This window comes from uncultured Roseibium sp., assembly GCF_947494555.1.
Taxonomy (GTDB): Bacteria; Pseudomonadota; Alphaproteobacteria; order Rhizobiales; family Stappiaceae; genus Roseibium.
The window spans coordinates 1,715,891-1,772,278 of the sequence record NZ_CANLVF010000001.1; the positions used below are offsets into that span (position 1 = coordinate 1,715,891).

At 55.9% G+C, this 56,388-nt stretch carries 58 protein-coding genes and 1 pseudogene (2 of these 59 only partly in view); 38 read left to right on the forward strand and 21 right to left on the reverse strand.

Features of this window, described 5'->3' with window-relative positions; all coding sequences use genetic code 11:
- Nucleotides 1–979 carry the 3' portion of a magnesium transporter gene (mgtE, locus tag Q0915_RS07920; protein WP_299481734.1) on the forward strand. It extends 437 nt beyond the left edge of the window, so 979 of the gene's 1,416 nt are visible here — the last part of the coding sequence; its start codon lies off the left edge, out of view; it ends in the stop codon at nt 977–979.
- Between the two features lie 104 nt (nt 980–1,083).
- Here the strand turns inward: mgtE and Q0915_RS32080 are convergent, their stop codons facing one another.
- Complete coding sequence (locus Q0915_RS32080; protein WP_366525258.1) at nt 1,084–1,797, reverse strand: MarR family transcriptional regulator; 714 nt, start codon at nt 1,795–1,797, stop codon at nt 1,084–1,086.
- A 150-nt stretch (nt 1,798–1,947) separates the two neighbouring features.
- On the opposite strand from Q0915_RS32080, the gene Q0915_RS07930 reads away from it, so the two are divergent.
- Nucleotides 1,948–2,376, forward strand: a complete 429-nt coding sequence (locus tag Q0915_RS07930; RefSeq protein WP_299481737.1) for an organic hydroperoxide resistance protein — start codon at nt 1,948–1,950, stop codon at nt 2,374–2,376.
- Nucleotides 2,377–2,423: 47 nt separating this feature from the next.
- Here Q0915_RS07930 and Q0915_RS07935 read toward each other — a convergent pair whose 3' ends face one another.
- Nucleotides 2,424–3,236 carry a hypothetical protein gene (locus Q0915_RS07935; protein ID WP_299481740.1) on the reverse strand — a complete coding sequence of 271 codons (813 nt, stop codon included), beginning with the start codon at nt 3,234–3,236 and terminating at the stop codon, nt 2,424–2,426.
- A gap of 337 nt (nt 3,237–3,573) precedes the next feature.
- On the opposite strand from Q0915_RS07935, the gene Q0915_RS07940 reads away from it, so the two are divergent.
- The 12 genes from Q0915_RS07940 (at nt 3,574) to Q0915_RS07995 (ending at nt 11,800) form a co-directional block, all read left to right on the forward strand.
- A complete protein-coding gene (locus tag Q0915_RS07940; RefSeq protein ID WP_299481743.1) occupies nt 3,574–3,999 on the forward strand; it encodes a VOC family protein in 426 nt (141 codons plus the stop codon).
- Nucleotides 4,000–4,050: 51 nt separating this feature from the next.
- Nucleotides 4,051–4,761, forward strand: a complete 711-nt coding sequence (locus tag Q0915_RS07945) for a GH25 family lysozyme (protein WP_299481746.1) — start codon at nt 4,051–4,053, stop codon at nt 4,759–4,761.
- 88 nt (nt 4,762–4,849) lie between these two features.
- Entirely contained in the window at nt 4,850–5,251 is a 402-nt protein-coding gene (locus Q0915_RS07950; RefSeq protein WP_299481749.1) for a MerR family DNA-binding transcriptional regulator, read from the forward strand.
- The gene (locus Q0915_RS07955; RefSeq protein WP_299481752.1) at nt 5,251–5,694 is read left to right on the forward strand and encodes a PaaI family thioesterase; all 444 of its coding nucleotides are present in this window, start codon (nt 5,251–5,253) and stop codon (nt 5,692–5,694) included. The genes Q0915_RS07950 and Q0915_RS07955 overlap by 1 nt, the downstream gene beginning before the upstream one ends.
- Nucleotides 5,695–5,697: 3 nt before the next feature.
- Nucleotides 5,698–6,144, forward strand: a complete 447-nt coding sequence (locus Q0915_RS07960) for a GNAT family N-acetyltransferase (protein WP_299481755.1) — start codon at nt 5,698–5,700, stop codon at nt 6,142–6,144.
- Between the two features lie 27 nt (nt 6,145–6,171).
- Complete coding sequence (locus Q0915_RS07965; RefSeq protein WP_299481758.1) at nt 6,172–7,344, forward strand: isovaleryl-CoA dehydrogenase; 1,173 nt, start codon at nt 6,172–6,174, stop codon at nt 7,342–7,344.
- Between the two features lie 53 nt (nt 7,345–7,397).
- On the forward strand, nt 7,398–7,781 hold the full coding sequence (locus Q0915_RS07970; protein ID WP_299481761.1) for a cupin domain-containing protein: 384 nt from the start codon (nt 7,398–7,400) through the stop codon (nt 7,779–7,781).
- Nucleotides 7,782–7,864: 83 nt separating this feature from the next.
- Nucleotides 7,865–8,557, forward strand: a complete 693-nt coding sequence (locus Q0915_RS07975; protein WP_299481764.1) for an SDR family oxidoreductase — start codon at nt 7,865–7,867, stop codon at nt 8,555–8,557.
- A gap of 89 nt (nt 8,558–8,646) precedes the next feature.
- On the forward strand, nt 8,647–9,618 hold the full coding sequence (locus Q0915_RS07980) for an agmatinase (protein ID WP_299481767.1): 972 nt from the start codon (nt 8,647–8,649) through the stop codon (nt 9,616–9,618).
- Nucleotides 9,619–9,644: 26 nt separating this feature from the next.
- A complete protein-coding gene (locus tag Q0915_RS07985) occupies nt 9,645–10,052 on the forward strand; it encodes an ACT domain-containing protein (protein ID WP_299481770.1) in 408 nt (135 codons plus the stop codon).
- Between the two features lie 92 nt (nt 10,053–10,144).
- A complete protein-coding gene (locus Q0915_RS07990; RefSeq protein WP_299481773.1) occupies nt 10,145–11,002 on the forward strand; it encodes an adenylate/guanylate cyclase domain-containing protein in 858 nt (285 codons plus the stop codon).
- 183 nt (nt 11,003–11,185) lie between these two features.
- Complete coding sequence (locus tag Q0915_RS07995; RefSeq protein ID WP_299481776.1) at nt 11,186–11,800, forward strand: ATP-dependent Clp protease proteolytic subunit; 615 nt, start codon at nt 11,186–11,188, stop codon at nt 11,798–11,800.
- Between the two features lie 72 nt (nt 11,801–11,872).
- Here Q0915_RS07995 and Q0915_RS08000 read toward each other — a convergent pair whose 3' ends face one another.
- Nucleotides 11,873–12,277 (reverse strand): Clp protease ClpP, encoded by a 405-nt coding sequence (locus tag Q0915_RS08000; RefSeq protein ID WP_299481779.1) that lies wholly within the window; start codon nt 12,275–12,277, stop codon nt 11,873–11,875.
- A 448-nt stretch (nt 12,278–12,725) separates the two neighbouring features.
- Between Q0915_RS08000 and Q0915_RS08005 the strand changes: the two genes are divergently transcribed.
- Complete coding sequence (locus tag Q0915_RS08005; RefSeq protein WP_299481781.1) at nt 12,726–13,547, forward strand: YdcF family protein; 822 nt, start codon at nt 12,726–12,728, stop codon at nt 13,545–13,547.
- An 84-nt stretch (nt 13,548–13,631) separates the two neighbouring features.
- Nucleotides 13,632–14,876, forward strand: a complete 1,245-nt coding sequence (locus Q0915_RS08010) for an adenylate/guanylate cyclase domain-containing protein (protein WP_299481784.1) — start codon at nt 13,632–13,634, stop codon at nt 14,874–14,876.
- Here Q0915_RS08010 and Q0915_RS08015 read toward each other — a convergent pair.
- The gene (locus Q0915_RS08015) at nt 14,795–15,517 is read right to left on the reverse strand and encodes a DUF599 family protein (RefSeq protein WP_299481787.1); all 723 of its coding nucleotides are present in this window, start codon (nt 15,515–15,517) and stop codon (nt 14,795–14,797) included. The genes Q0915_RS08010 and Q0915_RS08015 overlap by 82 nt on opposite strands.
- Before the next feature lie 214 nt (nt 15,518–15,731).
- Here Q0915_RS08015 and Q0915_RS08020 point away from each other — a divergent pair, with 214 nt between their 5' ends.
- Nucleotides 15,732–15,854: a hypothetical protein gene (locus Q0915_RS08020; RefSeq protein ID WP_299481790.1), complete on the forward strand. Its 123-nt coding sequence runs from the start codon at nt 15,732–15,734 to the stop codon at nt 15,852–15,854.
- 95 nt (nt 15,855–15,949) lie between these two features.
- Here Q0915_RS08020 and Q0915_RS08025 read toward each other — a convergent pair whose 3' ends face one another.
- The 4 genes from Q0915_RS08025 to Q0915_RS08040 all read right to left on the reverse strand — a co-directional run bounded on the left by Q0915_RS08025 (nt 15,950) and on the right by Q0915_RS08040 (nt 19,327).
- Entirely contained in the window at nt 15,950–16,465 is a 516-nt protein-coding gene (locus Q0915_RS08025; protein ID WP_299481793.1) for a hypothetical protein, read from the reverse strand.
- Between the two features lie 387 nt (nt 16,466–16,852).
- Complete coding sequence (locus Q0915_RS08030) at nt 16,853–17,098, reverse strand: TRAP transporter small permease subunit (RefSeq protein WP_299481796.1); 246 nt, start codon at nt 17,096–17,098, stop codon at nt 16,853–16,855.
- 49 nt (nt 17,099–17,147) lie between these two features.
- Nucleotides 17,148–18,200, reverse strand: a complete 1,053-nt coding sequence (locus tag Q0915_RS08035; protein WP_299481799.1) for a TRAP transporter substrate-binding protein — start codon at nt 18,198–18,200, stop codon at nt 17,148–17,150.
- Nucleotides 18,201–18,442: 242 nt separating this feature from the next.
- Nucleotides 18,443–19,327, reverse strand: a complete 885-nt coding sequence (locus Q0915_RS08040; RefSeq protein ID WP_299481802.1) for an NAD-dependent epimerase/dehydratase family protein — start codon at nt 19,325–19,327, stop codon at nt 18,443–18,445.
- 121 nt (nt 19,328–19,448) lie between these two features.
- On the opposite strand from Q0915_RS08040, the gene Q0915_RS08045 reads away from it, so the two are divergent.
- From Q0915_RS08045 to Q0915_RS08055, 3 genes are all read left to right on the forward strand, one after another.
- Nucleotides 19,449–19,883 carry a DUF1489 family protein gene (locus tag Q0915_RS08045; protein ID WP_299481805.1) on the forward strand — a complete coding sequence of 145 codons (435 nt, stop codon included), beginning with the start codon at nt 19,449–19,451 and terminating at the stop codon, nt 19,881–19,883.
- A gap of 77 nt (nt 19,884–19,960) precedes the next feature.
- Complete coding sequence (locus Q0915_RS08050; protein WP_299481808.1) at nt 19,961–20,695, forward strand: VWA domain-containing protein; 735 nt, start codon at nt 19,961–19,963, stop codon at nt 20,693–20,695.
- Between the two features lie 20 nt (nt 20,696–20,715).
- Entirely contained in the window at nt 20,716–21,402 is a 687-nt protein-coding gene (locus Q0915_RS08055) for a DnaJ domain-containing protein (RefSeq protein WP_299544205.1), read from the forward strand.
- Nucleotides 21,403–21,419: 17 nt separating this feature from the next.
- On the opposite strand, the gene Q0915_RS08060 is transcribed toward Q0915_RS08055, so the two are convergent.
- A complete protein-coding gene (locus Q0915_RS08060; RefSeq protein ID WP_299481813.1) occupies nt 21,420–23,120 on the reverse strand; it encodes a D-alanyl-D-alanine carboxypeptidase in 1,701 nt (566 codons plus the stop codon).
- 607 nt (nt 23,121–23,727) lie between these two features.
- Here Q0915_RS08060 and Q0915_RS08065 point away from each other — a divergent pair.
- From Q0915_RS08065 to Q0915_RS08080, 4 genes and pseudogenes are all read left to right on the forward strand, one after another.
- Nucleotides 23,728–24,060, forward strand: a complete 333-nt coding sequence (locus Q0915_RS08065) for a phasin family protein (RefSeq protein WP_299481816.1) — start codon at nt 23,728–23,730, stop codon at nt 24,058–24,060.
- Between the two features lie 400 nt (nt 24,061–24,460).
- On the forward strand, nt 24,461–24,787 hold the full coding sequence (gene clpS / locus Q0915_RS08070) for an ATP-dependent Clp protease adapter ClpS (protein WP_299482157.1): 327 nt from the start codon (nt 24,461–24,463) through the stop codon (nt 24,785–24,787).
- A 12-nt stretch (nt 24,788–24,799) separates the two neighbouring features.
- Nucleotides 24,800–27,250: an ATP-dependent Clp protease ATP-binding subunit ClpA gene (clpA, locus tag Q0915_RS08075; protein WP_299481819.1), complete on the forward strand. Its 2,451-nt coding sequence runs from the start codon at nt 24,800–24,802 to the stop codon at nt 27,248–27,250.
- A 205-nt stretch (nt 27,251–27,455) separates the two neighbouring features.
- Nucleotides 27,456–28,119, forward strand: a pseudogene (locus Q0915_RS08080) (SDR family oxidoreductase).
- Between the two features lie 22 nt (nt 28,120–28,141).
- On the opposite strand, the gene Q0915_RS08085 reads toward Q0915_RS08080, so the two are convergent.
- Nucleotides 28,142–30,001 (reverse strand): WG repeat-containing protein, encoded by a 1,860-nt coding sequence (locus Q0915_RS08085; RefSeq protein WP_299481822.1) that lies wholly within the window; start codon nt 29,999–30,001, stop codon nt 28,142–28,144.
- A gap of 214 nt (nt 30,002–30,215) precedes the next feature.
- Between Q0915_RS08085 and Q0915_RS08090 the strand changes: the two genes are divergently transcribed.
- From Q0915_RS08090 to Q0915_RS08100, 3 genes are read left to right on the forward strand one after another with little or no spacing between them, the layout of a single operon-like run.
- Entirely contained in the window at nt 30,216–30,977 is a 762-nt protein-coding gene (locus Q0915_RS08090; protein ID WP_299481825.1) for an AzlC family ABC transporter permease, read from the forward strand.
- A complete protein-coding gene (locus tag Q0915_RS08095) occupies nt 30,974–31,336 on the forward strand; it encodes an AzlD domain-containing protein (RefSeq protein WP_299481828.1) in 363 nt (120 codons plus the stop codon). Before Q0915_RS08090 ends, Q0915_RS08095 begins: the two co-directional genes overlap by 4 nt.
- 34 nt (nt 31,337–31,370) lie before the next feature.
- Nucleotides 31,371–32,021, forward strand: a complete 651-nt coding sequence (locus tag Q0915_RS08100) for a glutathione S-transferase family protein (protein WP_299481831.1) — start codon at nt 31,371–31,373, stop codon at nt 32,019–32,021.
- 19 nt (nt 32,022–32,040) lie between these two features.
- On the opposite strand, the gene Q0915_RS08105 is transcribed toward Q0915_RS08100, so the two are convergent.
- From Q0915_RS08105 to Q0915_RS08125, 5 genes are all read right to left on the reverse strand, one after another.
- Entirely contained in the window at nt 32,041–32,499 is a 459-nt protein-coding gene (locus Q0915_RS08105; protein WP_299481834.1) for a hypothetical protein, read from the reverse strand.
- A 65-nt stretch (nt 32,500–32,564) separates the two neighbouring features.
- Nucleotides 32,565–32,993, reverse strand: coding sequence for an HIT family protein (locus tag Q0915_RS08110; protein WP_299481837.1), 429 nt, complete (start codon nt 32,991–32,993; stop codon nt 32,565–32,567).
- Nucleotides 32,994–33,123: 130 nt separating this feature from the next.
- A complete protein-coding gene (locus Q0915_RS08115) occupies nt 33,124–36,543 on the reverse strand; it encodes an acyl-[ACP]--phospholipid O-acyltransferase (RefSeq protein WP_299481840.1) in 3,420 nt (1,139 codons plus the stop codon).
- Nucleotides 36,544–36,597: 54 nt separating this feature from the next.
- Nucleotides 36,598–36,879, reverse strand: coding sequence for a YiaA/YiaB family inner membrane protein (locus Q0915_RS08120; protein WP_299481843.1), 282 nt, complete (start codon nt 36,877–36,879; stop codon nt 36,598–36,600).
- A 13-nt stretch (nt 36,880–36,892) separates the two neighbouring features.
- Complete coding sequence (locus Q0915_RS08125) at nt 36,893–37,591, reverse strand: PspA/IM30 family protein (RefSeq protein ID WP_299481846.1); 699 nt, start codon at nt 37,589–37,591, stop codon at nt 36,893–36,895.
- A 107-nt stretch (nt 37,592–37,698) separates the two neighbouring features.
- Here Q0915_RS08125 and Q0915_RS08130 point away from each other — a divergent pair, with 107 nt between their 5' ends.
- Nucleotides 37,699–38,289: a TetR/AcrR family transcriptional regulator gene (locus tag Q0915_RS08130; protein WP_299481849.1), complete on the forward strand. Its 591-nt coding sequence runs from the start codon at nt 37,699–37,701 to the stop codon at nt 38,287–38,289.
- A gap of 16 nt (nt 38,290–38,305) precedes the next feature.
- Here Q0915_RS08130 and Q0915_RS08135 read toward each other — a convergent pair whose 3' ends face one another.
- The gene (locus Q0915_RS08135; RefSeq protein ID WP_299481852.1) at nt 38,306–39,787 is read right to left on the reverse strand and encodes a protein adenylyltransferase SelO; all 1,482 of its coding nucleotides are present in this window, start codon (nt 39,785–39,787) and stop codon (nt 38,306–38,308) included.
- 795 nt (nt 39,788–40,582) lie between these two features.
- Between Q0915_RS08135 and Q0915_RS08140 the strand changes: the two genes are divergently transcribed.
- From Q0915_RS08140 to Q0915_RS08170, 7 genes are all read left to right on the forward strand, one after another.
- Entirely contained in the window at nt 40,583–41,092 is a 510-nt protein-coding gene (locus Q0915_RS08140) for a fasciclin domain-containing protein (RefSeq protein WP_299481855.1), read from the forward strand.
- A gap of 200 nt (nt 41,093–41,292) precedes the next feature.
- A complete protein-coding gene (locus tag Q0915_RS08145; protein ID WP_299481858.1) occupies nt 41,293–42,282 on the forward strand; it encodes an NADPH:quinone reductase in 990 nt (329 codons plus the stop codon).
- A 141-nt stretch (nt 42,283–42,423) separates the two neighbouring features.
- Complete coding sequence (gene bktB, locus Q0915_RS08150; RefSeq protein ID WP_299481861.1) at nt 42,424–43,605, forward strand: beta-ketothiolase BktB; 1,182 nt, start codon at nt 42,424–42,426, stop codon at nt 43,603–43,605.
- Nucleotides 43,606–43,727: 122 nt separating this feature from the next.
- Complete coding sequence (locus tag Q0915_RS08155; protein WP_299481864.1) at nt 43,728–44,270, forward strand: hypothetical protein; 543 nt, start codon at nt 43,728–43,730, stop codon at nt 44,268–44,270.
- 121 nt (nt 44,271–44,391) lie between these two features.
- Nucleotides 44,392–44,835 (forward strand): DUF4399 domain-containing protein, encoded by a 444-nt coding sequence (locus Q0915_RS08160; protein WP_299481867.1) that lies wholly within the window; start codon nt 44,392–44,394, stop codon nt 44,833–44,835.
- 51 nt (nt 44,836–44,886) lie between these two features.
- The gene (locus Q0915_RS08165) at nt 44,887–45,405 is read left to right on the forward strand and encodes a sigma-70 family RNA polymerase sigma factor (protein WP_299481871.1); all 519 of its coding nucleotides are present in this window, start codon (nt 44,887–44,889) and stop codon (nt 45,403–45,405) included.
- A complete protein-coding gene (locus tag Q0915_RS08170) occupies nt 45,402–46,145 on the forward strand; it encodes a hypothetical protein (protein WP_299481874.1) in 744 nt (247 codons plus the stop codon). Before Q0915_RS08165 ends, Q0915_RS08170 begins: the two co-directional genes overlap by 4 nt.
- 63 nt (nt 46,146–46,208) lie before the next feature.
- On the opposite strand, the gene Q0915_RS08175 is transcribed toward Q0915_RS08170, so the two are convergent.
- Nucleotides 46,209–47,207 carry an aldo/keto reductase gene (locus tag Q0915_RS08175; protein WP_299481877.1) on the reverse strand — a complete coding sequence of 333 codons (999 nt, stop codon included), beginning with the start codon at nt 47,205–47,207 and terminating at the stop codon, nt 46,209–46,211.
- A 324-nt stretch (nt 47,208–47,531) separates the two neighbouring features.
- Nucleotides 47,532–49,379 (reverse strand): ABC transporter ATP-binding protein, encoded by a 1,848-nt coding sequence (locus Q0915_RS08180; RefSeq protein WP_299481880.1) that lies wholly within the window; start codon nt 49,377–49,379, stop codon nt 47,532–47,534.
- 599 nt (nt 49,380–49,978) lie between these two features.
- On the opposite strand from Q0915_RS08180, the gene Q0915_RS08185 reads away from it, so the two are divergent.
- Nucleotides 49,979–51,355, forward strand: a complete 1,377-nt coding sequence (locus Q0915_RS08185; RefSeq protein ID WP_299481883.1) for a cytochrome ubiquinol oxidase subunit I — start codon at nt 49,979–49,981, stop codon at nt 51,353–51,355.
- A gap of 6 nt (nt 51,356–51,361) precedes the next feature.
- Nucleotides 51,362–52,372, forward strand: a complete 1,011-nt coding sequence (locus tag Q0915_RS08190) for a cytochrome d ubiquinol oxidase subunit II (RefSeq protein ID WP_299481886.1) — start codon at nt 51,362–51,364, stop codon at nt 52,370–52,372.
- 77 nt (nt 52,373–52,449) lie between these two features.
- On the opposite strand, the gene Q0915_RS08195 is transcribed toward Q0915_RS08190, so the two are convergent.
- A complete protein-coding gene (locus Q0915_RS08195; RefSeq protein WP_299481889.1) occupies nt 52,450–53,385 on the reverse strand; it encodes an SDR family oxidoreductase in 936 nt (311 codons plus the stop codon).
- A 145-nt stretch (nt 53,386–53,530) separates the two neighbouring features.
- Between Q0915_RS08195 and Q0915_RS08200 the strand changes: the two genes are divergently transcribed.
- Nucleotides 53,531–54,424 carry an AraC family transcriptional regulator gene (locus tag Q0915_RS08200; protein WP_299481892.1) on the forward strand — a complete coding sequence of 298 codons (894 nt, stop codon included), beginning with the start codon at nt 53,531–53,533 and terminating at the stop codon, nt 54,422–54,424.
- Nucleotides 54,425–54,622: 198 nt separating this feature from the next.
- Here the strand turns inward: Q0915_RS08200 and Q0915_RS08205 are convergent, their stop codons facing one another.
- On the reverse strand, nt 54,623–55,453 hold the full coding sequence (locus Q0915_RS08205; protein ID WP_299481895.1) for a hypothetical protein: 831 nt from the start codon (nt 55,451–55,453) through the stop codon (nt 54,623–54,625).
- A 41-nt stretch (nt 55,454–55,494) separates the two neighbouring features.
- On the reverse strand, nt 55,495–56,388 hold the 3' portion of the coding sequence (locus tag Q0915_RS08210) for an SIR2 family protein (protein ID WP_299481899.1). 864 nt of this gene lie beyond the right edge of the window; the window shows 894 of its 1,758 coding nt (coding positions 865–1,758); its start codon lies beyond the right edge, outside the window; it ends in the stop codon at nt 55,495–55,497.

Genomic DNA, 56,388 nt, shown 5'->3' on the forward strand with positions numbered 1-56,388 from the left:
AAAGGCGCTGGATTATCCGGAGGAAAGCGCGGGCCGGCGGATGCAAAGCGAATTCATTGCTGTTGCTCCCTTTTGGACAGTTGGCCAGACGATCGATTACATGCGCGAAGCACGGGACCTGCCGGACAGTTTTTATGAGATCTACGTGGTCGATCCTGCGTTCAAGCTGCTTGGATCGGTCCATCTGGACAAGATCCTGCGCACAAAGCGTGCGGAGAAAGTCACTTCGATCATGGAGGAAACCCGCCAGGCGGTTCTTGCGATCGAAGATCAGGAGGAAGTCGCGCGCCGGTTCGAGCGTTACAATCTGGTTTCTTCGGCAGTCGTGGACGAAAACGAACGGCTGGTTGGCGTTCTAACCGTCGACGACATCGTTGACGTGATCCAGGAAGAGGCGGAAGAAGACCTGCGTGCGCTCGCCGGCGTTGGCGACGAGGAGATTTCGGACAGTGTCGTGACGATTGCCCGCTCGCGCCTCGCGTGGCTCGTTGTCAACCTCGGCACGGCAATCCTGGCATCGGTTGTCATAGCGCTCTTCGAAGACACGATCGAAGCGATGGTGGCGCTGGCGGTCTTGATGCCCATTGTCGCGTCGATGGGCGGGAACGCGGGAACGCAAACCATGACAGTTGCAGTCCGCGGGATCGCGACACAGGAGCTCAGCGCCCGCAACATGCTCCGTGTTCTCAATCGCGAAGTTCTGGTAAGCGCGGTCAACGGAATAGCGCTTGCGATCCTTATCGGGATAACAGCGTGGCTGTGGTTCGCGAGCCCGGGTCTTGGCATCGTGATTGCCGCCGCAATCATCATCAATATGCTTTTTGCCGGCTTGTCCGGACTGCTCATCCCGATTGCCCTGGACCGACTGAACGTCGACCCCGCAATCGCCTCGAGCGTCTTCGTCACAACGGTCACCGACGTGGTCGGTTTTTTCGCGTTTTTGGGCATCGCCGCACTTTGGTTCGGCCTGCCGCTTTAAACCGGATCAATTGTCACTGTTATCGCGCTGCATCGCTGTCAGCCCCGGTAACATCACTGTCACCGGACACGCCTCACAGGATCCCGCCGGCAGAGGGAGCTGGCTCAGGAGGTGGTTCCGTCGTTCCGCAAGTTGTCACGCAATGTCATGATCCTGCTTTGCAGGTCCATAATCTCATCCAACTGCGCATTGGTTGCCGACAGAACACATTGGCTGAAGTGCTCCGTTTTCTTTTGAAGCGCGCGGCCCTTGCGGGTCAGTTTCAAGATAACCTGACGCTCATCCTTGATGTTACGGGTTCGTGTCACAAGACCCATTGCCTCAAGACGTTTCAGAAGCGGGGTGAGGGTGTTTGTATCGAGCTGCAGTTTCGACGTGATGGTGCCCACTGGAATATTGTTGGTTTCCCAAAGGACGGTCATCGCAAGGTATTGCGGATAGGTGAGACCGATTTCTTTCAGAAGGTTTTTGTAGACGCCGTGCATGGCGTGGTTGGCGGAGTAAAGCGCGAAACACAAGAAGCGGTCGAGCGTCAGCGGAGACATTTCGTCCAAGGCGACGCGTTCGCTCTGGATGTCAGTGCCTTTTTCAGCTTTCTCGGACACCGATCGTTTCTTGCGCTTGTTGCCAGACGCCACGTCACTGTTCTTGTTGGAAGGAGCACCGTCTTCTGACTTGCCAGAAGGCGCTGGAAGCTCTGTTTCCCCGGAAGACGCCGTCTTTTCCTTGCGGGTTGTTTTTTTGGGTTTTGGGGTCCCGTCCGACGCACCGAAATCAATCGCGTCGAGCAGGGACATCTGATCTGTCGTCTCGTTCATGGATCACCTTATAAGTCGCGCGCGATATGGTCGCAACCTGTTGACGCGCGCCACATGTAGGTTTATGTGTGTAATTATATCGTGCGCGATATAATTAATGCTAGAGAAAATGAAAACTCCCATTGTAACAATAAGATATGGAGATATCGGATGACGGTTGAAGTTCTTTACGAAACGAGGGCACGTGCCACCGGTGGCCGCGACGGCACTGCAGCAACGCTCAGCGGGTCGTTCAAGGTAGACCTTTCAACACCAAAGGAACTCGGTGGCGCCGGGGGTGCCGGCAACAATCCGGAGGAACTCTTCGCTGCCGGTTATGCGGCATGTTTTATCGGTGCATTGAAATTTGTCGGCGGCCAGGAAAAAGTTTCGGTTCCGGCGGACACGTCGATCACCTCCACGGTCGGTATCGGGCCACGTTCTGAAGGCGGGTTCGGACTTGAAGTCGCGCTTGAAGTGTCTCTGCCAGGCATGGAAAGATCTGCCGCGGAAGATCTCGTGGAAAAGGCGCATCAGGTCTGTCCGTATTCAAACGCGACCCGGAACAACATCGATGTGAAGCTTACGATCGCGCCGTAACCGGCAAGAGGTTGGCTACGATCTGATTTTGTTTTGCAACGCTATCGTCATTGAGTGAGTTCGGCACCGACCTGGTAGATATACTTTTGCCAGGACGGGTCGAGCCCCTCGATGTAAGGGTTGCTCAGACGAAACACCTTGCGTGTGTTCAACTTGGCAAAATCGATGCTTGCGCGGTATTTCCGGTCCCAAAGTTCCAACAGCGATCCGTCCTCATAGGCCACGAGCAGCCCCTCATGGATCCTCTCAATCAAGTCTTGATTTTCGCTGGATGTCACCAGAAACCGAGGGAGGGGATAGTAGATGCTTACGGCCTCATCATAGGTCAATTCAGGATTTGAGCGATGGGTTGACCATTCGTCAAGAAGTTCATTCGCGCCTCTCAAAAACAGATCGGAGCGGTTGAGTGCGACCATTGAAAACATGGAGTGGTATTCGGCACCGGTTCTGACTTTGAAACCGTGATGTTCGAGTATGCGCGTGTCCAGCCATCCAAGACCCTGAATGACTTCGAACTTCTTGAGATCCTCCACCGTTTCGACCTTTGCGAGAGCAGATTTTGTCTTCTTTGAAACAAAGGCCACACGGTAGCCGACGATACCAAGATCCACGGGAAAGGGGATGGACGCCAGGCTCTCCGGCAATTCGTTGTTCATCGAATATTTGATGATGTAGTTCGAGTACTTGTTGTTTGCCGCTTCGATCAGGGCGCGCCGCGAATTCTGGCCAATCGATGTTTCCTGCAGGACGAACTCGCCATATTTCGCGCGTGTCTTGGTGAGTGCTAGTTCGATGACTGCGCGGTCATATTCATATCTCTTGTCAGTAGATGATTCAGGTCCTTGAACTGTTACGATCATGGTCGCTGCTGCAGATCCGTGCCACATCAAAAAACAGACCAAGACTGCTGATACAAGGTAGAAGAGCGAAAATTTCTTCGTGTTCTGCAAAGCAACCTTATCCGGATTTCGCGAGTTCAAGATGGGAACCGCTGTGATGATTCTGTTTCTGCACCCGCAAGTGTTCCACAAGCGAGCTGACTTTTTCAATTGAATTTGGTGTAATTCTTCAGTTTATCTTCATGTTTGTTTTCTGTTCTGCATCTTTTAGTTGATATTGCGAAATATACTTGTCGTTTGTCATTCCTGTTATGGTTGGAATATACAATGGTTGCGGATCCCGACGAGTGTGAGTGCAATGGAAAGACCCAGAATCGCAGGCATATTGGAAACCGCTGTTTATGTGGACGACATGGCTGTCGCTCATGCGTTTTATGCCGACTGTCTGGGTCTCAAGCGTATGGTGGCCGGAGAGCGTCTTTATGCTTACGATGCCGGTCCCGGACAGGCTCTCCTTGTCTTTCACCGCGGCCACACCGGCGATGATGTCGAGACGCCCGGCGGCATAGTGCCCGGGCACGACACCACGGGCCGAAGCCATTTCGCATTTCGAATTGAAGTCGGCCAACTGCAGCCCTGGCGCGACTATCTGAGAGAGAATGGCGTTGAGATCACGAGCGAAGTCGTTTGGCCTGCAGGAGGCACAAGCATCTACTTCAGTGACCCGGACGGCAATGTTCTGGAATTGGCCGCCCCACCGCTCTGGCCGAATTTTCTAGCGTGAATCTTAAGACTTTTCCGTCACATTCCCGTTGCCGAGGGGATGGGTGGCCAGATGAAGTTCTTGCAGGCAATTTTTCGCACAGTGTTTTACGTTGTTGTCGGTTGCGTCATATCGATAGCGGGGGCTGCGTTTTTCTTCATGAACTGGGAACCGGACAGGGACGAATTTCCCATTCGTGGCATCGATGTTTCTCACCATCTGGGTGAAATCGACTGGACAAAGGTCGCGGGCGATGACATCGCGTTCGCCTATATGAAGGCCAGTGAAGGCGGAGACTTCAAAGACAGCGCTTTTTCACGCAACTGGGCCGGCGCAGGCGCAGCAGGCCTTGCCAGAGGGGCCTATCACTTCTTCAGTCTGTGCAAGCCCGGGCGCGAGCAGGCGCAAAACTTCCTGGCGGTACTTCCAAATGATCCGCAAATGCTGGCGCCAGCGCTTGATCTTGAGTTTACAGGCAACTGTGCCAAACGGCCGCCAGTGGAAGAAGTCTTGCGGGAAATTTCGAGTTTTGTGGCCATGGTCGAACAGTCAGCGGGTAAACAGGTGATCCTGTACGCGCCGGAAGAATTCTACCGCGCTTACCTCAAAGGCCAGGGGCTGAACAGGCGTTTATGGACGCGGTCGATCTGGCATTCCCCTTCCTACACCAAGGACTGGACGCTCTGGCAATATCAGGACAGCGGCGTGGTTGAGGGGGTATCAGGCAACGTCGACCTGAATGTCCTGAGCACGGGCGCAGCCGTTCAGGATCTGCAGTCTTAGCATCTAATATCCTGTTTCTAAAAACAAAAACAAGTTGTGTTGACTTTAACGTAAAAACGCCTGATGGTGCCCGCGACAAGGAGCGGGCATGCAGCGTTTTTTCACGATTACTCAACTGACGCACGAGTTTGACATCACGACGCGAACGCTGCGCTTCTATGAGGCGCAGGGCCTGGTCTTACCCCAGCGCAGAGGCAGGCAAAGGCTCTATACGCCCGGTGACAGGACCCGCATCAAGCTCATCTTGCGTGGAAAGCGGCTTGGGTTTTCCCTGAATGAAATCAAAGAACTCGTCGAAATGTATGCGAGTTCGCCCGGGGAGGCGGGACAGCTGAACCTGCTTCTGGAGAAGATAGATACGCGCCGGGAAGAACTGCTTGAAAAACAACGGGATATCGAATTGACCCTGCTTGAGCTCGACGAAGTTGAAGAAGGGGCGAGAGCTCGGATCGCGGAACTGCGCGAGAAAGTTCATGAGGAAAGCAGCTGATGGATCTGTCGCCCAGAGATCCGGATTGGGAAAACCGCGTAAAGGCGAGTTTTGGAAGCCAGGCTTTCATGAGCCATCTTGGTGCCGAGCTGGCGCATCTGTCTCTTGGTGCAGTTGATATCGAACTCAAAATGCGTCCCGACCTGACGCAGCAGCACGGGTTTTTTCATGCCGGTGCCACGTCGTCCATCGCTGACAGTGCGGCCGGATATGCCGCTCTAACTCTTTTTGCGGCGGATTTCGGTGTATTGACGAGCGAGTACAAGATCAATCTACTTAATCCTGCCAGACAAAAAGTTCTCCTTGCCAGAGGCAGGGTGATCAAGCCGGGCAGAACACTCACAATCGCAAAAGCAGATGTTTATGGACTGGACGAAAGCGCCCAGGTTCATGTGGCAACCGGCCTCTTCACACTCATGAGTGTTTCAGGCGTGAAGGACTAAAAGATGTCTGAAATAACAGTTCGTGCACTTTCACGGTCGGACAGGCCTTCCTGGGAAACCCACTGGACCGCCTATCTCGCGTTCTACGAGCAGGATCTTGAACCAGCGGTCACTGACGGCATCTTCGAGAGGCTGCGTGCTCCCGGGTCGCACAGTGCATTCGTCGCCGTATCGGACGGCGCGGTCATCGGGTTCGTTCATTACCTGTTTCACGACAGTACCTGGTCGCTGCAGAAGGTCTGCTACCTGGAGGATCTTTATGTGAGCGCTTCTGCAAGGGGGAGCGGTGCCGGACGCAAGTTGATTGAAGCGGTTTATGAGGCCGCGGACAATGAGCCTGGAGCAAGTGGCAAGGTCTACTGGCACACCGATCAAGACAACAAGCGTGCGCAGTTGCTTTACGACCGTATTGGCGAGCTGAGCGACTCCATTCGCTACGTGCGCCGCTAGCAAGCGGGCGCTATGGGAGACAAGAGAATGATTCGAAACGACTTTCCAGGCTTCAACTTTGATCTCGGCGAAACAGCGGACATGCTGCGCGATACGGTTCGCTCCTATAGCCAGGACAGGATCGCACCTCTCGCGGAACGGATTGACCGTGAGGACTGGTTTCCGCGCGAACTCTGGCCTGAAATGGGCGAACTCGGGTTGCATGGCATAACCGTTGAGGAAGAATGGGGTGGCTCAGGCCTTGGCTATCTCGAGCATTGTATCGCGATGGAAGAAGTGAGCCGGGCGTCTGCCTCGATCGGTCTCAGCTATGGCGCGCATTCCAACCTGTGTGTCAATCAGTTGCGCCGCTGGGGCACCCAGAGCCAGAAGGAGCGCTATCTTGAGAAGCTGATAACCGGCGAACATCTCGGCGCGCTCGCGATGTCAGAGCCCGGAGCCGGATCGGACGTTGTGTCAATGAAGCTTCGTGCCGAGAAAAAAGGCGACCAGTACGTCCTGAACGGTTCCAAGATGTGGATCACGAATGGTCCTTCTGCGGATACGATGATCATTTACGCAAAAACCGATCCCGAGGCCGGACCGAAGGGAATTACTGCGTTTTTGGTTGAGAAGGATTTTCCTGGATTTTCGGTCGCCCAGAAACTGGACAAGCTCGGCATGCGCGGTTCGGAGACGGGCGAACTCGTTTTCCAGGACTGTGAGGTTCCCGAAGAGAACGTGCTCGGCGAGGTTGGCAAGGGTGTCAACGTGCTGATGTCCGGGCTCGACTACGAACGGGCTGTACTTGCGTCCGGCGCTGTCGGGATCATGCAGGCGGCTATGGACGTCGTCATTCCCTACGTTCACGAGCGCCAGCAGTTCGGACAGCCGATCGGGACGTTCCAACTTGTGCAGGGCAAGGTGGCGGACATGTATGTTTCGATGAACGCCACGAAATCTTATGTCTACGCTGTCGCAAAAGCTTGCGACAGAGGGGAAACCACACGCGAAGATGCAGCGGGCGCTATTCTCTATGCTGCAGAAAACGCGACGAAAATTGCTCTTGATGCAATCCAGCTGCTTGGGGGCAACGGCTATATCAACGAGTATCCGACCGGGCGCTTGCTGCGTGATGCGAAACTCTATGAGATCGGCGCCGGCACTTCCGAAATCAGGCGGATGCTGATAGGGCGTGAAATCTTCAACAAAACGACCTGATAGAGCGCCATCTTCCGGACCTTGAAATCCATTAGACGCGCAAAGGGGCAAATGTGAAGCAGACCACCTTGCCTGAAAGCTACGATGCGAAATCGCCAGCCGGTGCGGATATCCGGTTCATCATGGATGGCCCGACCGGCAACATGATCCATTCCACAGTCCCTGTCGGCCAGATCAACCGCGCCACACGCCACAAGACGGTCAGTGAATTCTGGTATGTTCTTGAAGGAAAGGGGCAGATTTGGCGCTCCGACGGTTCTAAGGAAAGCACCGTTGATCTGGAACCGGGTGTTTCGATCGATATCCCCGTCGGCACTGCATTCCAGTATCGAAGTGACGGTCCACTGCCGCTGAAATTCATTTGCATTTCAATGCCACCCTGGCCTGGCGATGATGAAGCTGAATATGTCGGCGGCACCTGGCAGGCGACCATTTGAAAGCGCGCAAATCTCTTGAAGCCGAAGATAATCCTGTCAGCGTCTCGGTACGTATCAATTCCTGATGAAAAACGGGATTTGGTATGGAAAGACACATAGCTGTCGTCATCGGGTCGACCGGTGGAATTGGCTCTGCACTGCAGGACGCTCTGAAATCCTCCGGTCAATATGATGAGGTGGTCGGGTTCTCCCGTTCGTCGATCCCTACGCTCGATTTGCTGGTGGAGACGTCAATCGAGGAATGCGCGACCAGGATTAAAACCCTGCATGGGCATGTGAGGCTCGTATTCGACGCGACAGGTGCGCTGGTGCTGGAGGGAGCGCGCCCGGAAAAAAGCTTGAAGGACCTTGATCCGGTTCACATGGCCAGGGCTCATGCAATCAACACGATTGGTCCTGCCTTGCTTCTCAAACACTTTCTGCCTTTGTTGCCGAAGCAGGGAAAAAGCGTGTTCGCAACCCTTTCCGCGCGGGTCGGGTCTATTGGCGACAACAGGCTGGGTGGTTGGTACGCCTATCGGTCTTCCAAGGCCGCGCTCAATCAGTTGGTGCGCACGGCCTCCATTGAACTTGCGCGTACACGAAAGGAAGCAGTCTGCGTTGCGTTGCATCCCGGTACAGTTCGAACACCCTTGACCGAAGGGTTCTCCAAAACAGGGCTCGATGTTCAAGAACCTGAACTTGCGGCGAAACGTTTGCTGTCGGTGATTGACGGCCTTTCTCAGGCACACTCCGGCGGATTTTTCGATTATCGGGGCGAAGAGATTCCCTGGTAGGTCGGTTTTTGTTGATCGGGCCGGTGTTTGTGCAAGAAATAGGGATCTGAATTTTCTCATGCCCATAATTGCAAGAACGGGTGACGCACATGACCGATTCCTTTTTCCGTCCGGTCTCCGGGCTCGATCTGCCCCGTTTCGCCGGTGTGCCGACCTTTATGCGTCTGCCGCATGTGGCATTCGGTGACGAGCGGATCTCGGATGTAGACATCGGTTTGATCGGTACGCCCTGGGATGGAGGCACCACCAACCGGCCGGGTCCGCGTCACGGACCGAGGCAACTCAGAGACATGTCGACCATGATCAGGGCCGAGAACGGCGCGACAGGTGTTCGCCCCTTCGATCTGGTCAATTGCGCTGATCTTGGAGATGTCGGACCGAATCCGGCCAGCGTTGAAGACAGCCTCGACCGCATGACTGCTTTTTACGATCAGGTCGTTGCACAGAAGATCATTCCATTGTCAGCGGGTGGGGATCATCTCTGTTCACTGCCGATCCTGCGGTCCCTTGCGCGGAACAACCCTGTCGGGATGATCCATTTCGACAGCCATACCGATTTGTTCAAGAGCTATTTCGGTGGCATGCAATACACCCATGGAACGCCGTTCAGACGCGCGGTCGAGGAGGAACTGCTTGACCCCAAACGGGTCGTGCAAATTGGGATCCGCGGGACAGCCTATGACCGCGAGGACCGGGATTTTGCCAAAAGTGTCGGGATCAGAGTGATTCCGATCGAAGAATTTCACGCACGCGGGCCGGAAGATGTCATGAGCGAGGCGCGTGAGATCGCCGGGGCCGGTGAAACCTATGTGTCTTACGATATCGACTTTGTCGATCCGGCTTTTGCGCCCGGGACCGGTACTCCGGAGGTTGGCGGACCAAATTCGTTCCAGTCGCTGCAGGTGGCACGGTTGCTTGAGGGCGTCAACATTGTCGGAGCGGATCTCGTCGAAGTATCGCCTCCCTTTGACCAGAGTGGCGGAACCGCCTTTTTGGGCGTGTCGATCATGTTCGAAATTCTGTGCAACATGGCGCAGGCCAAAAAGGCACAGAGCGCTTGAGCTTAAGCCGATTGAAGGATTTCACCGTGACTGGCGAAACAGATCTGAAGACGCTGATCTCCCACATGCGACCCATGCTGGATCCGGAGCCGTATGTGTTTTGCACCTTTACCGCCAGGGACTTTCAGGACCTGGCGGACTATGGGCCGGTTGGGTTGTTTGCGGAAACGGAAGGCACAACAGCTATTTTACCTGTTGAACGGGCGCGTGAGCTTGGCCTGGGCGATGCCGAATGGTTTCGCAGAATTACGCTTACGGTTCATTCTTCATTGGAAGCAGTGGGCCTGACCGCCGCAATTTCATCGGCTTTGGCCGAAAGGGGAATTTCGGCCAATGTGGTCGCAGCCTATTTCCACGATCATATTTTCGTACCGGAAGAAAAGGCCGATGAGGCGCTAAAGACCTTGAGAGAGCTTGCTGACAGCACGCTATAAGTTGCCGCCGGTGCAAGTTTAAGCGGCCTTTTTCCTTGCAATTTAGGGTCTGACTTCCCATTCCTAAACATGAGCAGTCAGGGGTTATTAGCATGCAACGGGTGAAGCGACGTCTGTCGGCGATCATGTGCGCGGACGTTGCGCAGTATTCCAAACTGATGGAACGTGACGAGGACGGGACTCTGGACCGGCTCAAAGCGTACAGGGACGTTATGTCGTCACTGACCGACAGACATAACGGGCGAATCGTCAACACCTGGGGCGACGCGGTGATCATTGAGTTCGTGTCGGTGATCGAGGCGGTTCAATGTGCCGTGGATATCCAGAACGAACTTTCCGTGCGCAACGCGGATCTGCCCGAACTCAACCGGATGGATTTTCGGATTGGCATCAACCTGGGCGACATCATGGTTGAGGGCGATGACATCTATGGAGACGGCGTCAATGTCGCAGCGCGTCTTCAGGAGCTTGCGCCGAAAGGGGGCATCATGCTGTCTCAGTCGGTCTATGATCAGGTCAAGGCGAAAGTCGCGCTTGGCTTCGATCCGCTTGGTCCGCAGCAGGTCAAGAATGTCAGCGAGCCCGTTGAAACCTATTCCGTCCGTCTTGGTGGCCGCAACGCACCGGAGGAAGCAGTTGACGGCGCCGAGCGAGAGGACGCCGCTGAGTCTCGTGAACAGTCTTCCGCCCCGCCCAACTGGGAAAAAGACACGCAAGCCGTTGCAAACGGTTTTGAACAGGCGCGCCAATGGCTGCGCGTGCAGCCGCGCAGGGTGCGAACGTGCGTCTTTTTTGTCGGCTTTTTCTTCGTGTTGAACCTTCTGACATCCGGTTTGTCGACGCTTTGGTTCGTGTGGCCGTCGCTGCCATTCGTCGTGATGCTGGTTTGGCATTTCCTCGTTGGGCGCAAGAACGAATCCGTCGGCGGCAACTCTGGCGGTGGAAAATAATCACCTGCAAAAAAGCGTTGTTCCCATTCTGATAACACTTTTCGCGCTATTCAGGCTTCATGATTTGCGAGTGACCAATAGTTCGCTTACACATGGACAAAAGCGGTGCAGGGTACGAACTGCCTGCCGATTGAATAATGCCGGCCTGTCCGGCCCAACAGCCAAGGGAGCTTAATCCTGCGCATGAAAAATTACTCGACAACAGTGCCTGCACGCCTTGATGACGAGGACGACGACAAGCCAAAGAGCCAACCTTCGATCCAGGTCGACAAACACCTGTTCGAGGCGCGCACGGTTTTGATTACCGGTCCCGTTACGCAAGACATGGCACGTGATGTATGCGCCCGCCTTCTGGCACTGGCCCAAGTTTCCAACGATCCGATTACAGTGATCGTGTCTTCGCCCGGAGGACACGTTGAATCGGGCGACATGATCCATGACACGATCAAGTTCATCGCTCCGGAAGTCCGCATTCTTGGGATGGGATGGGTCGCAAGTGCCGGTGCGCTGATCTACGTTTCGGTTCCGAAGGAAAACCGGTTCTGCACGCCCAATACCCGGTTTCTGCTGCACCAGCCGTCCGGCGGTGCCGGCGGTATGGCAACCGACATCGAGATCCAGGCCAAGGAAATCATCAAGATGCGCGACCGGCTGAACAAGATCTTCGCCGACGCTACAGGCCAGCCGATCGATCGTATCGAGAAGGATACCGACCGTGACTACTGGATGAGTCCTGAAGAGGGAATTGAGTACGGGCTTGTCGGGAAAGTCGTTACAAGCGTTGAAGAGCTGGGCTGAGAAAGCCTTCTTCTGAAAAACAAAACGCCGGTGTTGATGCGCCGGCGTTTTTGTTTGGAAAGTAGACAGGTATTACGCGCTGATGAGCTCCGGTTCGACGGAGTAGACCATGATTGGGTCGATCGGCTTGGGATCGAGGACTTGCGGGCGAAGAGTTTCCATCAGGTGCCGAAGTTCGGCCTCGTCGGTTTTGTTTCTTCTGCCGGTGAAGAAGACCATCACAAGGTGATCGACGAATCTTTCGTAGACGTCGTGGCAAGTGCAGATCGGCGCAAGCAGATTGCAGATTGACTTTCCGTCGTAAAATGGTGCGCCGCCAGACAGAAAGATCAGGAACTCCGTCAGATCGTCCGAGCGTTCGAATTCCATGCGAAACTGCGTCGCATCGAAACAGGGATCCTGTTCCAGTCTTGCTTGCAACCGTGGCATTGCGCGTACAACCGCATCACGTCCACCAAGCTTCAAATAGAGTGTCATTTGGTTACCCTCGACTGTGCCTTTGTTAATGCACACACACCATGCCGCAGTTCCACTCACGACCCTGTGACCTCGATCACGGTTATTGCCTTTGTGAAAAAAGACAGCCTTTCATCACAAACATGAAGAGGCACTCACGTGTGTATCAAACAGCCGATTCCGCCGCGAACGTGCGCAGCTTCGCTGCAAATTGTGACATATGATTTACAGTTTTGTTTCGGTAATGTGGATGTTATGTCTTTGGGTTAATTTGATTTTTTCTGAAATTTTCTACGTAATCGGGAAGATTAGCACACAAGAATTATTTGACTGTTTGCGATTCGAATGGAGACTTTGAGTGTTAATATGTCGATAGTTCGTTTGAACTTGAATTTCTCCATGGCCTTAAAAAAGACGCCTTGAAGAATTCTCATTTTCTCGTTTCATGAACCGTTGTTGGAACTGAGTCGTGCTTTTTTATCTTTCAAAAGTTGCCTATTTTTTTCTCAAGCCCTCAAATTTACTCATTGCTGTCGCGCTGGTTGGATTGATCCTTTTGACGTTTTCAAAAAGACGGCGTACCGGTACGCGCTTGGCATGGTTGGCAATTCTGGGTCTGGCGATTTGCGGTTTGTCGCCGGTTGCCAACTGGCTCATCCTTCCATTGGAAGAACGATTTCCCCGTCCGGAGCAAATTGTCGCGCACGATGGAATCATTGTTTTGGGCGGTGCAGTCGATACAGTGGTTACCGGTGGACGAGGGGACACCGCGCTTACAACCTCTGGTGAGCGAATCACTATTTCAGCACGACTCGCCGAGCTCGTTCCGAATGCAATGGTGATCCATTCCGGTGGGAAAGGGTTCATCATTTCCTCACAAGCTACCGAGGCGGAAGGCGCAGCGCGTTTGTTTGAAGACTTCGGAATTGCGCCGGAGCGGATTGTTCTTGAGGACAAATCCAGAAACACCTGGGAGAATGCCGTTTTTACAAAGGAACTGGTGGATCCCAAGCCCGGCCAGACATGGCTTTTGGTGACATCGGCCTATCATATGCCACGGGCCATGGGTGTCTTTGAAAAGGCGGGCTGGGAGGGCGTCACTGCCTATCCGGTTGACTACAGGACGCGGGGAACAGAGGACCGGTCACTCGGGTTTACAGGCGTTTCAAAGGGCTTGAGGCGGTTTGACCTGGCTTTCCGGGAGTGGGTGGGGCTGGTTGCCTACAGACTGACAGGCCGAAGCACGGCCTGGTTGCCAGGCCCGGAAACCATGAACCGGGCGGCGCGTTAAGGCTGGTTGAAAATCACCTCTTTTACAGGCCGTTGCGACGCACCATATCAGGTCGTATCAAGGGTATGAAAAGGACGTGGGCAGATGGTCCTCGAAGCGCCGCTCGTTTCGGCAGACATTGTTCAATGGTTATATAGTGATGCCTCGTATCTCAACGATACGCTGGAAGTTGTGAGTGAAATGGCTCTGCGCCTGCGTGAAGGAGGCGTACCGGTCGACAGGGCAACGACGGGTATCTGGATCGTGCATCCGAACGTGCGCGCGGAAGCGTCGGTATGGGCAAGCGACGGTACGCGCGAAGTCAGGCTTTATACGGCTGACAACAGTTCAGACGAGGACTACCAGATCAGTCCTATCAAACGCGTGCATGAGACCAAGGCCTCGGTGCGCGTGAAGCTTGCGCATTCCGATGAGGCGGAAGAGTACCCGGTTACAGTCGATCTTCGCGAGGAAGGCTATAAGGATTATATCGCGCTTCCGATGCCGTTTTCCGACGGATCCGTGAAAGTCGTGACCTTCGCCACAAACGCTCCGTCCGGCTTTAGCAGTGCGCATATTGGGGTATTTGAATCGCTCATCCGACCGCTTGCTCTCGTTTGTGAGCTGAAGACGCTTCGCAGAACAGCAGAGACGGTGCTCGATACCTATGTCGGCCCGCGCGCCGGCTCGAAGGTATTGGACGGTACCACGCGCCGCGGGCAGGGAGAGTGGATCAAGGCGGTTGTAAGCTTTGCTGACATTCGCGGCTTCACGCGCCTTTCGAACACGCTCCCGGCAGACATGATTGTTCAGTTTTTGAACAAGTATTTCGGCGCAATGACAGCGGCTGTCGAGGCGCATGGCGGTGAAGTGCTCAAGTTCATTGGCGATGAAGTGATGGCGATCTTTCCTTATGAAACCGAAGATCAGGCACGGGACGCGGCAAAAAGAGCGCTTCTGGCAGCGCGTGATACGCTCAAGCGCATTGAAGGTATCAACAGCTCCAACACTTGCGCGCAAACCCCGGATCTCAGCGTGGGTATCGCGTTGCATGCGGGAGATGTCTTCTACGGCAACGTGGGTAGCGAAACCCGGCTCGATTTTACAGTGGTCGGCCCGGTCGTAAATCTGGCCGCAAGGATTGCAGAATTGGCGAAGGACCTGCACCGCGAGGTTCTCGTCTCCGACGCGCTGTCAGACATTATGGGCTGCCGGTCCGGTCTCTATGGAAAATATCAGGTCAAAGGTTTCGACGACCCGGTGGCGGTTTATTCGCCGGATTTGTCAGGGGATGCCAAATTCGGATACTGCCCCGAAAGCAATGCTGCCCTGGAACGGGAAGCGAACTGACGGCGCAGCAGGACCAGAAGCACCGCCAGCGTGGTCGACGCGAATACGAATGGACCCGCGAACCAGCCAAGAAAACCGATGGCGAAAAAGAGCGCCCTCTGACCTCTGTTGAAATGCCGGCCGGCGAGCACGTTGAGTGCGCTGGCCTGCAGGGCCATTTCGCGGATCTTGTCGTCGCCCGCAGCACCTTGCTCGGGCACAGCACCCATCACAATGCTTGCGTAGTTGAACAGACGGTACGCCCAGCCGAACTTGAAGAAGCTGTAGGCGAAGATCAGCATCAGGCCCAGAACCTTTATTTCCCATAAGGTCCGGCTGCTTTCGACCGGAATCGAGAGGTCGCCCGCTATTTGGACAATCCTGTCGGTCGCCTCCAGAAGCGCGAAACCGCCACCGATCGCAAGAAGTGCCGTTGACGCAAAGAAAGCGGTTCCCTGCTGAAGTCCGGCCATGATTGCGGTGTCCATGATACGGACTTCACGCTGGCACATCGAAATCATCCATTCGCGGCGATAGGTGTCCATCACGCTGGAAAGCGTTTTGTTCCGCAGTGGGCTGACATCGACGATCAAGTTGAAGCCGAACCAGGCGATAAGAAACCAAACGGCTGCGGCGACATCCAGGTGTGAAAGGGCATGCATCGTAAACTCTCTGCGGTGTTCCGTTCCTGCTACAAAGCATAAGTAGCTGAAAAAATGAAAAGATTTTTGCTCTGCGAAAATGTCGTGGCAGCTGCTCCATTTTTGCGCTTGCGAATTGGTAAGGGTTCGTTTACTTCGACGCCTCAAAGGCGCCATATTTGAAAATGCAGGGGACCGGCGCCAGAAAAAGTGTAGGGCATTAATGGACGAAAACGTGCAGAAATCTTGTTGGAGCGTCACTCTTTGGACTGTCGCTGCGGTGGGTGTCGCATTGACGATGATCCTTCTATTCAACGACGTCGAAAACGCTCAACAGGCTGTCGCCGTCGCCAAGTAAGGGCAACGGGACACTTTCAGAAAAAAGGCGCAGCCCCTGGCAGCGCCTTTTGCGTTTCAGGGCCTGCTCATGGGCCGTTGTCTTTGGGAATATTGTTATTCCGGGCGGTTGCGGGGTCCGAAAACCTTCCGGAATTCCATCTGACGGACAACAGTTTTTCCTTCAGGATAACTGATCAGGAAGCCCGCATAGGCTGCCGAGTCTTGTGGCAGAAAGACAAGCCGTGCCAAACCGAGCCCAGGCCAGGCCAGATCTGCCCCCCATACCGGTATGGACTCAGGTGCCGGTGTTCCGTTCAAAGCCTGAAAATCGGTTCCGTGCAGGACGTTTGTCTCGTCGGCATTCCAGCTCAGTCCCGCAAGCCCAGCCTCAACCGGATACAACAGGACTTCCGTATCGTTGATGCTCAGGGACACAGTCCCATCGAAGCGGTGATCGACGTTTACCTGGCCCATATCCGTGTCGGTCGGAAGTTGTGTCCGGTGTCCGTCTTTCTCTATGAAACCTGTCGTGTTGACTATACGAAATTCTCCGCCCGGCAAGCGCTGGTCAGCCGCTGCCGGCCAGGCAACGGTTATGAATATTAAGAGTGCGGCGACAAGGTTCTTCATAATCGGTGCCCGGTTGTCATTCGAAGCAGTCTAGGTCGGGACCTTTTAAAAAACTTGTCAATGAGCGTTCAAAACTGACCCGGTTTCAGTGTAAAAATTTGACCCACCCATTTCGGCGCAAAACCCTCAGGCGGGCCGCCCTCAAATAGCGAGCCCGTCTGGGGGCTTTGTGCGCGCGACGTTTATGTTTTTCTGCGTCGTTTGCTTTGTGCGAACCGGTATGACGTGTTGCCCGTTTCGATGATGGCACAATGATGGGTTACAGCGCATCCAAATCGAGACTATCCGTTTGCCGGCAGACTTGGAAAGCTACTCACTTGGTGGGACGAACTTGGCGACGAACAAGCCGATCGACACACTAGCTAACCTTGCAGGAAACCTTGGTGCCTAAACGATGTCGATCCGCACATGGCTATCCTCATCGATGCAGCCGACGATCGCGAACAGGGTCGCGGCGCCGACGAAGTGCCATTGCAGCTCGTCGAGGGCCGCTTGGGAAGCATTAAAGCCGTAACGCGCTGTCACCTGCACCAGAACCACAATAACGGTCAGCCCGATCAAGAGCGCGGCAATCCACAGGCAGGCTTTGGCCAGGCCCTTTGTGGCCCGGCTCATGTTGTGCAAGAGGCTCATCTCAGCCCCCCAGGGCGCAGAGGCCCAAGGATCGCGCTGGGACCGCCGATCATGGGCGCTGCATAGGTGCTTCGGTTAACGCGTCCCAGGCGTCTTCTTGCGTTCGCGCGGCCTGCAAGCTGTCCCAGACCTCTGCCACAAAGGGGTCAGCCGCGGCCATCTCGGAGACAAGCGCGTCCCAGGCTACCCGGAGGCTGTCCAGGGTCTCGGGGCTGTAAAGGCGGACTTCCACACCCTGTTCTGCCATTTGCGCGACGGCGGCGGCTTGTGAGTATTCCATCCGCAGGACCGAACGCATCGCGTTGGTTCTGGCCGCCATGTCGATGATCGTGCGCTGGCTGTCTGTCAGGCCGTCCCAAACGTCGCGGTTGATGACCAACTCAATCATCGTCGAGGGTTGGTGCCAGCCGGGGAAATAGTAGAAAGAAGCCACGTCCGGAAAACCCAGCGCAAGATCCACCTGGGGAAAGCTGAACTCGGTCCCGTCGATGGCGCCACGTTCAAGCGATGGAAAGATCTCTCCGCCTGCGATCAGCACGGTATCCGCACCCAGGCTTGCCAGCACTTCCGAGGCCAGCCCCGTCCAGCGCAGCTTGAGCCCGGCAAAATCGTCGGTCCCCTCGATGGGTTTGTTGAACCAGCCGCCCGATTCCATGCCGGTGAAGGTTAGTGGCATAGTCACGAGGTCAAAGCCCGCATCGTCATACATGCGCTGATTGAGCTCGAGCCCGCCGCCTTCGTAGAACCAAGCCATATAATCGAGCGCCTGCGGCCCGAACGGCATCGACGTGAAAAACGACGCAACGGGCAAGGACCCATGCAGGTAGGCCGCAGCGGTATAGCCCGCTTCGATCTCGCCGTCAGAGACCGCCTGTTGAATGTCGAACGGTGGGACAATCGCGCCAGGTTCCGCCAGCTCGATCTGGATCGTCCCGCCGGAGGCTGCCTCGACCTCTGCTTCGAACTGCCGGATCGTGTTGATGACCGGAAGGCTGGTCGGAAAAGCCGATTGCAGGGTGATTGTGACATCCTGCGCAAGGCTCGGCCCGCTCATGGCCACAAAGGATAAGGCAGCTAGGGCCAGTTTGGTCAGCTTTGTCATGTTGTACTCCGGGACTGTTGCGTTAGTTTTTTAGGGTGCGCGATTGTCGATGCGGCGCATTGGATCATGCTATTTCGAAGAGCTGGCTGGTGAACTGGATCTCGCCGCGGATGCCTGGATTTCTGTCCTGGATGTGACCGCGTTTGATTGTTCTTATCGTCTCGATCCCGCTCAGTGTTGTCAATGAGCGTTCAAAACTGATGAGTTCAAATGAAATAATCGGAAGTTGATTTTTCGAACCGCTATCTGGACAACGATACGATCATGTCTTCTATCGTTGAAAAATAGGGTTGCCAGCCGGTCGCCCGCTGCGCTTGGCTGATTTCGATCTTCTGGGACAGCGCGTAACCCGCGTTCCAATCGGTTTCCGGAGGCGTTGAACTGTCCGCTTTCACGGTTTCGATCTCCAATGGAAGGCCATGTCTTGCGGATACATGAGACGCGAGATGGCGAACCGGAATGCCGGAAATGCTGCCTGCCATCAATGTCATTCTGAAGCGTGCCTGCTGTAGCGCCTGAACATAAAGAGCTGCCAGATCATTGACTTCAATCAACGGCCAGAGCGTCTCAGGCTTCGCACGCGTCCTGAAGGGCGTTCCGTTCTTAAGCGCTGTTGTCATGTCTGCAATTGGTCCGGCCAGACGGCTGCAAACCAGGGCCGGATGGATCACGACCAGATTAAGGTCTGTTCCGTGCGAGAGCGTCCGGATCGTTTCTGCCATGAAGCGAAAGGCCGTTGGTGGTGCGAATGGCGTCTTTTCGGTTATTTTTTCTGTGTCTCCCAATGATGGAAACAGCCAGACGCCACCGGTGTATATCAGTTTCAGAGGCTGTTTTCTGTGTTTGGCAGCCTGTTTGAGGGCCAACATCGACAGGCGGTCGACCCGTCCCATATCTTCCGAAAATGTAGCACCCGCATGAATGACCGCATCACAGGAGGCGGCCCGGCCGACCCAGCTTTCGGCGCTTTTGAGATCACCTGGAAATGCACTTGCACCCAGCGCGCGCAATTTGTCAGCGGAAGCCTCAGACCGCGCCAGCGCAACGACACGGACCCCTTTTGAAAGCAGCTCTTTCACAGCGGCGGCGCCGATCAAACCCGTGCCACCGGTTACGAACACGTCCATCTAAAGAGAGAACCCTGTTCTCGGGGTACACGCAAGTTTTTGCTGTGCGCGCCTGTGCACAATCCACCGTCGTTTGCGCTGGCGTCCTTGACGCAGTGGTCAGGCCTGCTACGTCAGTATTATGACCTTGCATCTTGTCAAACTTTGCGTGGGCGCTGACAGCGCGGAGTCGCTTCAGGCATGGATTGATTTCCGAGTGGAACAGGCGCGTCTTGCCGGGCTTGAAGAGGTGACGACGCACACGACACGCATGGTTCCGACGCGCCGTGAAGAACTTTTGGACGGCGGGTCGCTCTACTGGGTGATCAAAGGCAAGATACAGGTGCGGCAGCACCTGATAGACATTCGCCCGTTCACTGACGATGCCGGGGTCAAGAGATGCGACCTCGTGCTTGAACCCAGGCTCATCACGACACGGTATCAGCCGAAGCGGCCTTTTCAGGGCTGGCGCTACCTGAAAGCAGCCGATGCACCGGCCGATATGCGCATGTCTGGTGAATCGCGAGCGATGCCCGACAGTATGCGCCGCGATCTGGTTGAGCTTTGCCTCCTTTAGGGTCCTGTATCAAACTTGCCAAAAAGTGCTCACATGCCCACTTTCAGTTTCAGAGACTGCGACAAGGATCAAGCGGGATGGCAAAAGACCGGGACGACATGAAGGAGACGCTCGTCAGGCGGGACGCACAGGTTCCATCTGCGTCCGACGACATCTCGGCGTTTCTGGCAAAAGCAAAAGAAATCAAACCGCAGTCCGGAAGCGGTGGCCGGCTCATATTTGCCTTGGACGCAACCATGAGCCGTCAGCCGACTTGGGACAGGGCGTGCCATATCCAGGCAGAAATGTTTCAGGAAGCGGGACAGATCGGCGGTCTTAAAATCAAGCTGGTTTACTTTCGCGGATTTGGCGAATGCCGCGCCTCGCGTTGGTTCGAGCGCAGTGACGAGCTTGCAAAGGCCATGAGCCGCATTTCAGTGCAGGGCGGGCGCACACAAATCGGCAAGGTGCTCACTGCCGCTTTGAACTCTGCTGCGGACGACAAAATTGCCGCGCTTGTTTATGTCGGCGATTGCATGGAAGAAGACGTCGACGTGCTGTGCGATCGGGCCGGGCAACTCGGGCTCCTGGGCGTGCCGATGTTCCTGTTCCAGGAGGGGCGGGATACGGTTGCCGAACAAGCCTTTCGCGAAATGGCTCGCCTGACGAATGGCGCTTACTGTCCATTCGATGCGGGATCTGCACAACAGCTTGCCGAGCTTTTGAAAGCCGTCGCGGTCTTTGCAAGTGGTGGTCATGGAGCGCTAAAGGCACTTGAGAAGAAAGGCGGGCAGGGCGCCCGTTTGCTGCTCCAGCAAATCAAGCCTGGCTGATGTTTTATTTTCTGATCGGAATGATATTGCTTTTGGCCGTTGTCTTTGGTGCGCGCAGTTTCGTGCAAGCCAATCCGGCTGATCTTGCGCGCAAGGTGCGCAGGTCTGGTGGAATATTGTTGCTGGTTCTCGGTGGTATTTTCATGCTCACCGGCCGGTTCATGTTCGCAATCCCGTTGATAGGATTTGGTTTGTCCTTGCTGGGCGTCGCGGGGCTTGGGGGGCTCACAGGTACCTACAAGCCGAACAAGGCGTCCGGTCAGCGTTCACGCGTACGTACGGCGATGGTCGAAATGGAACTGGACCACGATACCGGAGCCATGACGGGAATCGTTCTGGCCGGCGGGTTCCAGGGCCGTACGCTGGACGATTTGTCCGAGCAAGACCTGCATTCATTCTGGCTGGAATGCGCGCAGGACGAACAGAGCCGCAAATTAGTCGAAGCTTATCTCGACCGCCGGCTTGCCGGATGGCGTGAACACTTCCAATCTGATGGAACAGAGGGGCAGGGAAGCGCGCCGAGCTCTGGCCCCATGACAGATGAGGAGGCCTACGAGATCCTGGGGCTTTCGCCCAATGCCGGGGACGCGGAAATTCGAGCCGCGCATCGCAGGCTTATGCTGCGGGTTCATCCCGACAAGGGAGGATCCGGTTTCCTCGCGGCGAAAATCAACGAGGCTAAAGACACGCTTCTCAGAAGACATTGACGGCATCCGTTACGCAGTTACTGATAGATGGCGAAGCAGGCAAATTTTGCCTTTTTGAGTGTTCTGCATGCCCTTCGGGCGGAAGACTTCGTGTCAAAGCCGACGAAACGCGCGCGGTATAGCGTCTGTCCGTTTGCTTCAACAGGTTCGGTATATGGTGAGCGGCCACGAAGGGCTGCGCCCGTTCTGGCCTTTGCCTTCTTAAGAAGAGCAACGGCCTGGTTTTCCGTCTCGGACGCGGCGATCTGCACTTGCCAGCCCGGCTCGATGTCAGGTCGGTCGCTGGTGGCGACGGTGACGGTGTCGCCTCGGCTCTCGGTTACAGACGATGCGGGTTGGGCAGCTGAGGCTGTCGCAATCTTGACTGGTTTGGAACCAACTTCGGGAGCTGGAACCGTTTCAATTGCAACGGTTTTGACCTTGAGCGTTTTGGGCGGCGTCGGCTGATTTTGCTGAGCACCCGCGTCTTCAATACCGCGCGCAGTCCTCTCCCGGGCCGCAACAAGCAACGCGTTGCCGGGGATCGAATTCGTGGTCAGGTCAAGATCCTGGTTTTCACGCCGGATGGGAGGCAAAGCGGTTGCAACCGCGAATGTTTCGTCAAAGCGCTGTTTGACCAGTTTCGGCGGCAACGGTACGGCTTCGCCGAAGCCTGGAACAGTTGGCCGTTTTGTTGCAGCAGCAGATGCAGTTGTTTGCGGCGTTGGGGCCGGCGCAGGCACCGCAGCCGGTTTTTCAGTAGAATTGAACGCAAGAACCATCGGCGCGCCGGAAGCCGGTGCAGGCTGGCTTCCAGGCTTGGCTTGCGGAAGCGGAGGGGTTTTCAGTGCAGTTGCAACGAAGATCGGAGCCGCACCATTCTTGGCGATCGCTGGCACGGTTTTCTTGCCGCGGCTCGCCTTCGACAGATACCGGTTGATCAGCTTGGTCATCTGCGCATTACGCGAAGCACCTGATCTTCCACCCATCACCACAGCAACGATCTGCCGGCCGTTCCGGTTCACGGACGTGACAAGGTTGAAACCGGATGCCCTGATGTACCCTGTCTTGATCCCGTCGACGCCCTTTACACGGCCAAGCAACTTGTTGTGGTTGCCGTAGGTACGTCCGCCGTATTTATAAGAACGTGTTTTGAAATAGCCGTAATATTGCGGAAAATGCTCTTGAATCGCGCGGCCAAGGGTCGCCATGTCCCGTGCACTGGTGCGCTGACCGGAGTTCGGCAAGCCGTGCGGGTTCCGGAATGTCGTTTTCTTCATGCCAAGCGAGCGGGCCGTGCGCGTCATACGTTCGGCAAACTGCTTTTCCGATCCGCTGATGTTTTCCGCGATAACCGTCGCAACATCGTTGGCCGACTTCGTGACAAGAGCGAGAATAGCGTCCTTGACCCTTATGGTCTTGCCGGCCTTCAATCCCAGTTTCGACGGTGGTCTGCCAGCGGCGTATTTGGAAACCTTCAGCCGCGAGCTGAGAGACAGCCTTCCGGCTTCAAGCTCTTCGAAAACAACGTATAGCGTCATGATCTTGGTGAGCGAAGCAGGATAGCGATAAGCATCAGCGGACGAAGCATAAAGCGTCTTGCCGGTTTTGGCGTCGACGACAATGCCGGCATATTTGGGGTTGGCTACGGCCGCTGCGGGGAGGCTAAGCGCCAGAGCGCTGAGGACCAGTACTTTGCCCACTCTGGCAAACAAACTAGTTTTGCGAAGAAAACGCATACCAAACACAGTTACTATCCCATTCCGGGTCACACGTTTCTGTCTGAAGGTTTGCCCGTTGAATCATCCCCCTGCGATTCAAATCAGCGCCCCTCGTCGTAGCTCCCATTTGATGGAATCACGGTTACGAATGTGTAAATGGATTGCTGAAAAAGCACTTTAAAAAACTGTTTTTTGTTAGAGTTAACTAATGGTTAAAGTCTGTTTTTAAGTAAAAGATAGTGCGCGCATAGTAATTCCTTAATATATGTGTTGGCTGGCGTGATTTTTTTCTAAACAGGGTGTTAAAGTCTCGTAATGCGGCATTGCTGTATCATGATGTGCCTGGTTTGAATAGGATGAGCGGCTTTAAGGCGCCTACGGTCTCACATTGCTCGAATATGAGAGGCAGCGTGCTCTGAAAGCGTGCAATGAGATCGGATTTCTCCATATGGGATAGTGAAAATTAATTTCTCGTAATGGTTGTTGCTGCAATGCAAAATCATCTTGACAGTTATTGTGCAGTGCATTACGACGATTGAACGTAGGTAACGCGATGCGCGCCGGCAGCCTAGTAGGGTCGTTGAAACAGGCCCTGGCACCCGGTCCGCCGGATGAGGGCAGTTAGATGATGAACAACTTTGAAGACCTCCAGAAGTTGAGCAAAGACAATATGGACATGGCGATGGAATCCTTTGGCACCATGAGCAAGGGTTTCCAGGCGATTGCAGCTGAAGTAGCCGATTACCAGAAGAAGTCCTTTGAAGAAGGTACTGCTGCGGTGGAAAAGCTGGTTGCTTCCAAGTCGCTGGACAAAGCTTTCGAAGCTCAGGCTGACTATGTCAAAACCAGCTACGAAGGATTTGTCGGTGAAATGACCAAGCTCGGCGAGATGGTCACCGACATGTCCAAAGACGCATACAAGCCGTATGAAGGCGTTCTCGGTAAGATGGCTAAATAAGCCGCCACACGCCGTCAAACGACGCTTCTTTGCAAAAACCCGGTTCAGGCGAGCCGGGTTTTTTCGTATTTGCACAGATATGCCCACATTTTGAGGTCTGACCGGAGTTGAATTCCCGATCACGCGGATTTGGCCTCCGGTCCCACCTTTTAATCGTTTTTCAGACACCTACATTCGTCAAGGATGGTAGCGCTTCTGCCTCAAACAGGACGTTCACCTTAATCTTGATGAAATCGACCATTGCGCCAGCGAGGCTTGCGCGGCAGGATTACCCATGAAGACGTAAACTCCGCAGAGCATCAATCTGCGGATCCAACAACCGGTTCGGGTGTCATACGTCACACGAACCGGCCTGAGGACACTGGTAATAGCCGGAATGATAGAGGCGATAGTTACGGCAATGTCGGCGGGTTCAGACGATGACGGTGGTGACACCGGTACTGTCGTCGTTACCCGTACGAAAACAGCTACTAAGCGGCCAAATCTCTATCGTGTGCTGCTGTTGAACGACGATTACACGCCGATGGAATTCGTCATTCATGTTGTGGAGAGCTTCTTCCAGAAAAACCGGGAGGAAGCGACCCGTATCATGTTGCATGTGCATCATCACGGTGTCGGCGAATGTGGGATATTTTCCTACGAAGTTGCCGAAACCAAAGTGACACAGGTGATGGACTTCGCACGAAAGCATCAGCATCCCTTGCAATGCGTCATGGAAAAAAAGTGAGGACCTACGTACGTGCCTTCTTTCTCACGCAGTCTTGAAAAAGCCCTTCATCAGGCACTGGCGTTCGCCAATGAGCGCCAGCAGGAATACGCCACGCTGGAACATCTCCTGCTGGCGCTGCTGGACGATCAGGACGCTGCAGCCGTCATGCGGGCCTGCAACGTGGATCTGGACACCATCCGGCGCAACCTGCTGGAGTATATCGAAACCGAACTGGACAATCTGGTTACGGACAGCGATGAAGATTCAAAGCCGACAGCCGGTTTCCAGCGCGTTATTCAACGCGCGGTGATCCATGTTCAGTCGTCCGGTAGAGAAGAGGTGACAGGCGCCAATGTGCTGGTCGCGATCTTTGCCGAACGTGAAAGTCATGCTGCCTACTTCCTGCAGGATCAGGACATGACGCGTTACGACGCCGTCAATTATATCTCGCACGGTATCGCCAAGCGGCCCGGAATGTCGGAAGCCAGGCCGGTCGAGGGTGCGGACGAGGAAGACATCCTTCCCGGCTCTGAAGGCGAAAAGAAATCCAATCAGAAGACCGATGCGCTTGAGGCCTACTGCGTCAATCTCAACGACAAGGCCGTCAGCGGCAAGATCGATCCGCTGATCGGTCGTGACAGCGAAATTCAGCGAACGATCCAGATCCTGTGCCGGCGCTCCAAAAACAATCCGCTCTTTGTGGGTGATCCCGGTGTCGGCAAGACGGCAATCGCCGAAGGGCTTGCGCATCGGATCGTCAATGAGGATGTGCCTGACGTTCTGATGGACGCCACGATCTTCTCTCTCGACATGGGTGCGCTGTTGGCGGGGACCCGGTACCGGGGTGATTTCGAAGAACGCCTGAAACAGGTCGTCAAGGAAATCGAGGATTTCCCGGGCGCGGTGATGTTCATCGACGAAATCCACACGGTCATCGGTGCCGGTGCGACATCCGGCGGTGCGATGGATGCGTCCAACCTGCTCAAGCCTGCCCTGGCATCGGGGGCCATTCGCTGCATCGGCTCCACGACCTACAAGGAGTACCGCCAGTTCTTTGAGAAGGACCGGGCTCTTGTGCGTCGGTTCCAGAAGATCGATGTGAACGAACCAACCATTCCGGATGCAATCGATATCCTGAAGGGTTTGAAGCCGTACTTCGAAGACTTCCACAAGGTGCGCTACACCAACGACGCCATCAAGACGGCCGTGGAACTGTCGGCGAAATATATTTCCGACCGGAAGCTTCCGGACAAGGCAATCGACGTGCTTGATGAAACGGGTGCGTCGCAGATGCTGGTACCCGAAGCGCGCCGCCGCAAGACGATCGGCGTCAAGGAAATCGAGAACACGATTGCCACAATGGCGCGCATCCCGCCGAAATCCGTTTCCAAGGACGATGCGGAAGTGTTGGAGAATCTCGGCAAGGACCTGAAGCGCGTCGTCTATGGCCAGGATCCGGCGATCGAGACGCTTGCTTCCGCGATCAAGCTTGCCCGGGCTGGGCTGCGCGAACCGGACAAGCCGATCGGCAGCTATCTGTTCTCCGGCCCGACCGGTGTCGGCAAGACAGAAGTGGCACGCCAGCTGGCATCGTCGCTCGGGGTGGAACTGATCCGCTTCGACATGTCGGAATATATGGAGCGCCATACGGTCTCGCGCCTGATCGGTGCGCCTCCGGGCTATGTCGGTTTCGACCAGGGCGGTCTCCTGACCGATGGCGTCGACCAGCATCCACATTGTGTGCTGCTGCTTGACGAGATCGAGAAGGCCCATCCGGACCTCTTCAATATCCTGTTGCAGGTTATGGATCACGGCAAGCTGACTGATCACAATGGCAAGCAGGTGGATTTCCGTAATGTCATCCTGATCATGACAACGAATGCTGGTGCGTCGGACATGGCGAAAATGCCGGTCGGCTTCAACCGCATCAAGCGCGAAGGCGATGATACGGAAGCAATCAACAAGCTGTTCACGCCGGAGTTCAGAAACCGCCTCGACGCCATTATTCCGTTCGGCAACCTTCCGATGGAAGTGGTCTACAAGGTGGTCGAGAAATTCGTCATGCAGCTTGAGGTTCAGCTTGCTGACCGCAACGTGACCTTCGAGCTGACCGAAGATGCCGTGAAGTGGCTGGCGACCAAAGGCTATGACAACCAGATGGGCGCGCGGCCGCTCGGGCGCATCATCCAGGAGCATATCAAGCGGCCGCTTGCGGACGAGGTTCTGTTCGGGAAGCTCAAAAAGGGCGGCATGGTCAAGGTGTCCGTTTCCGAGGACGGCAAGGGACTGCTGCTTGAAAGCGTCGAGGAGCGGGCCACTCCGCCCAAGCCCAAGGCCAAGACGGAAGCCAAGCCAAAACCGAAACGGCGCCGCAAACCTGCCGCGAAAGCAACGGCAGCGAAGCAATCCAAGTCGTCAGGTGGCGGGAAGGGTGGCTCTTCCAAGAAAAGCCTGGTGCCCAAAGTACCTCTGGCGGACTGAGCACAAGCAGGTTCTGAAAAGCAAAACCCCGGACAATATGTCCGGGGTTTTGTTTTGGACAGAGCTTTCAGTCATTCCCTGCATCGATTCCATTCGACTTGTTTGTTTGTCGATTGTTTCGTGACTTCCTAACTTGTGGCCAAGAAAGAAGGAGCTGAACACGTCTGAATCGAAAGTCGCCCTGATTACAGCCGGAGGCTCCTGAATGGGAGCTGATGCCGCAAGGCGTCTGGCAGCGGACGGCATGAAGGCCATGTTCCTGTCTTCGTCGGGAAAGGGAGAAGCACTTGCTGAGGAGTTAGGAGGCTTCGGATTTACCGGTTCCAATCTGGAAACAGACGACTTGAAAGAGTTTGTTCAAAAGTCTCTGGAAGCTACAAGACCCATTGATGTTCTGATAAATTCGGCTGGGCACTGTCCCAAATGTGACATCCTGGAAATTTTGGATGAGGACTGTCCCAAGGGTATTGATTGTTACCTGATGAATGTCATTCGCCAGAGTCGACTTGTTGCTCCCACCATGCCGGCGCAGGGTGACCGGACGATTCTCAACAATTCGACCTTTGCAGTTTTCGAACCCGACCCGATGTTTCCGACTTCCAGTGTCTTCCGCGCCGGACTTGCCAGCTTGACCAAGCTTTTTTCAGACAAGTTCGCGGCACAAAACGTACGCATGAACAACATTCTTCCCGGTTTATCGACAGTTCGCCGGAAAAGGGAAACCGTCGCGAACGCGTTCCGTTGGGCCGTAACAGGCGATCCTGCGAGGTTTCCAGTCTGATTTCCTATCTGGCGAGCGACGAAGCGGCCTATATCACAGTCAGAATATCCGTATTGTTGTAGGTCTGACGCGGTCGGTGGGGGGGTAGCCAGTCTTTACCGGAGCGAAGCTTATCGTCGCATCACAGAGTGGCTTACGTCTCCCATGATGCCATCCGAGATCCAACGCGGTGCTTCGCTTCGCTTGCCGAGTGCATAGTCCAGCAGTGCTCTAACCCACAAGACACTGCTATCATGCGGGTTCTCGGAGAATTTCTCCGGAAAGTGGTGCGTTACGATCATCGGATAGTAGGTTTCCTGGCAATCCGGCTTCGAGCGTTCACTCGCATCGGTGCCAATTGGGCACCAGCTTGTTCTGCCGTCTTTTGCTGCCCAGGCGACGCCTTGAGAAAAGCAGTTAAGCGCTCGGTACTCGGGCTTGATCAAGACGCTGCCATCCGGACGCTTCATGCCCCAAAGCCCATTTTCGGTAAACAGCGTCATGCCGTGGCGGCATTGCAGCCACTGAGCGCGTTGTTCCTGTGTGTTCTCGGGTGGGGCATCGACCTCGTGCCCGTCACTGTCGATCCAGAAGGTTTGGTCATCCTTCTGGACCCGAAAGGTCCCGTCACGATCCGGCTTGAGGAGATCGAAAGCAGCGGCAATCACGAACTGACCGTTCTCGTCGATTACTCCCCATTTGCCGTTCACGGCTACGGCCGCCAGTCCATTCCGGAAGGAATATGTGTTCTCTACAGAAAGTGACGGAATGAGGCGTCCGTCCGTTGTAACGAATCGGAAGGTTCTTTCGCCGACCATTATCAAAAACGGCCTGTCGCAATTTTCGTCGGATTTCGAATGGAAAAGTGTTTCTTTCGTGGTCCGGATGGGAGTATCCAGATTCGGATGGGAGATCGTAAGATAGCCAGATTTATCAATAAGTTTCAGACCGTCGGGACAGGTGAAGAGTGTCCGCTCGCCGAGTTGATCAGGTATCAGGCTACCGTCTGGATTGATGCTGTGCCAGATCCCGTCTTCTAGGACTCTTGGCAACAAGCCGTCTTCGCGAAGGTCAACGCCGTCGAATAGGCGTCCGCCAAGCAGAGCGCCGTCTTTCTTAATCAGACCGTAGAGATCTCCTTCCCGGGTCGTCCCGTAACCCGCACGCCAAAATGAAAGAAAGTCGAAGGTCAGCGGAACGGCGATTTCACCGTTTTCATCGACGGCACCCCATGCATCCCCGTTCACCCTGTCAGTAGGCAAACGATCCGGTTGATCTGGTTTGCCCCTGACAATTGCTCTGCCCGAATTGAGGCTTCTAACGTATGAGAATCTCGGCCTGACCTGCCAGGTACCATCAGCTCGCAACAGACCGAACAATTTCTTGTTGTTTTGTTCTGCTGCCCAGATCAGGCCACGGCCCGGATCGTCGAAATAGGCGAACGTGAAGCCAGCGTCCGAGATCAAGCCGTTTCGAATATGGTAGAGCCTCGCAGGTTTGCCCCTAAAGTAAGACAACAATCCGAAACCCTCAAGTTTTTCATGGCCTTGGTAGTATCCATTTCGCCAAGTCCCTTCCACGACAAGCAGGACATCCCTTGTAAAGGGAATGGCGCGAGCAAACTTGGGCTCCACGACGATGTTCCCCGCCGTGTCAACAACGCCGGTCTGATTGCCGACGAGAATTTCCGCGTGTCCCTGGTTGAAGGGCCCCACCAGGTCGAAGATTGGTTCGATAACTATCTTGCCGGTGCGATCAATAAAGCCGTAGCGCCCGTCAACACGAACGCCGCCAAATCCTTCGCTGAAAGGGAACGCCCGTTCGAACCGGCGGGGAATGACGAGTTCTTCCGACGGCCATTCGACATAGCCGCACAGATCGAATTCACCGCCGCATCTTGGGTAAAGGCGGCCATCTTCTGCAGAATAAGCTGAGGCGAGGAATTGAAGGATCAAGAAAAAAGTTGCCCCGACCGTCTGGAATAGATGCATGCGAAATCGTTTCCTGATTGAAAAATCGGGCCTATTTGATGGAGCAAATGCGGCGAAAGCGAGTTGAAGAGATGAGCTATGCGTCTTGTGCTTGTGACTGCTTCAGGAGCCCGGCTCCTGCCTCCCGGCGTACCCCTCCACCCTTAGTGCACTGGACAAGTTTTCTGCGAAAAGATAAGGCTACCTTACTTTCTGAAATTCGAGTCCATTTCAAATGACTGTTCCTGAGGGAACCGAGCAATCGAATCTGCCTGAAGATCCGCCCAAATCCGGCAGAGAGTGGTTTCTGCTGGGTGCACGTGCAGCCATATCAATCCCGGCCCTGATCCTCACTGCGGCCTTTGTCGGGTTTGCAGGACTGGCACGGGAGACCGGCCTGTCGCTTGCAGAAACCCTTGCAATGACCGGTTTCATCTGGGCGCTGCCCTCCATCGTCGTTTTGACCGGAGCGCTTTCGTCAGGCATGGGGCTGATCCCTGCGTCCATTGCCGTGGCGCTTGCCTCCGTTCGTCTCATGCCGATGACGATGGCCCTGATGCCCATGGTGAAGGTTCCTGGAAAGACCAAGAACTGGCATCTCTTGATTGCCTCGCATTTTGTGGCCGTCACCGCCTGGGTGTTCGCCATGCGTACCCTTCCGGAACTCCCGCGCGAGGCGCGCCTTCCTTATTTTACCGGGTTCGGTTCTGCCGTGACGTCGTTCGTCTTCTGCATGACCGGGATTGCCTATCTGGCGGTTGAACGGCTGCCCGATGTCGTTGCCGGTGCGCTGGTGCTGCTGACGCCGGTCTATTTCCTCTGTTCGCTCTGGGGCGCGGCGCGCCTGAACGTCGACAAGGCGGCGATGGTGGTCGGTCTTGTGCTTGGGCCCTTGTTCTTCCTCTATCTACCGGGCCTTGATCTGCTCTGGACAGGGTTGATTGGCGGCACTGTGACATTCTTCGGAATGAAGATCTTCCGCGGAGGCCTGTCATGAGTGGTGACGTCATGATGGATACCTGGTGGTGGCCTTATGTGATGATCCTGGTCGCAGGTTGGCTGGCGACGGATGTGTGGCGCTGGATCGGCGTCTTTGCCAGCGGGCGCTTGCGCGAAGACAGCGAGCTGCTGATCTGGGTGCGCTGCGTGGCGACGGCGCTGGTTGCCGGCCTTATCTCCAAACTGATCCTGTTCCCGCAAGGGATCCTGGGGGAAACACCCATGTGGCTGCGTATCGCTGCTGCGTGTGCCGGTTTTGGGGCCTTTTTCCTGTCCCGGCAGAAGGTCATTGTCGGCGTACTGGCCGCCGAAGCCTTTTTGATCGGTGGCTGGTGGCTGGTTGATAGGGTAGGCTAGATATCGACTGTCTCACCGAGCACTGGAGAGTGACATGGCAGAACAGGTCGAACTCTTTTACGCGCCCCAGACCCGTGCAACGGGTGTTCGTGTTCTCCTGGAAGAACTCGGCGCGCCGTACACCTTGAATGTCCTGAACGTCAAACTGGGCGAAAACCGGCAACCCGGTTTTTTGAAACTGAATCCTGCGGGTAAGGTTCCAACAGTCCGGTGCGGCGATGCCGTCGTCACGGAGCAGGTCGCCATCTATCTCTACTTGGCGGATCTTTTTCCGGAAAGAGGGCTCACGCCAGGTCTGGACGACCCGTTGCGCGGGCCTTACCTGCGCTGGTTCGTCTATGTGGCATCGTGTTTCGAACCGGCATTGGTGGACAGGGCGCTCAAGCGGGAAGAGCCGCCGCAGTCCATGTCACCCTATGGCAGTTTTGATACGGTCATGGAGAACATGCGTGCGCAACTGGCGGGCAAGACTTTTGTTCTTGGTGAGAGCATCACCGCACTGGATGTCCTTTGGGCGATGGGTCTGAGATGGGGCATGATGTTCGGCATTGTGCCCGAATTCGATGAATTCAAAGAATACACAGCCCGCTTCTTCGAGCGACCTGCGGCCGTGAAGGTTCTTCAGGAAGATCAGAACCTTGCAAAAGAGCAAGAAGAAGCGGCAACCGCAGCGGGTATTGCCTGACGCTCAGACTTTCGGCTCATCAGGCCACTGCAACACTGAGCGGTTCGGCACTCACGATCCATGGCTTTCGAACGCAGGAAATTATCGCCTGGACCGTATATGGCTGATAGTCGTCGGCAAGGTCGCAATCAAGCCACTTGCCGTCATCCTCGACCTGACCTTTCTCAAGGCAGTCGAAATAAAGGTCGCACCACGCACCATAAGACGTTCGCAATATGGTTTTCTCGGGGACTTCCAGCTCCAGCGTGATGTAATCGGATTGGGCCAACTCGTGATCGGACAAAAGCATTGCTGCGAGCAGATCCAGTTCCTCGGGCTCAGCTTCGAACGTCCAGACTGGTGGCGTCAGACTTTGAGACAGGCCGATATTGCATAGGTGTTCGCTGACAAACTCATACGCGACGCGATGATTGCCGCGCACACCGGTTCCCTCCCATGTGGGCACGTAGCATCCGTCCTCGTCGAAAAGTTCCATCATGCACGCCTTCTGGAATGTGAACAGGCGAGCAGTGTCCTTGGGCATCGGGTGTTCGGGCGTCTGATTTAGTCGAGCGCAGCTCGAATTTGATCCGCCTGTTCGGCGAGGAGATCGTTGTCCGCCATCTCTCCGGTATGCGGTTTCAGCGACACGCCTTCGAACCGCGGAATGATGTGGACGTGTGTGTGAAAGACCACCTGTCCGCCTGCTGGTTCGGAAAACTGCTGAATGGTCGTTCCGTCCGCGCCGAATGCCTTGACGACGGTGCGCGCCATTTTCTGGACGGTTGCCATGACCGCATTCAGATCCACAGGTTCAATGTCGAAAATGTTTCTGGAAGGTGCTTTCGGGATCACCAGAATGTGCCCGTCGCCACGGGGCATAATGTCCATGATAACCAGCGTCTTTTCATCTTCGAATACCTTGTGGCTCGGAAGCTCTCCACGCAGGATTTTGGCAAAGACGTTCTGGTCGTCATAGGCTGGTGTAGACATGCAGTGCTGTTCCTGTGTGCGCGCGCGAATAGGGTGGCCCGAAGGCCGGTTGCCGGAGACTAGTCGCACACGGCAGAAAAGGGCAAGAAAGAAGTGCGCCGGTCCAGGCCGGCGCAATTTCCTTTATGGCTTAGGCTGCATCTCGAAACATATCAGGATCGTTCACCAGCTTCGTAACTCCTGCAAAGTCAATCTTTCCCGATCCCAACACAGGAACAGCGGGGACTGTTCTGACTTCTGCCGGGATCATCAGATCCTGAGCGCCACGCGCCTTGGCGACCTCCAGAAAGTCCGCACGATTGGCGGTCGGGCATTCGGTGATAAGGATCAGTTTTTCACCTTTGCGCGGATCCTTGACGGCGGCGACTGCCGACAGATGCTCCGGCCAGACCTGACCTGCAATGGCCTCGACGGCGGCCAGGGACACCATTTCACCACCGATCTTTGCAAAGCGTTTCGCGCGCCCCTTGATGGTGATGTAGCCTTCCTCGTCGACATCAACGATGTCGCCAGTGTCATGCCAGCCATCGACAAGCGGCTCGATCACACCCGGATTGTCGGATTTCAGATAACCGACCATCACATTTGGGCCCGATACGAACAGCCGGCCGCCTGTTTCGACACCCGGTACAGGCTCGAGACGCGCGGTCATGCCCGGCATCAGTTTGCCGACCGTACCCGGCTTGTTGAACATCGGTGTGTTGATCGCGATGACCGGCGCGGTTTCGGTGACCCCATAGCCCTCCAGGACCCGCAAGCCGAACTTTTCCATGTAGGTATGGCGGGTGGAAGGTTTGACAGGTTCCGCACCGGCGAAGCAATAACGCAGCGAACGGAAGTCATAGGCATGGGCAACACGTGCATAACCGTTCAGGAACGTGTCCGTGCCGAACAGGATCGTCGCGTTGGACGAGTAGATCAGCTCCGGAATGATCCGGTAATGCAACGGAGAAGGATAGAGATAGGTTGGTACTCCCGAGATCAGCGGCAGGATCGTACCCGTCGTAAGGCCGAACGAGTGAAACATCGGCAGAACGTTGAAGACCTTGTCGGATGGCGAAAAGTCGATCCGCGCAGCTGCCTGTGTGGCATTGGCCAGAATGTTCTTGTGCGTCAACACAACGCCTTTCGGTGTGCCTTCCGAACCGGACGTGAACAAGATGATGGCCGTATCGCTTCCGGTACGCCGGATGATCGGGCGTTTGCGGAATGCCAGCCCTCTAATCTTGTCCAGAAGCCCGATTTCCTTGCGCAGCTCATCCAGCCAGATGAAGTCTACATGCGGCTCGAGACCTTCGACCAATGCCTCGAGCTTTGCCTGCTTGATGAATGTGCGAGACGAGAGGATCGTCCTGACCTGCGCCGTCCGGCATGCGGACAGCACGTTTTCCTGACCAGCAGTGAAGTTGATCATGGCCGGGACCTTGCCGGCCGACATTGCGGCAAGAACCGTTACCGCCGAGCCGTTGGCATTCGGTAACATGATACCGACCGTTTCCTCGGCCGCGGTCAACTTCAAGATCTTGCGGCCCAGCACCGAGACCCCTGTCAGGAGCTTTCCGTAACTCAGTGTCCCGGAAAGTGGATCTTCCAGGGCAACCTCCGACAGGCCGCGCTCGTTCGCCGTTGCGATGACCTGGTCCAGAATGGTTTGGTCTTCGGCAAGGCTTGTCTCGAACATAAGGTCCGACATCACCTCGTAGAGCTCGCTGCCGGCAGCTGCTCGGCGTTTGCGGCCTTTGAGGTCGTCCGGCAATTCCAGTTTTCTCGGTTCCATGATGGTTACCCTCACTTTCGGGAACAGGCTTTTGCGGATCTGCGATGGGTTGAGGTAGGAAAATGGCGTCTTTTCGAGACCGTCGATGCGGATCGGTACGATCATCGCGCCGGTCTTGTCGGCAACCATGGCGGCGCCGTCATAAACTTTCATGAGCGAGCCGGTGACGGTCAGGCGGCCTTCGGGGAAAATCACCATCGGTTCCCCGGAGTTCACAACCTTGATCAGCGAGCGCGTTGCCATTGGCTTGGCCGGATTGATCGGCAGGGCGTTTGCCAGATGCAGGAACGGGCGCACCCACCAGCGTTTCGCGATTTCATAATCGACGGCAAAGGTCGGCACTCTCTCCGTCAGAGTGAGAGCGAGACCGGCATCAAGCAGGGAGACGTGATTGAGCGCAAGGATCGGCGCATCGCCCGCTTTTTCCAGGTTTTCCAGCCCTTCGATCTCAACGCGGAAGAAGGCACGGTAAAGGAAGGATACTGCATCTCTGAGCGGGTTGGTCGGAAGGCCCCTGAACATAAGCAGAGCAGCGACGAGATTGAGAGCGCCGAGGACAATCATGATCATGGGAACGGAGAAACCGGCCGCCTGTGCCCCTGCCAGCAGCACGCCACCCGCAGTCATGATTGCAGCACCCAATGCATTTGCGCCCGCAATGCGCCGGGCGCGCGTTTCAGGAGCTGCCCAGGTTTGAAGCGCGGTAAATGTCGGGACGACCAGAAGCGCGCCGGAAATGGCAAGGCCGGACATATCGATCGTCAGTCGCAAAACACCGTCTGCGTGCAGGAATGCCAGTAGACTTTCATGCGAAGCCGCGATTGAGACGGTTGAGAGCGTCCAAGCGATATCCAGACAAAACAGAGCCATCAGCAATGTGCCGATGGGGGCCGGAAGAAGGTTCACACGGCCTGCGGAAACCCAGGCTGCCAATGCCGATCCGATGCCGATCGAGACGGCGAAAACGGTCAGAAAGTAAGTCACAGCTTGTTCGTGACCGTTCAGGATGTCCTTCACAATGAGAGGCAATAGCGCAAGGACCATCGCACCAATCAGCCAGAACCAGGCGTTCATCAGAGCGACGCGGAACAGACGACTGTCTTTGGCGAGGTCGGACAAGATGCGCCATGTGGAGGTGACGATGTTGTAGTCGATTTTCAGATCGGGCGCCGCCGGCCAAGCATGGGGGATCTGGCGGCTGGACGCGTAGCAAGCCAATGCCAGCGCGATCATGACGGGCACAAACACCCCGACAGGCGCACTCGTTGCAAACACCAAGCCTGCGGAGATGGTGCCGCCGAGGATTGCGAGAAAGGTTCCGGATTCAACCCAGGCATTTGCGCGCGGCACTTCGGAGGCTGCGACATGTTCCGGTATCAGTCCGTATTTGACCGGGCTGAACAAAGCCGACATCGCGCCGAAGAGGAAGAGAGCGGCAAAGAGTACGGGGAGGGAAGAGAGCATCATTCCAACAGCAGCCAGAAGCGCGCCGCCAATTTCCGCACCCTTCGTGATCCGCGCCACTTTCGACTTGTCGAATTTGTCGGCGAGTTCTCCGCCGAGTGCCGACAGAAAGAGGTAGGGTGAAATGAACACGGCTCCGGCAGCTGCAATCAGCACACCGGCATCGCCGCTTTGTGTTCCGGTCGATGAAATTTGAAACAGCAGAAGGAAGACCAGAGCGTTCTTCAGAAAGTTGTCATTGAACGCGGAGAAGAACTGGGTCCAGAACAGCGGCGCGAACCGGCGCGAGACAATAAGGGGCTTACTCAATTTCACCTCCTTCCAGGCGGCCCTTTAGAGCCACCCGGGAACTAAGATTGAAAATCAGGACTGATCGGTGCCGTTGATGTCCAGCAGCAGCTTTTCGGTCTTGGCGTCTTCGAGGCGGTTGTGAAGCTTTTCCGACTCGTCCTTGTCGCGGAGCGTCTTGGTGAGCGTTACCGATGTATGCACGAGCATGATTGCGGACATTGTGTAGAAGCCCTTGGCCGAAAAACTGGCCTCGAGGTTGTAAATACCCAGAGCCATCATCACCGCGGCGACACCGAAACTGACCCAGGTGAAAATAACCCAGTTGTGTGAGTGCTTTACGAGTGAATCCTGCATGTGTCTTTCCTTTCTACTTGTCTGTTTCGATGAGAAGGGGAAGTTCAGACCTGATCCGTTCGAGCACGTCATTTGCGCGCACGCGCACCGGTGCGCCGCAATCGGCTTCCGCCAGTTTTTCAATGACGGCTTGTGGCTGATCTACGGGCGCAAGTTCGGCGTAAGCCTGATCTGCCAGAAACCCATTTTCCTGCCGTTCAAGAATGTCTTCCAATTGATCTTCAGCCCTTGTCAGTGCTGACTGACCGGCAGCCGAACCAAGCGACTGCGCTTTGTGAATCTGCTGGCGCACTGCGGCGGTACGTTCTCCGCGCTTGAGAGCGCGCAATCTGCCCTGCGCGCGATGAAGCTGATCGGTCAAAGCGACAAGGTCTTCGTCGAAGCGTTTGATTGCGGTTTCAAGCTCGGACTTCTCGTCCTCCAGCACCGCGATCGTCTCGGCAGCCTCGAAGGCGAGGGTGTCGACACCCTTCAGCAAGGCGATACGGGCCCGGTTTTCCAGGTCTTCAACCGATGCAGAAATCTGTTTGAGACGGTTGCGATCCTGCTGCTGCTCCGCCTTGGCTTTTGCAAGCGCTGCCTGGGCTGCCCGAACAGAGGCCGCGGCGTCGCGCAGGTTCCAGCCAAGCGAGGCGAGGGACGGTTGATGTGAATTCGTGTCGGCACTTGCATCCAGCAGCGCCTTTAGGTGCGAAACAAGCGGCTCGAACATTTTTCCTCCAAAAGTGAACTCGGTTCATTATTTGACAAAGCCACATCAAATGCGGTAGGTCAAGAAAAAAATGAACTGAGTTCACTTTTGAGTGCAGGATATGATTAATGACGGGACGACAGAAGGCGAAAAGCGAAGAGACCCAAAGACGGGTACTGGAGGCAGCGATCAGCGCGGTCGAGACCGGAGGCATGGAAGCCGTTCAAATCCGCAAGATTGCGGCGCAAGCCGGTTATTCGGTCGGTTCTGTCTACAAACACTATGAGGATCAGGACGCCCTGATTGCGGCAGTCGATACCGTAACGCTGGGCCGGATCAAGGCTTCGATGTCAGAGGCTGTCGACGGGATCGAAGACCCAATAGAACAACTGAAGGCGCTCGCGCGTACCTATCTGGCGTTCGCCCGGAACCATCGCAACTTGTGGAAGACGCTGTTTACGCATCAGTTGCCTGAAGGGCGGGAGACACCCGAGAGCCATATCCAGGGTACCGTCAATCTGCTTGCCTTTATCGCAGGGCCGTTGAAACAGCTAGATCCGGGCTTAGACGACACGAAGCTCTCCGTTCGAACGCGGACATGCTTTGCGGCGCTTCATGGGCTTGTGGCCATCAGTCTTGAAGAGCGCTTTGTCGGTCTGCCGGACGACGAGATGGATCGCGAGATGATGTTCCTGGTCGAGAGACTGGCCGGCAAGTGAACCGGCCACTCCTGGCTTACGTTCCGCAAAAAGTCTGATAAGGGCCGAATTCGCTGGGGGCTGGAGTTGTATACTCGGTAAAACCGGGTCTTTCCGCGAATGGCGATCCGAGCACTTCCAAGAGTTTTTCCGTCGGCGCAAGATCTCCGTCTTCGGCGGCTGCAAGCGCTTCTTCGACCTTGTGATTTCGTGGAATGTAGACCGGATTTACCGCGTTCATCAGGTCGGCTGTTTCCACGGCATTCCGGCTGTCCATTGCCAGTCTTTCAGTCCATTTCGAGAGCCAGGCACCGATGCCATCCTGTTCCGGGAAAAGCTGCGTCACCGGTTCGCGTGCACCTGTTGCTGCGCCGGACAGCCGGCGGAAAAACAGGGTGTAGTCTATCTTGTGTTGAAACAATTGAGTGAGCAGCGCTTCTGCGAGTTGTTCGTCGCCGTCATCGCGTCCGGTGAGCCCCATCTTTGCGCGCATACCATCCAGCCAGGCTGATTTATAGAGCTCCGGAAAGCGTGCGAGTTCGTCGCTCACACATTCAACCGCCTTGTCGAGATCGTCCGGATCGATCAATGCCAGGATGGTCTCGGCCAAGCGGGCAAGGTTCCACTGTGCGATGGAAGGTTGGCGGCCGAATGCATAGCGCCCCTGGTGATCGATTGAGCTGAATACGGCAGCCGGATCATAGGTGTCGATAAACGCGCAAGGTCCATAATCGATCGTCTCGCCGGAAATCGTCGTGTTGTCCGTGTTCATGACACCGTGCACGAAGCCCACGAGCACCCATTTTGCAATCAGGTTTGCCTGGCGTTCCATCACACGAACAAAAAGTTTCAGATAGCGGTCTTCCGCATCAGACAAGTCCGGATCATGACGTGCGATGGCGTAGTCAGCCAATTGACGAACTTTTTCCGTGTCGCCACGGGCTGCGAAAAACTGAAAGGTGCCGACACGCAAGTGACTGCTCGCAACCCGGGTGAGCACGGCACCCGGCTTGGGACCCTCCCTGAAAATCGTTTCGCCCGTAGTGACCGCAGCCAGGGCACGCGTCGTCGGAATCCCGAGGGCGTACATTGCTTCGCCCATGATGTATTCGCGCAGAACCGGACCAAGAACGGCCTTGCCGTCTCCGCCGCGCGAAAACGGTGTCGGTCCGGACCCCTTGAGCTGAATGTCGCGCCGCCTTCCATGCCGGTCGATCACTTCTCCAAGCAGAATTGCCCGCCCGTCACCCAGTTGCGGTGAAAAACCGCCGAACTGATGACCCGCATAGACCTGAGCGAGGGGCGAAGCGCCGTCGGGACTTTGAAGTCCGGCAAAAACGGCGGCTCCCTCAGCCGTCCGGAGTGCACTGGCATTCAGGCCGAGCTCTTCCGACAGGTCTTCGTTGAAGACAACAAGAGAGGGAGACGGCACTTTTGCCCCTTCCCAGGCAACGTAAAACCCCGGCAACTCCCGGGCGTAGGTATTGTCGAACTGAAAGAGCGGAGGCGTAGCGGTCATGCGCGGGTCCTGGTGGCACAAATCGGGGAAAACAATGTCTTGCCCGCCAATATATAGGATCTGCCCAAAAGATTCCGAGACCGTTCTCAGGCCTCGGTACAGGGTGCAAATCGGAAGTTTCCGGAGTGAGAAATCTTTCCGATCTTGCTAGTGGCCTTTCGAGGTAGACCCATGTTGAACCAATCATGCGTTTTGGTTCGGGCTGTAGGTAAAAAAGTCCTCTGTTTCCAGCATGAACGGGACGAGAAGCAGGTTCCTCGCTGTGTTCCGTCCGCGATATGGCCGTGCAAGATATTCCGCTCTGTTTGCCCTGGCAAACGGCATCGACAGTCACTGAAAGTACGTTGTCGATTGGATGCCGGATACCCTGATTTCCAGCGCTCAGCCCTGAGCGTCGCAGACCTACGTTGCCAGTTGATCCGAAATTCGAAATTGATAGCGGGTACATTCGTGTTTGATAAGCCCTTCCGGGTGGTAAGGAATATCGTGCTGTTCACAACAAGAATGCACAGTTGGCATCGAAAGATTGAGTGTAAGGACTAGCTGCACCACGATTATATCCTGCGCGATGAGATCGTCTTTTATGGTTCTCGCATGTAGATGCATGACCCTTTGAGTTCGGCTGGCGCAATCTTTATTGGCGTGGCTGGAATATTAAACTGTTTTCGCCGAACCAAAACGCGACTGTCAGCTGCCTGGCAATAATAAATATCGATTTTTTCCAAATTGATAAGATCTACCTTAATCAATGCGGCGTAGTGACACTGTAATCAAGCGACACTAGGAGTAGATGTCATGAAAAAGAGCCTTACGGCCCTTGCAGGAGCAGTGTGTCTTTTTGCCAGTCAAGCAAACGCCAACACAATTGTTGATATAGCTGCGGGTGATGAGCGTTTCAGTACTTTGGTTGCCGCAGTACAGGCGGCGGGATTGCAGGATGCGTTGCAAGGCCCTGGTCCTTTTACAGTCTTCGCGCCAGTCAATGACGCTTTTGCCGCATTGCCTGATGGGACCGTTGAAACTCTGCTGAAACCGGAAAATAAGGATCAGCTCACCAATGTGCTGCTGTACCATGTCGATGACCGCAAGCTGACATCTAACCAGATCCCGGTCGGATCCAACTATTTCAAGCCGCTCTTGACGAGCGAACGGACCTGCATCACGCGCTCCGGCAGCGGCGTTGACATTGCCGACGGCACCGGTTCGACCGCGAACGTCATTATAGCCGACATCCAGGCCGACAACGGCGTGATCCACGTGATCGACAAGGTTCTTTTGCCGGGAGAGCGTCCCGACTGCCACTAGGCGACTTGAAGGAACCGGCGAAGTCCGGTTCCTGGAGCATGAAACTCAAGAGCATCAAGTCAGGTCCTCCGGTTGTTCCGGTGGGCCTTTTTCATCGATTTTGTGATGATTGCAGGGTGTTTTCGAACCGCTCCGCAAATCAGGTCTTGGCAGGCGATGATATTTGCCCGAATGATTTCGCTCACTTCGGGAGATAAAGAATGCGTGCCATCACATACAGCCGCTTTGGAGCAACAAAAGACGTTCTGAAACTGGAGGATCTTGCGGCTCCTCAAGCGGCTGAGGGCGAGGTGCTCGTGCGGCTCAAGACCTCGGGCGTCAATCCATCAGATATTCGCGCGCGCGCAGGCGGTCGTCCTGGTGTCACCGAGCCGCCATTTCCAACGATTGTGCCGCACAGTGACGGAGCAGGCGTGATCGAGGCGGTCGGGTCGGGTGTCCCGGAAAGCCGGATTGGGGAACGCGTTTGGATCTGGAACGGACAATGGCAGCGCGCATTCGGGACCGCTGCAGAGTACATTGCCCTTCCTGCGGAGCAAGCCGTGAAATTGCCGGACAACGTTGGCTTTGAAGCTGGCGCGGTCCTTGGCATACCGGGTCTCACGGCGTGTCATTCCGTTCTGGGTGGTGGCGCTGTTGAGGGCAAGACCGTTCTTGTGAGCGGCGGGGCAGGGACTGTCGGCCGGCTTGCGATCCAGGTGGCGGTTGCTTCCGGAGCAAAGGTTCTTGCCACGGCACGAGGCGAAGACGGACAAAGAGCGGCGCGCGAGGCAGGCGCTGAACGTGTTTTCGATTATTCCGATCATGATCTGGCAGATCAGATCCTGGATGCGACGGCTGGCGTGCCTGTTGATCGCATCGTTGAGGTTGAGTTCGGCAAGAATGTAGAGACAAATACCAAGGTCATTGCCGAAAGGGGAACCATTGCGGCTTTTGGCTCGGCCAAGGAGATGACTCCCGTCCTGCCGTTTTATCCCCTGATGTTCAAGGCGGTCACCATCGACCTGGTTCTGGTCTATCTCTTGTCGGCGACAGAGCGTTTGGCCGCTGTCGAGAATCTCACGACGCTTCTGCAAAATGAAACGCTCGACATTCGGATTTCCAAAGTGTTGCCGCTCGAAGAGTGTGCTTCGGCGCACGACATGATCGCAGCCGGGGAACGAGCCGGATCTGTCATTCTCACTCTATGACACTGCTCGCGAAGGATTGACTGGCTGTTTGGCCAGATTGCGCGCGCTCACAGTCCGGGGCACATTGTTGTGGCAAACATAGCGGATGACCGGGGTGGGCTCTGTTGTCGGCAGAGCGCTCGGAACAAAGGAACCGGATCGATGAAAGAGATCGTCATAGCAAGCGCAGCGCGCACGGCCGTCGGCAGCTTTGGAGGCGCGCTCAAGGACACGCCACCCTGCGAGCTCGCAACGACGGTTGCCAAGTCTGCGATTGAACGGGCCGGTGTTGAGGCGGATCAGGTCGATCAGGCCTTCTTTGGCAACGTGATCCACACGGAACCACGGGACATGTATCTTTCCCGCGTCGCATCGCGGCAGGCTGGCGTGCCTGATCATGCGCCCGCCCTGACGATGAACCGGTTATGCGGAAGCGGGCTTCAGGCGATCGTGTCCGCCGTTCAGGCGATTTCCATGGAAGACGGAGACGTGGCACTTGTGGGCGGCGCGGAAAACATGAGCCGCGCAGGTTACCAGTTGCCCGGCGCACGCTGGGGGCAGCGCATGGCCGATGCGCAGGTCGTCGACATGATGATCGGCGCGCTGCACGATCCGTTCGGAATAGGCCACATGGGTGTGACGGCCGAAAACGTTGCCGAACGCTACGACATCACCCGGGCGCGGCAGGATGAGTTTGCGGTTGAAAGCCATCGCCGTGCGAGTGAGGCCATTCGCGATGGGCGTTTCAAGGATCAGATCGTTCCGCTCACCGTCGGACGCCGCGGCAAGGAAAAGACCTTCGATACAGACGAGCATGTGCGTCACGAGGCGAAGATTGAGGACATGTCGGGGCTTCGCCCGGTTTTCAAACGAGACGGAATGGTGACAGCGGGAAATGCCTCCGGCCTCAATGATGGTGCGGCGGCCATTATCCTGTTGTCTGCGGACAAAGCCGCCGAGCTCGGAGTGAAGCCGCTTGCACGGATCCGCTCATACGGTGTTGCAGGGGTGGATCCGGCTGTCATGGGAATTGGCCCGGTTCCGGCCATGCAGATCGCCATGAAAAGAGCAAACGTGACGGCACAGGATCTGGATATTGTCGAATCCAACGAGGCGTTTGCAGCACAGGCCTGTGCTGTCAACGATTTGCTCGGGCTTCCGGCAGAAAAGGTCAACCCGAATGGGGGTGCGGTTGCGCTCGGACATCCGATTGGCGCAACTGGCGCGATCCTGATGACGAAGCTTGTTTATGAACTCAACAGAACCGGAAAATCACTTGGTGCTGCAACCATGTGTATCGGTGGCGGGCAGGGCATTGCCGTCATTGTCGAGAACCTGTCTTAGCGAGCGGTAGAGACAAGCCCGGTTTCATAGCGAGAATCGGAGAGTGATTTGAATACACTATGGCGATGCGGTTATCTGCCAATTCATCTCGATTGGTGTGCATAGATCGTAGGATTTTCCTGATGAAAACCATTGTCGCGGCTTTGCTTTTTGCAGCCATGATCGGTTCCGCATACGCGGTTGATCCAGGGGATTGGGAAACCAAACCGCCCGATCCCACGCAGACGTCAAAAGAATGTCCCGATGGCGAAGCCTGGGACGACAAGACCAAAAAATGTGTTGAACTGGACGCACATCTATTCAACGACGCCGATCGCTATCGGGCCGCACGGGAGCTTGCCTATGCCGGAAGATACGTCGCCGCGGGCCTCGCGCTCGACGCGATGACGGATCAGACCGACACCGTTGTGCTTACATATCGCGGTTTCATCGCACGCAAGTCTGGCGACTGGGCCGCGGCTGAAGCTTTCTACGGTTTGGCGCTCGCAGCGAACCCTGACAACCTGTTTGCCCGGTCCTACCTGGGAATGGGACTGGTGGATCAGGGAGATCCGGGAGCTGCGCGTGTGCAGCTCGCTGAGATTCGCGCGCGCGGCGGTCGCGAAACCTGGCCGGAGCGAGCACTGCTCATGTCTATCCGCTCTGGCGGAGGTGCATTCTACTAGTGCAGGAAAAGCTTGTGTCCCGGCCTAAAAAAATGCTGGTAAAAAAATTTTCCAAAGAGATGAATAAATCAGTTTCCCCCGTGTCTACAGGGCATCGCTGGAAAACGGGAGGAAAGTTATTATGAAATTTGTTGTTGCGCCTATGGTGATTGCCTTGGGCATGTTCGGAACGCAGGCTATTGCCGGAGACACGCCGGCCAATCCGGATGCCAAAGTCTATTTCGTCAACCTTGAGGACGGGGCCAAGGTGTCTGGTCCGGTGAAAGTCGTCTTCGGCCTGTCCGGAATGGGCGTTGCTCCTGCGGGAATTGAAAAGGAAAACACCGGGCATCACCATCTGTTTGTCAACCGGCCGCCGGTTGGTGAAGGCGAGGACGGTGCTGACGAGTTCGTTTACAACATACCGGCCGACGAGAACCACATCCATTATGGTGGTGGTCAGACTGAAGCCGTCGTGGAATTGTCACCTGGAACCCACACGCTGCAACTGGTGCTTGGCGACCTCAATCACATTCCGCATGATCCTCCGATCTATTCGGATGTCATCACCATTACGGTGGAATAAGATCCGGCGTGTGCCGGCGGCCGCCGCGCCGCCGGCAGGCAGGGAAAAGATATGAAGCCACGCTCCGTCAGGGATATGTTGCCAAGGGCATTGCCATCGATCTGGCGCTTTGCGCTCAGCTTGACGGGCGACATAGAAATGACCAACGATCTGTCCCAGTCGACGTGCCTGCGCGCCGTTGAGAAGGCGGACCAGTTTCGCTCCGCGGGAAGCTTTGAAGGGTGGTGCCTGCAAATCTGCCGGTCGATTTGGCTGAACGAGCTTCGCAGCCGCGCAAGCAGGCAAGACAAGGCCTTTGCGACGGTCGATGTCGACCAACTTCCCGATATTGCGCCCGGTATAGAGCAGAACCTTTTTGCCAGGGAGATCATCTCCAAGGTGATGGCATTGCCTGACGCACAGCGCAGCGCAGTAGAGCTGGTATTCGTCCAGCAATTCACTTACTCGGAAGCGGCTGTGATCCTGGATGTTCCGATCGGCACCGTGATGAGCCGCCTGCACGCGGCACGAAAAGTCTTGAGAAAATACGCAGACGTGACACTTGGAGAGAGCAGAAAGGAGCAGAAATGACCTATTCGGATCAAGAACTTCTGGCCTTTCTGAATGGAGAGCTGGATGACAGGCGCGCTGGCGAAATAGAGCAGACAATGCGCGTTGATCAGGATCTGGAAAGCCGTGTCATGGCGCTCGACCCGGTCGCTGGTCCGGTGCGCGATGCCATGATGTCGTTGCCGGGGGATCAGGTCTTGAGGCGTATTGAAGATGCCGCGCTTTCGCCACGGCAAAGCCAGCGAGAGAGCCGCCACCTTGCTCGGTTTGCCGCGGTCTTGGTTCTTGGGGCGACACTTGGGGCAGGCGCGATGTGGCTCGGCACGCCTAGGGCCGACGACTGGCGTGGCCGCGTTGCTCAATATCAGTCACTCTATGTTGCCGATACCGTCCGTTTGACCACGGCGTCGTCTGACGCCCTCACTCGTCAGATCGGAGCGGCCGCCGATTCTCTCGGGCGTCCGCTCGACCTGTCGGCACTGGAGGCTCCTTCTTCGCTGAAGCTTGCCAGGGTGCAGGTACTCGGGCTCGACGAAGCCCCGCTTATCCAGATCGTTTACACGGATGACGACGGCAAGCCCTACGCGCTCTGCATCACCACGGGCGGCGAGGGTGATGAAGGGAGCGATGCGAGCTCAGAGATGCTGCACGGACTTGCCACCACAGCCTGGCAGGATGGCGACTTTCGCTTCATTTTCGTTGGCGGAGAGGACCTTTCCAAGACCGGCCGGATCGCGGACCAGCTCAAGGCCGTGCTCTGATAGTGTCGGCATTGTACAGGCGGCGACCTTGAAAATGGCCAATTGATTTTTGCAAAGGTCTTCTCAGCAATAGCGTTCCGGACCGATCCATTGCGCAACCGAGTAACGATCTCCGTGGGCCCAGCCGACTGGTAGTGCCTCATCGATACGCTCAAGATCGGTTTCTGAGAGCTTGAGGTCCGCACCGGAGATGCATTCGCGCAAATGGTCCACCGATCTTGTTCCCGGGATTGGGATCACGTGGGATCCACGGGAGAGCAGCCAGGCATTTGCCAGTCCAGCTGCTGACGTTCCCATCTCTGCAGCAAGGTTTCGAAAACCCTCCATCATGCGCAGGTTCTCGCTCAGGTTCGGCTCCTTGAAGCGAGGATTACCGGCAAGGAACGGCAGGTCAGGGATACGCTCACGCGGGATGGGATTGTCCGTCAGCAGCGACCGGCCGACGGGGGAAAAAGCAACCATTGCAACACCGAGTTCCGCACATGTCTGGACCAGTCCGAGGTCCGGTGCCCTTGTGGAGAGGGAATACTCCGATTGCACAGCTGCGATTGGGAAGGCCTTCATCGCACGGCGCAGTGTGGTAGGGGCAATTTCCGATAAACCAATTGCACGCGTCTTGCCTTTTTCCACGAGCCGCCCGAGATTTTGCGCCGTTTCTTCCGGCGTGAAGCGGATGTCACGGCGGTGTGCGTAAAACAGGTCGACATGGTCCAGTCCCAGCCGCTGAAGAGACTTGTCCAATTCCGCTTCAAGATGCTCGGCGGAATTGTCGAAGACCCGGTTGCCGTTCTGGTCTTTGGTGATGGTTGCCTTTGTCGCGATGATAAACTCGTCACGGGCAGCAGGATTGACCCTCAGATAAGAACCGATCGCGTTCTCCGATTTCCCCATGCCGTAGATATTTGCGGTATCGAGATGGGTGACACCCAGATCCCGACAGGCATTCAGGACGGCGTGGCTTTCTGCTTCGTTGGTCGGCCCGTACATGTCGGTGAAAGACATAGCGCCATATCCAATTGCGCTGATTTCGGGCCCGTTGGCACCCAATTTGCGTTTTTCCATCTTTGCTTCTGCCTGTTGAAAACGTTGGAGAATTCTGTCGTTGCCGACAGGTTAAAGTACAAGGGCCCGAAACGAAACCCGCGCGTTACCGGACACCGCGACCGGAGTCATTACTCCTGGATGTCGCGCCTTCAGGACTGGTCTGTTCATACGCGTCGGCTATTGAGCATCTGTTGCCCGGCCGCAAACCTCCGTGTGAAAGAGGCCGGAGCAAATGTCGTCCAGTGCGCGTACCGTGACGGTCGCTTGACCTTCACGGGACGCAAATGCGCCAACCCGTTGGCGCGAGGCAAACCGCAAGACCGAATGATCTTGCGATTTGTCTTAGGCTGCGGCGGCAGGGTCCAGAAAACCACCGGACTGTCTGTTCCAGAGCTGCGCATAAACCCCGCCTTTTTCCAGCAGCGACTTGTGGGAGCCTTCTTCGATGATCTGACCCTGATCCATGATAATCAACCGGTCCATCGCAGCGATGGTCGACAGGCGGTGGGCGATGGCAATCACCGTTTTGCCTTTCATCAGGTCGAACAGGCTGTCCTGAATTGCAGCCTCGACTTCGGAATCGAGCGCTGAGGTCGCCTCGTCCAATACCAGAATCGGTGCGTCTTTCAGAAGAACCCTGGCAATGGCGATCCGCTGACGCTGTCCGCCAGACAGTTTTACACCACGCTCTCCGACATGCGCATCCAGTCCACACCGCCCCTTCAGATCCTGAAGCTCGGGAATGAAGGACATTGCGTGCGCTCTTGCAGCTGCCTCCAAAGCATCCTCACGGGTGGCACCCGAGCGGCCGTAGACGATGTTATCAAGCACCGAACGATGCAGCAGCGACGTGTCCTGCGTCACCATGCCGATCTGTGCCCGCAGGCTGTCTTGGGTGACGGCGCCAATGTCCTGACCGTCAATCAGGATTCGCCCACCCTCAAGGTCATAGAAGCGCAGCAGCAAGTTGACGAGTGTCGACTTGCCGGCACCGGAGCGTCCGACCAGGCCAACCTTTTCGCCAGGTTCAATCCGCAGCGACAGGTCTTCAATGACGCCTTTGTCCTTGCCGTAGTGGAAGCGAATGCCGTCAAAGACGATCTCGCCATCAGTAACAGCCAACGGTTTGGCGTCCGCACGATCCACCAGCTTGTGAGGCTGCGAAATCGTCTCCATGCCTTCCTGCACCGTTCCGACATTTTCGAATATGTCGGTCGTGATCCACATGATCCAGGCAGACATATTCACGATGCGGACCGAGAGCGTGATAGCGAGTGTCAGCGAACCTACGGACACGAGGCCACTCTGCCACAAACTGATACCAAGAGCGCTCAAAGTCGCTATGAAAACACCGTTGACGGTCCAAAGCAGAATGACCATTCGCGATATCGGCCGGAGGATTTCGTAAAACTTCCGGGTATGGTCCTCCAGCGCCTCGCGTGAATAGGCTTCCTCTTTGCGGCCCGCCGCAAACAGTTTGACCGTCAGGATATTGGTGTAGCTGTCAACAATCCGTCCGGTCAGGCTTGAACGCGCTTCGGACATGATTGCAGAGCGTTCTTTGATCTGAGGAACAAAGTAACTCAAAAGCGCCACGTAAATAACGATCCAACCGGCAAGCGGTGCGATCAGCCAGGCATCGACACCGGCGAACAGATAAACTGCCGACGCGACATAAATCAGAACGAACCAGATCGCGTCGATCAGCGACACAACAGAACCGCGCAAGGACGGGCCTGTCTGGATAATCTTGTTCGCGATCCGCCCGGCGAAGTCGTTGTTGAAGTAGGACAGCGACTGCCCCATCACGTGTTTGTGGGTCTGCCAGCGTACGAGGTTGGTCATGGCTGGCTCGATGATCTGGAATTTGATCATCGCGTGTCCCGCGCCGAAAACCGGGCGCAGCAACACGACGACCACCAGCATCCAGATCAGTTCGCCACCGTGATCCGTGAAGAGTTGATCGGGACTGGTCGTGTTCAAAAAGTCGATGATCCGGCCGAGATAATTGAAGATCGTGACTTCAATAATCGACACGACGAATCCAAACGCCATGAGCAATACCAACGGCTTCCAGATCTGGCGAACGAAATGCCAGTAAAACGCGCTCAAATCGGAAGGCGGCGGCGTTCCGTCATGGTGCTTGAAGGGAGAGACAATGCTTTCAAGATAAGAAAAGACCGCATTCATCGGTCCGGTGCTCCGTCTTAGGTTCGAGATTTGCGAAAAAGTCGTACCGGCGCGGAGAGTCTTATTAAGAATTCGGATCGCGGGCGGAACGAATGAAACGTTGATACCGACACGTGAACCGAACTTGGTCTGCGTGTCGGTCTAAATTAGACCGAAACTCGTCATAGTGACCTCTTGCATTGTGATAGCTCTCGATGTCGAAAGTCGCTCGCGGCAGTCGTGCCGGAGCGGTCCGATCCCGCAACGTTAGCGGGTTTTCCCGACATATCAAGACGAAAGTAGCGCGGATCGACCCTGTTCGGCTTGCACGTGTGAATTGTGCCACGGTCACGAAACAACATGAAACCATGGCGCTTTCAACCATTTCGGATATTGCGCAATATGGACCCGAGCCTCTGACCGCGATCTGTCGGCAGTCCGCAGTCATCTTTGGCACGTGTCGTCGCCGGGGACTGTTGGCTGGTTGCCAATTCGCCTGTGGCGGCCTGCCGCAGGACGTGTGGCCGCAGTCTGCCGATTTTATATTGAGTAGGTAAAAACCCTGGCCCATATGCCCGGTGAGTGATCAACCGACACGGCACTTGAGCCAGGAAGACGCCATGGAAGAACTTCTCCTAAGCCGCATTCAGTTTGCGGCCAATATCTCGTTTCACATCCTGTTTCCGACGATCACAATCGCTCTTGGTTGGGTGTTGCTGTTTTTCAAGCTGAGGTTCAACGCGACGGGTGACGAGCGCTGGCTTGCCGCCTACATGTTTTGGGTGAAGATCTTCGCCCTGTCCTTCGGACTAGGGGTGGTCAGCGGCATTACCATGAGTTTCCAGTTCGGCACGAACTGGCCGGGCTTCATGGAAACGGTGGGCAATGTGGCCGGTCCGCTCCTGGCTTATGAAGTTCTGACGGCCTTCTTTCTGGAGGCGGCGTTTCTGGGGATCATGCTTTTTGGCGCATCGCGGGTGCCGAACTGGCTGCACACGCTGGCAACATTTCTTGTTGCCTTCGGCACGACCATGAGTGCCTTCTGGATCCTGGTGCTGAACTCGTGGATGCACACGCCCGTCGGCTTTGAGATGCGTGATGGGGTCGTGCATGCGACCGATTGGTGGGCGATCGTTTTCAACCCTTCCATGCCGTACCGTCTTGCTCACATGCTGCTTGCAAGCGGCTTGACCGTCGCCTTTCTGATTGTCGGCGTCTCGGCTTATCGCCGCCTGATCGGTGACCGAACCAAGGGCGTACGGCTGACGCTCAAGACAGGCGCGTGGCTTGCAGCGATACTCATCCCCTTGCAGATCTGGGCAGGCGATATGCACGGCCTGAACACGCTGGAGCATCAGCCGCAAAAAGTCGCCGCGATGGAGGGCAACTGGCAGACATCTTCGCATGTGCCTCTGCTTCTGTTTGCCATTCCCGATGAAGAAAAGCGCCGGAACGCTTTTGAAGTCGGTGTCCCGAACGGTGCGTCCTTGATCCTCAAGCATGACCCTGCAGGTGTGGTTCCAGGTCTTAATGACTTCTACGCAGATGACGGCACGGTTTTTCATCCGCCCGTAGCTCCTGTTTTCTGGTCCTTTCGCACAATGGTCGGGACAGGGGTCTTGATGCTGGTGATGAGTTGGGCAACCGTTTTCATGATGCGCAGGAAGGGTGGGGTCGATGCTCTGAATCCCTGGTTGCTGCGTGGCCTCGTCGCGATGACCTTTTCCGGTTGGGTGGCAACACTGGCCGGTTGGTACACGACGGAAATCGGCCGCCAGCCCTGGCTTGTCCAAGGCGTCCTGACCACTGAGTCGGCAGTTGCCGATGTTCCGGCCCCCATGGTGGCAACGACACTTGCGGCCTACCTGATCGTCTACGCTGTGCTTTTGACAGCCTATATCACCGTCATCTTCCGGCTTGCGCGCAAGGCGAGTGACACGGAAGGAACGCGGCCGCACTCGGGTGCGGCGCAAGTGGCCCTGGTTCCGGCGGAGTAAGACGACATGACCCTTTTTGGAGACCCCTCCGTTTGGCTGCCGCTGGCCTTCGCAGCCCTCATGGGCATCTCGATCCTTGTCTACGTTGTGCTGGACGGCTTTGACCTTGGTGTCGGCATCCTTTTGCCGCTCGGCGACGAGGATGAAAAAGACCGCATGATCGCCGCAATCGGTCCGTTCTGGGACGCGAATGAAACCTGGCTCGTTCTGGCTGTCGGGCTTTTGCTGGTTGCCTTTCCCGTTGCGCACGGCGTCATCCTGACCGCGCTTTACCTGCCTGTGGCCGTGATGCTGATTGGTCTGATCTTACGGGGCGTTGCCTTTGAGTTTCGCGCCAAAACCAGCGGAACGCAGAAACGCCGCTGGAACCAGGCGTTTTTCGCAGGTTCGGTTTCGGCGTCCCTTGCGCAAGGATACATGCTTGGCCTTTACATCATGGGCCTAGAGCACACGCCGGCGTCCATAGCGTTCGGGGTTCTGACAGCCTTTTGCCTGACGGCAGGATATGGCTTTATCGGCGCGACATGGCTGATCATCAAGTCGGAAGGCGACTTGCAGCTGAAGGCGATCCGATGGGCGCGCACACGTCTTTGGGGCGTCATGCTGGGTCTTGGCGCGATTTCACTCGCGAGCCCGCTGGTAAGCGAACGGATCTTCGACAAATGGTTCTCGTTTCCCTCAATGATTCTTCTGGCGCCGCTGCCGCTGATGTCGGGAATGCTCGTCTTCATCATCTACACCGCGCTACGGCATCTGCCCGCCAGGGATGACAAGTGGGCGTGGGTTCCGTTCACGGCGACGGCAGTCTTGTTTTTCCTGGCGTTTGTCGGTCTCGCATATTCCTTCTACCCTTACGTGGTGCCGGAAAAACTGACCCTTTACGAAAGTGCCAGCGCGCCTGAAAGCCTGTTCATCATCTTGCTCGGTGCTCTGTTCGTTCTGCCGGTAATCATTGGTTATACGATCCTCGCCTACACGGTCTTTCGCGGCAAAGCGACCGAGTTGCGCTATGACTGAACCTCAGAAGAAGAGGGAGCGTGGCGGAGGTCAATCCATGAAGAACGGAGCTGCTCGTTGGATCAAAGAACAGGCCGTTACGGCGACCAGCTCAAACCGGTTTTTTGCTCGGAAACCGTCCAGAGCCTGGATGCCTGTTCTGGATCGAGGGCAAATTCTTCCAGCGGGCACTCGCCGACGGGGCCGACCATTTCGAACTTCGTCGGACCGTAATACCTGGCAGGTTCCAGACCGTCTTCCGTTGCGCACATGACCTCAGGCCAGGAGCCGCGCTCAGCAGTTTGTGCAAGCGGCGAGAGCAGGGTGGCCAGAAGCCTGGTGGTGATGCCCGCCGTGTTCCGGATCAAGCCCGTTCGCGATGCACCGGGGTGACAAACATGCACTTCTACGGACTTGCCGGCCGCCTGCACCTTACGCTGCAGTTCGTAGCCAAACATCATCTGTGCCAGCTTGCTCTGGGCATAAGCGTTCCAGGCTGAATAATTCTTCTCGTAGTTCAAGTCTTCAAACAGGATACGCTTGTCGCCCATCTTGTAGCCGTTGCTGCCGACTATGACGATGCGTCCGCCCGATTGCTCAATGCGCTCATAAAGTGAACCACACAGCAGAAAGTGGCCGAAATAGTTCACGCCGAGCTGGCTTTCGAAACCGTCCACGGTGAGTTGCTGTGTGGCGATTTGTGCGATGGCGGCGTTGCAGATGAGAGCATCAATTCGCGGGACTGTTTCCAGAAGCTCCGTTGCTGCCTCACGCACGCTTGCCAGTGCGGCAAGGTCCATCAGCACGTAGCTCACCTCGGCGTTTGTCCCGAATTCCAGCTTCAGCGCCTTTATCGCATCAGTCGATTTGTCGGGGTTGCGGTTCATCATGACCACGCGCGCGCCCTTGGAAAGGAACACGCGTGCCGCTTCAAAGCCAGCGCCCCCGTTGGCGCCGGTGATTACAAAAGTCTTGCCCTTGAGGGATCCCAAACGTTCAGGCGTCCATCCCGCCGGTCCAAATCTGTTTTTCATCTCGTGCTCCTTGCAGCAGCTCTTGCAGTCCTGAAGCGAGACATAACTATCGAAAAAAAAGCAAAACAGATGAATTAATCGCGATTTTTTGCCTGATTGTATCAATGGTGTTGAATTGGGCACTTTGACAGGTCACGTTTGTCGAATGAGCAAAGAGCAGATCAGACACCTCATCGACCAGCAACTTCCTGGCGCCGGTATCGTTGAAACCGGCGTGAAGGGCGTGCAGCTTTTCCGGGTGAGCGAGCCGGTACCCTGCGTTCCAGCGGTCTATGAACCGGCGGTCGTTGCGATTGTCAGTGGGGCAAAGGAGGCGATCCTGGACGGAAAACGGCATGTCTACGACAGTGACCTCTATCTGTGCTGTTCAACGTCGATGCCGGTCCAGGCGGGGACACCGACCGCTTCACCGGACAATCCGTTGCTCGGTGTCCTTATCTCCCTCGATGCGCGCGTCATGACGGAGCTGACGCTGGAGATGGAAAGCGTTGCAGGACCCACTCGGCAGCCGGATAGTAACGCGATGCCTTCCGGGCTGGCGCTGGCACCGTGGGATGCTGGCTTCACCGATGCACTGCTCCGGCTGGTGCAATTGGGAGCAGACAAGACCGATGAGGCTGTGCTCGGAGCGGGCCGGCTGCGCGAACTTTACTACGCCGTCTTGAAAGGTGGTGCCGGAGCTTCCGCGCGGCGGTCCTTCGGTGTCGGCAACGAAATTGCCAGGACGATCCAGTTCCTGTCCGCGCATCTCAATGAACCTTTGACCATCGACGACATGGCCGCGCTTGCCGGTATGAGCCGGGCCGTATTCCACCGCAAGTTCAAACAGGCAACCACGATGTCGCCGATCCAGTTTGCAAAATCCATGCGCTTGAACCATGCCGCGATGAAAATCGCCGGGGGAATGAATGTGAGCGAAGCAGCCTGGGACGCAGGTTATGTCAGTTCCTCGCAGTTCAGCCGGGAATTCAAACGCATGTACGGACAATCTCCCAAACAATGGAGCCAGGAAACGCAACTGCCGGCAGGCGCAACGTGAGGACATATCCGCTTCTGCGGTCAAGACGAGTGCCAGTCTCCCGCGCTTTCCCGGCTAAAAGACGCCAAGGAAATTGAACCCGCCCGATTGTCTCCGGGGGTTGGGACGTTTGTCCGGGCGTGGGAAGACGCGCTGTAGCAGTTGGTCGACCCGCCTTAGGCGTTTGTTCATCCACGAATAGAATACTAGGAAGGTGTGTCACACTATTGAAAAATTTAATGAAAATAGCCCTCGTGCCACAAAGGCGCAGTAGGCCTGCAACGGATATTGAGGCAATATGCGGCGAACGACAGAAACGAGCCCGATGCAATGATCGCTGTAATTTGTTTGATGGCCCGGCAAGCAAGGACAGTGCACAAGCCGGTTATACGCCGTGTCAGCGGGAACGCCCCTTAGCGGTGCAAGCTTCCACGGTGTGCCGGCGGCCTTAACATAGAGCGCCGTCGCAAGTCGCCACGCAAGAGAAGCCTTGTGTTGGAACGTAAAAGCGCGATCATTCAGGACCTGAGTTGGAATCTTGAATCTGGCACCAAGCGCTTTGAGCGCGTCATGGGCGTCGAATAACTTGCTGCGCGTGGCCGGATTCCAACTGTCTGGGAAATGCACAAGTACGACGTCAAATTCGTTTCGCACAAGCTCTAGCTGTCGGAATGCTGCTTCCATGGCAAGGAAGAGCCGGGTTTGTGGATCGCCATCTCCAGCGAAGTCATAGATATTCTCAGGCCATTTGATGTGGGCATCACGTGGTGCCGAAACGAGCTCCACATGGTAGAGTTTCTCGAAACCCGGATACGGAGGGACATATTCGGACCTGTCAGAAGGTCGGTGCGTATTGCGTAGTGAAAGCATCAACTCACCGCGCCGTCTGAAAGCGCTCTCCGGACCAACGGTTGCGATCCTGACGCGCGAAGTAAAGCCGCCGAAAGATCCTTTTGAATAAGGCCCGAATTTCGCAAGACCTCGAAGCGGATGGACATCAACCTGCGCCGAGTCCGAGGGCGAGAACGAAAGATCCGGTTCGTCCAGCAAGGTGAATGGCGGAAGCTTTGTCAAAAGCGCCGGATTGCTCATCACTTGGTCCTGTCAAAATAGGCATGATGATGTCCTGGGCGACTCCAGCCCGTGACCGGGAAGACTCTAAACACCGCATCAATCCCTGTGCCATCTTTTAGCCCGAAAGCTCGCGTGGTCCCGTCTTCGGTGTTGGTTAGAAGCTTCGCCCAAGCCGCGATTATTTGGGCCCAGTTTCGATTATAACGTTGGGCCCACCGTTCCCGGCGCCAGTCACCGGCCGGATCACCGCCCGCGTAAGGACGAGCAGCCATCGGATCCCTGCTGGCGACTTCCGAATGCGGTAGATATTCATCCTTTGTGACTTCTGGACGAGGGATATGCACAAAGGTGTAGGGTTCGAAACCGCACCACCAGCGACCATCGATCAGGTCAAGCTTCAGGAGCAGTCCTTCCTGAAACGGGAGCCCGAGGCCGGGAACGTTGCCGGTGAGATTGCAATTATAAGCGCTCCGAAGATTTGATAGCATCCGTGCGTCGCGGCGTGTCCTCTCCGGGTTATCCCCATCGCGCGGCGAAGCAATGACTACGGAATGTCCAGCGCGTTTAAAGCGCGGAATGAGTGGAATTCGCCGCGCTAGGCTTCTGACTAACGCGTCATAAATAAGACCCTTTGCCCAACTGTCTTTGGCCGGATTCAGTTCAATCTCACCACCGGGTGTCGCACCGAACGAAGCAAGTGCATCGAGGATCTCCCGATCTTTGCCAAAGACGGCGAGCTCTCGTCCGAGCGCCGCGACTGTCGCCCTGACCCCTTTCTCCTTCAATAGCTCTCGTACAACGGGAGAGGTTGTGCTCTGCGAGAGTTTTATCCGCCGGGCAGCACTTGGCATTCCTTCGATCTGTAGAGCGGAATAGCGCAAAACAGGGAAAGCGCGGGCCTCAGCAGCAGG

Coding starts and splice junctions, on each gene's coding strand:
- Q0915_RS32080 (WP_366525258.1), bottom strand. CDS start 1,797: ATGAACGAGACGACAGATCAGATGTCCCTGCTCGACGCGATTGATTTC.
- Q0915_RS07930 (WP_299481737.1), top strand. CDS start 1,948: ATGACGGTTGAAGTTCTTTACGAAACGAGGGCACGTGCCACCGGTGGC.
- Q0915_RS07935 (WP_299481740.1), bottom strand. CDS start 3,236: ATGATCGTAACAGTTCAAGGACCTGAATCATCTACTGACAAGAGATAT.
- Q0915_RS07940 (WP_299481743.1), top strand. CDS start 3,574: ATGGAAAGACCCAGAATCGCAGGCATATTGGAAACCGCTGTTTATGTG.
- Q0915_RS07945 (WP_299481746.1), top strand. CDS start 4,051: ATGAAGTTCTTGCAGGCAATTTTTCGCACAGTGTTTTACGTTGTTGTC.
- Q0915_RS07950 (WP_299481749.1), top strand. CDS start 4,850: ATGCAGCGTTTTTTCACGATTACTCAACTGACGCACGAGTTTGACATC.
- Q0915_RS07955 (WP_299481752.1), top strand. CDS start 5,251: ATGGATCTGTCGCCCAGAGATCCGGATTGGGAAAACCGCGTAAAGGCG.
- Q0915_RS07960 (WP_299481755.1), top strand. CDS start 5,698: ATGTCTGAAATAACAGTTCGTGCACTTTCACGGTCGGACAGGCCTTCC.
- Q0915_RS07965 (WP_299481758.1), top strand. CDS start 6,172: ATGATTCGAAACGACTTTCCAGGCTTCAACTTTGATCTCGGCGAAACA.
- Q0915_RS07975 (WP_299481764.1), top strand. CDS start 7,865: ATGGAAAGACACATAGCTGTCGTCATCGGGTCGACCGGTGGAATTGGC.
- Q0915_RS07980 (WP_299481767.1), top strand. CDS start 8,647: ATGACCGATTCCTTTTTCCGTCCGGTCTCCGGGCTCGATCTGCCCCGT.
- Q0915_RS07990 (WP_299481773.1), top strand. CDS start 10,145: ATGCAACGGGTGAAGCGACGTCTGTCGGCGATCATGTGCGCGGACGTT.
- Q0915_RS07995 (WP_299481776.1), top strand. CDS start 11,186: ATGAAAAATTACTCGACAACAGTGCCTGCACGCCTTGATGACGAGGAC.
- Q0915_RS08000 (WP_299481779.1), bottom strand. CDS start 12,277: ATGACACTCTATTTGAAGCTTGGTGGACGTGATGCGGTTGTACGCGCA.
- Q0915_RS08010 (WP_299481784.1), top strand. CDS start 13,632: ATGGTCCTCGAAGCGCCGCTCGTTTCGGCAGACATTGTTCAATGGTTA.
- Q0915_RS08015 (WP_299481787.1), bottom strand. CDS start 15,517: ATGCATGCCCTTTCACACCTGGATGTCGCCGCAGCCGTTTGGTTTCTT.
- Q0915_RS08025 (WP_299481793.1), bottom strand. CDS start 16,465: ATGAAGAACCTTGTCGCCGCACTCTTAATATTCATAACCGTTGCCTGG.
- Q0915_RS08030 (WP_299481796.1), bottom strand. CDS start 17,098: ATGAGCCTCTTGCACAACATGAGCCGGGCCACAAAGGGCCTGGCCAAA.
- Q0915_RS08035 (WP_299481799.1), bottom strand. CDS start 18,200: ATGACAAAGCTGACCAAACTGGCCCTAGCTGCCTTATCCTTTGTGGCC.
- Q0915_RS08040 (WP_299481802.1), bottom strand. CDS start 19,327: ATGGACGTGTTCGTAACCGGTGGCACGGGTTTGATCGGCGCCGCCGCT.
- Q0915_RS08045 (WP_299481805.1), top strand. CDS start 19,449: ATGACCTTGCATCTTGTCAAACTTTGCGTGGGCGCTGACAGCGCGGAG.
- Q0915_RS08050 (WP_299481808.1), top strand. CDS start 19,961: ATGGCAAAAGACCGGGACGACATGAAGGAGACGCTCGTCAGGCGGGAC.
- Q0915_RS08055 (WP_299544205.1), top strand. CDS start 20,716: ATGATATTGCTTTTGGCCGTTGTCTTTGGTGCGCGCAGTTTCGTGCAA.
- Q0915_RS08060 (WP_299481813.1), bottom strand. CDS start 23,120: ATGCGTTTTCTTCGCAAAACTAGTTTGTTTGCCAGAGTGGGCAAAGTA.
- Q0915_RS08065 (WP_299481816.1), top strand. CDS start 23,728: ATGATGAACAACTTTGAAGACCTCCAGAAGTTGAGCAAAGACAATATG.
- clpS (WP_299482157.1), top strand. CDS start 24,461: ATGTCGGCGGGTTCAGACGATGACGGTGGTGACACCGGTACTGTCGTC.
- Q0915_RS08085 (WP_299481822.1), bottom strand. CDS start 30,001: ATGCATCTATTCCAGACGGTCGGGGCAACTTTTTTCTTGATCCTTCAA.
- Q0915_RS08090 (WP_299481825.1), top strand. CDS start 30,216: ATGACTGTTCCTGAGGGAACCGAGCAATCGAATCTGCCTGAAGATCCG.
- Q0915_RS08095 (WP_299481828.1), top strand. CDS start 30,974: ATGAGTGGTGACGTCATGATGGATACCTGGTGGTGGCCTTATGTGATG.
- Q0915_RS08100 (WP_299481831.1), top strand. CDS start 31,371: ATGGCAGAACAGGTCGAACTCTTTTACGCGCCCCAGACCCGTGCAACG.
- Q0915_RS08105 (WP_299481834.1), bottom strand. CDS start 32,499: ATGATGGAACTTTTCGACGAGGACGGATGCTACGTGCCCACATGGGAG.
- Q0915_RS08110 (WP_299481837.1), bottom strand. CDS start 32,993: ATGTCTACACCAGCCTATGACGACCAGAACGTCTTTGCCAAAATCCTG.
- Q0915_RS08120 (WP_299481843.1), bottom strand. CDS start 36,879: ATGCAGGATTCACTCGTAAAGCACTCACACAACTGGGTTATTTTCACC.
- Q0915_RS08125 (WP_299481846.1), bottom strand. CDS start 37,591: ATGTTCGAGCCGCTTGTTTCGCACCTAAAGGCGCTGCTGGATGCAAGT.
- Q0915_RS08130 (WP_299481849.1), top strand. CDS start 37,699: ATGACGGGACGACAGAAGGCGAAAAGCGAAGAGACCCAAAGACGGGTA.
- Q0915_RS08135 (WP_299481852.1), bottom strand. CDS start 39,787: ATGACCGCTACGCCTCCGCTCTTTCAGTTCGACAATACCTACGCCCGG.
- Q0915_RS08140 (WP_299481855.1), top strand. CDS start 40,583: ATGAAAAAGAGCCTTACGGCCCTTGCAGGAGCAGTGTGTCTTTTTGCC.
- Q0915_RS08145 (WP_299481858.1), top strand. CDS start 41,293: ATGCGTGCCATCACATACAGCCGCTTTGGAGCAACAAAAGACGTTCTG.
- bktB (WP_299481861.1), top strand. CDS start 42,424: ATGAAAGAGATCGTCATAGCAAGCGCAGCGCGCACGGCCGTCGGCAGC.
- Q0915_RS08155 (WP_299481864.1), top strand. CDS start 43,728: ATGAAAACCATTGTCGCGGCTTTGCTTTTTGCAGCCATGATCGGTTCC.
- Q0915_RS08160 (WP_299481867.1), top strand. CDS start 44,392: ATGAAATTTGTTGTTGCGCCTATGGTGATTGCCTTGGGCATGTTCGGA.
- Q0915_RS08165 (WP_299481871.1), top strand. CDS start 44,887: ATGAAGCCACGCTCCGTCAGGGATATGTTGCCAAGGGCATTGCCATCG.
- Q0915_RS08170 (WP_299481874.1), top strand. CDS start 45,402: ATGACCTATTCGGATCAAGAACTTCTGGCCTTTCTGAATGGAGAGCTG.
- Q0915_RS08175 (WP_299481877.1), bottom strand. CDS start 47,207: ATGGAAAAACGCAAATTGGGTGCCAACGGGCCCGAAATCAGCGCAATT.
- Q0915_RS08180 (WP_299481880.1), bottom strand. CDS start 49,379: ATGAATGCGGTCTTTTCTTATCTTGAAAGCATTGTCTCTCCCTTCAAG.
- Q0915_RS08185 (WP_299481883.1), top strand. CDS start 49,979: ATGGAAGAACTTCTCCTAAGCCGCATTCAGTTTGCGGCCAATATCTCG.
- Q0915_RS08190 (WP_299481886.1), top strand. CDS start 51,362: ATGACCCTTTTTGGAGACCCCTCCGTTTGGCTGCCGCTGGCCTTCGCA.
- Q0915_RS08195 (WP_299481889.1), bottom strand. CDS start 53,385: ATGAAAAACAGATTTGGACCGGCGGGATGGACGCCTGAACGTTTGGGA.
- Q0915_RS08200 (WP_299481892.1), top strand. CDS start 53,531: ATGAGCAAAGAGCAGATCAGACACCTCATCGACCAGCAACTTCCTGGC.